55 protein-coding genes (2 of these 55 running past the window's edge) are annotated in these 57462 nt (G+C 53.2%); 29 read left to right on the forward strand and 26 right to left on the reverse strand.

Annotated elements, in window-relative coordinates:
- Positions 1–984, reverse strand: partial view of a 2,3-bisphosphoglycerate-independent phosphoglycerate mutase gene (gpmM, locus tag N0B36_RS17710; protein ID WP_259688692.1) — the 5' portion only. The gene continues 561 nt to the left of window position 1, outside the view; the window shows 984 of its 1545 coding nt (coding positions 1–984); the start codon lies at positions 982–984; its stop codon lies off the left edge, out of view.
- 247 nt (positions 985–1231) lie between these two features.
- On the opposite strand from gpmM, the gene N0B36_RS17715 reads away from it, so the two are divergent.
- From N0B36_RS17715 to cysE, 5 genes are all read left to right on the forward strand, one after another.
- Entirely contained in the window at positions 1232–1663 is a 432-nt protein-coding gene (locus N0B36_RS17715; protein ID WP_005120473.1) for a rhodanese-like domain-containing protein, read from the forward strand.
- A 51-nt stretch (positions 1664–1714) separates the two neighbouring features.
- A complete protein-coding gene (gene grxC / locus N0B36_RS17720; protein ID WP_003024152.1) occupies positions 1715–1966 on the forward strand; it encodes a glutaredoxin 3 in 252 nt (83 codons plus the stop codon).
- 46 nt (positions 1967–2012) lie between these two features.
- Positions 2013–2480 carry a protein-export chaperone SecB gene (gene secB, locus N0B36_RS17725; RefSeq protein WP_003024155.1) on the forward strand — a complete coding sequence of 156 codons (468 nt, stop codon included), beginning with the start codon at positions 2013–2015 and terminating at the stop codon, positions 2478–2480.
- On the forward strand, positions 2480–3499 hold the full coding sequence (gene gpsA, locus N0B36_RS17730; RefSeq protein ID WP_259688695.1) for an NAD(P)H-dependent glycerol-3-phosphate dehydrogenase: 1020 nt from the start codon (positions 2480–2482) through the stop codon (positions 3497–3499). The genes secB and gpsA overlap by 1 nt, the downstream gene beginning before the upstream one ends.
- A gap of 77 nt (positions 3500–3576) precedes the next feature.
- Complete coding sequence (gene cysE / locus N0B36_RS17735; RefSeq protein WP_016154965.1) at positions 3577–4398, forward strand: serine O-acetyltransferase; 822 nt, start codon at positions 3577–3579, stop codon at positions 4396–4398.
- A gap of 181 nt (positions 4399–4579) precedes the next feature.
- Here the strand turns inward: cysE and trmL are convergent, their stop codons facing one another.
- From trmL to N0B36_RS17765, 6 genes are all read right to left on the reverse strand, one after another.
- The gene (gene trmL / locus N0B36_RS17740; RefSeq protein ID WP_049042808.1) at positions 4580–5053 is read right to left on the reverse strand and encodes a tRNA (uridine(34)/cytosine(34)/5-carboxymethylaminomethyluridine(34)-2'-O)-methyltransferase TrmL; all 474 of its coding nucleotides are present in this window, start codon (positions 5051–5053) and stop codon (positions 4580–4582) included.
- A gap of 46 nt (positions 5054–5099) precedes the next feature.
- Positions 5100–6440 carry an aromatic acid/H+ symport family MFS transporter gene (locus N0B36_RS17745; protein WP_047501313.1) on the reverse strand — a complete coding sequence of 447 codons (1341 nt, stop codon included), beginning with the start codon at positions 6438–6440 and terminating at the stop codon, positions 5100–5102.
- Positions 6441–6635: 195 nt separating this feature from the next.
- Positions 6636–7826, reverse strand: coding sequence for an FMN-dependent L-lactate dehydrogenase LldD (lldD, locus tag N0B36_RS17750; protein WP_016154962.1), 1191 nt, complete (start codon positions 7824–7826; stop codon positions 6636–6638).
- A complete protein-coding gene (gene lldR / locus N0B36_RS17755) occupies positions 7823–8599 on the reverse strand; it encodes a transcriptional regulator LldR (protein ID WP_200080307.1) in 777 nt (258 codons plus the stop codon). The genes lldD and lldR overlap by 4 nt, the downstream gene beginning before the upstream one ends.
- Positions 8596–10251 carry an L-lactate permease gene (gene lldP / locus N0B36_RS17760; RefSeq protein ID WP_016154960.1) on the reverse strand — a complete coding sequence of 552 codons (1656 nt, stop codon included), beginning with the start codon at positions 10249–10251 and terminating at the stop codon, positions 8596–8598. Before lldP ends, lldR begins: the two co-directional genes overlap by 4 nt.
- Before the next feature lie 262 nt (positions 10252–10513).
- Complete coding sequence (locus N0B36_RS17765) at positions 10514–10876, reverse strand: YibL family ribosome-associated protein (RefSeq protein ID WP_016154959.1); 363 nt, start codon at positions 10874–10876, stop codon at positions 10514–10516.
- Positions 10877–11168: 292 nt separating this feature from the next.
- Here N0B36_RS17765 and N0B36_RS17770 point away from each other — a divergent pair, with 292 nt between their 5' ends.
- Positions 11169–11375, forward strand: coding sequence for a hypothetical protein (locus tag N0B36_RS17770; RefSeq protein ID WP_016154958.1), 207 nt, complete (start codon positions 11169–11171; stop codon positions 11373–11375).
- Positions 11376–11387: 12 nt separating this feature from the next.
- Here the strand turns inward: N0B36_RS17770 and mtlR are convergent, their stop codons facing one another.
- From mtlR to mtlA, 3 genes are all read right to left on the reverse strand, one after another.
- A complete protein-coding gene (mtlR, locus tag N0B36_RS17775) occupies positions 11388–11978 on the reverse strand; it encodes a mannitol operon repressor MtlR (RefSeq protein WP_005120486.1) in 591 nt (196 codons plus the stop codon).
- Positions 11975–13123, reverse strand: a complete 1149-nt coding sequence (gene mtlD, locus N0B36_RS17780; protein WP_065554396.1) for a mannitol-1-phosphate 5-dehydrogenase — start codon at positions 13121–13123, stop codon at positions 11975–11977. The genes mtlR and mtlD overlap by 4 nt, the downstream gene beginning before the upstream one ends.
- Positions 13124–13342: 219 nt before the next feature.
- Complete coding sequence (gene mtlA / locus N0B36_RS17785) at positions 13343–15259, reverse strand: PTS mannitol transporter subunit IICBA (RefSeq protein ID WP_047501314.1); 1917 nt, start codon at positions 15257–15259, stop codon at positions 13343–13345.
- Between the two features lie 533 nt (positions 15260–15792).
- On the opposite strand from mtlA, the gene N0B36_RS17790 reads away from it, so the two are divergent.
- From N0B36_RS17790 to N0B36_RS17830, 9 genes are all read left to right on the forward strand, one after another.
- Positions 15793–16155: a DUF3302 domain-containing protein gene (locus tag N0B36_RS17790; protein WP_103767001.1), complete on the forward strand. Its 363-nt coding sequence runs from the start codon at positions 15793–15795 to the stop codon at positions 16153–16155.
- A 2-nt stretch (positions 16156–16157) separates the two neighbouring features.
- The gene (locus N0B36_RS17795; RefSeq protein WP_016157740.1) at positions 16158–17294 is read left to right on the forward strand and encodes an HlyD family secretion protein; all 1137 of its coding nucleotides are present in this window, start codon (positions 16158–16160) and stop codon (positions 17292–17294) included.
- Between the two features lie 70 nt (positions 17295–17364).
- A complete protein-coding gene (locus N0B36_RS17800; RefSeq protein WP_047501319.1) occupies positions 17365–17973 on the forward strand; it encodes a glutathione S-transferase in 609 nt (202 codons plus the stop codon).
- A gap of 98 nt (positions 17974–18071) precedes the next feature.
- Entirely contained in the window at positions 18072–19463 is a 1392-nt protein-coding gene (selA, locus tag N0B36_RS17805; protein ID WP_016154951.1) for an L-seryl-tRNA(Sec) selenium transferase, read from the forward strand.
- Positions 19460–21304 (forward strand): selenocysteine-specific translation elongation factor, encoded by a 1845-nt coding sequence (selB, locus tag N0B36_RS17810; protein WP_259688696.1) that lies wholly within the window; start codon positions 19460–19462, stop codon positions 21302–21304. The genes selA and selB overlap by 4 nt, the downstream gene beginning before the upstream one ends.
- A 188-nt stretch (positions 21305–21492) precedes the next feature.
- Complete coding sequence (yiaY, locus tag N0B36_RS17815) at positions 21493–22644, forward strand: L-threonine dehydrogenase (protein WP_046275792.1); 1152 nt, start codon at positions 21493–21495, stop codon at positions 22642–22644.
- 92 nt (positions 22645–22736) lie between these two features.
- A complete protein-coding gene (gene aldB, locus N0B36_RS17820; RefSeq protein ID WP_019078065.1) occupies positions 22737–24275 on the forward strand; it encodes an aldehyde dehydrogenase AldB in 1539 nt (512 codons plus the stop codon).
- Positions 24276–24459: 184 nt separating this feature from the next.
- Positions 24460–24783: a DUF3302 domain-containing protein gene (locus N0B36_RS17825; protein WP_016154947.1), complete on the forward strand. Its 324-nt coding sequence runs from the start codon at positions 24460–24462 to the stop codon at positions 24781–24783.
- A 5-nt stretch (positions 24784–24788) separates the two neighbouring features.
- The gene (locus N0B36_RS17830; RefSeq protein ID WP_259688697.1) at positions 24789–25925 is read left to right on the forward strand and encodes an HlyD family secretion protein; all 1137 of its coding nucleotides are present in this window, start codon (positions 24789–24791) and stop codon (positions 25923–25925) included.
- Positions 25926–25972: 47 nt separating this feature from the next.
- Here N0B36_RS17830 and N0B36_RS17835 read toward each other — a convergent pair whose 3' ends face one another.
- Positions 25973–26926 (reverse strand): LysR family transcriptional regulator, encoded by a 954-nt coding sequence (locus N0B36_RS17835; protein ID WP_216403936.1) that lies wholly within the window; start codon positions 26924–26926, stop codon positions 25973–25975.
- Positions 26927–27047: 121 nt separating this feature from the next.
- On the opposite strand from N0B36_RS17835, the gene N0B36_RS17840 reads away from it, so the two are divergent.
- Together N0B36_RS17840 and N0B36_RS17845 are read left to right on the forward strand one after the other, a co-directional pair.
- On the forward strand, positions 27048–27788 hold the full coding sequence (locus N0B36_RS17840; RefSeq protein WP_259688698.1) for a MipA/OmpV family protein: 741 nt from the start codon (positions 27048–27050) through the stop codon (positions 27786–27788).
- A gap of 236 nt (positions 27789–28024) precedes the next feature.
- Positions 28025–28498 carry a 4Fe-4S dicluster domain-containing protein gene (locus tag N0B36_RS17845; RefSeq protein WP_153689910.1) on the forward strand — a complete coding sequence of 158 codons (474 nt, stop codon included), beginning with the start codon at positions 28025–28027 and terminating at the stop codon, positions 28496–28498.
- Positions 28499–28534: 36 nt separating this feature from the next.
- Here N0B36_RS17845 and avtA read toward each other — a convergent pair whose 3' ends face one another.
- Both avtA and malS read right to left on the reverse strand, forming a co-directional pair.
- Positions 28535–29785, reverse strand: coding sequence for a valine--pyruvate transaminase (gene avtA / locus N0B36_RS17850; RefSeq protein ID WP_409065459.1), 1251 nt, complete (start codon positions 29783–29785; stop codon positions 28535–28537).
- Between the two features lie 176 nt (positions 29786–29961).
- Positions 29962–31992 carry an alpha-amylase gene (gene malS / locus N0B36_RS17855; RefSeq protein WP_259688700.1) on the reverse strand — a complete coding sequence of 677 codons (2031 nt, stop codon included), beginning with the start codon at positions 31990–31992 and terminating at the stop codon, positions 29962–29964.
- Positions 31993–32308: 316 nt separating this feature from the next.
- Here malS and N0B36_RS17860 point away from each other — a divergent pair, with 316 nt between their 5' ends.
- Positions 32309–33133 (forward strand): protein bax, encoded by an 825-nt coding sequence (locus N0B36_RS17860; RefSeq protein ID WP_016154930.1) that lies wholly within the window; start codon positions 32309–32311, stop codon positions 33131–33133.
- 42 nt (positions 33134–33175) lie between these two features.
- On the opposite strand, the gene xylR is transcribed toward N0B36_RS17860, so the two are convergent.
- Positions 33176–34354 carry a D-xylose utilization transcriptional activator XylR gene (gene xylR, locus N0B36_RS17865; protein WP_049282794.1) on the reverse strand — a complete coding sequence of 393 codons (1179 nt, stop codon included), beginning with the start codon at positions 34352–34354 and terminating at the stop codon, positions 33176–33178.
- A gap of 361 nt (positions 34355–34715) precedes the next feature.
- Here xylR and xylA point away from each other — a divergent pair, with 361 nt between their 5' ends.
- From xylA to yiaA, 4 genes are all read left to right on the forward strand, one after another.
- The gene (gene xylA, locus N0B36_RS17870; protein ID WP_153689912.1) at positions 34716–36038 is read left to right on the forward strand and encodes a xylose isomerase; all 1323 of its coding nucleotides are present in this window, start codon (positions 34716–34718) and stop codon (positions 36036–36038) included.
- Between the two features lie 71 nt (positions 36039–36109).
- Complete coding sequence (gene xylB, locus N0B36_RS17875) at positions 36110–37564, forward strand: xylulokinase (protein ID WP_016157731.1); 1455 nt, start codon at positions 36110–36112, stop codon at positions 37562–37564.
- A gap of 166 nt (positions 37565–37730) precedes the next feature.
- Positions 37731–38099 (forward strand): inner membrane protein YiaB, encoded by a 369-nt coding sequence (yiaB, locus tag N0B36_RS17880; protein WP_103766986.1) that lies wholly within the window; start codon positions 37731–37733, stop codon positions 38097–38099.
- Complete coding sequence (gene yiaA, locus N0B36_RS17885; RefSeq protein WP_016154922.1) at positions 38100–38537, forward strand: inner membrane protein YiaA; 438 nt, start codon at positions 38100–38102, stop codon at positions 38535–38537.
- A 40-nt stretch (positions 38538–38577) separates the two neighbouring features.
- Here yiaA and N0B36_RS17890 read toward each other — a convergent pair whose 3' ends face one another.
- Complete coding sequence (locus N0B36_RS17890; protein WP_259688701.1) at positions 38578–39573, reverse strand: acyltransferase; 996 nt, start codon at positions 39571–39573, stop codon at positions 38578–38580.
- Between the two features lie 173 nt (positions 39574–39746).
- On the opposite strand from N0B36_RS17890, the gene N0B36_RS17895 reads away from it, so the two are divergent.
- The 3 genes from N0B36_RS17895 (at position 39747) to glyS (ending at position 43141) form a co-directional block, all read left to right on the forward strand.
- The gene (locus N0B36_RS17895; RefSeq protein WP_259688702.1) at positions 39747–40055 is read left to right on the forward strand and encodes a YsaB family lipoprotein; all 309 of its coding nucleotides are present in this window, start codon (positions 39747–39749) and stop codon (positions 40053–40055) included.
- Between the two features lie 95 nt (positions 40056–40150).
- Positions 40151–41062 carry a glycine--tRNA ligase subunit alpha gene (gene glyQ / locus N0B36_RS17900; RefSeq protein ID WP_001168551.1) on the forward strand — a complete coding sequence of 304 codons (912 nt, stop codon included), beginning with the start codon at positions 40151–40153 and terminating at the stop codon, positions 41060–41062.
- Between the two features lie 9 nt (positions 41063–41071).
- Positions 41072–43141, forward strand: coding sequence for a glycine--tRNA ligase subunit beta (gene glyS, locus N0B36_RS17905; RefSeq protein WP_259688714.1), 2070 nt, complete (start codon positions 41072–41074; stop codon positions 43139–43141).
- A gap of 63 nt (positions 43142–43204) precedes the next feature.
- Here glyS and cueP read toward each other — a convergent pair whose 3' ends face one another.
- From cueP to N0B36_RS17920, 3 genes are all read right to left on the reverse strand, one after another.
- On the reverse strand, positions 43205–43744 hold the full coding sequence (cueP, locus tag N0B36_RS17910; protein WP_046275781.1) for a copper-binding periplasmic metallochaperone CueP: 540 nt from the start codon (positions 43742–43744) through the stop codon (positions 43205–43207).
- A gap of 186 nt (positions 43745–43930) precedes the next feature.
- Positions 43931–44143 carry an RNA chaperone/antiterminator CspA gene (gene cspA / locus N0B36_RS17915; RefSeq protein WP_000014594.1) on the reverse strand — a complete coding sequence of 71 codons (213 nt, stop codon included), beginning with the start codon at positions 44141–44143 and terminating at the stop codon, positions 43931–43933.
- 279 nt (positions 44144–44422) lie between these two features.
- Positions 44423–44713, reverse strand: a complete 291-nt coding sequence (locus N0B36_RS17920; protein WP_016157726.1) for an HTH-type transcriptional regulator — start codon at positions 44711–44713, stop codon at positions 44423–44425.
- 380 nt (positions 44714–45093) lie between these two features.
- On the opposite strand from N0B36_RS17920, the gene N0B36_RS17925 reads away from it, so the two are divergent.
- Positions 45094–45804 (forward strand): DUF3053 domain-containing protein, encoded by a 711-nt coding sequence (locus N0B36_RS17925; RefSeq protein WP_016154915.1) that lies wholly within the window; start codon positions 45094–45096, stop codon positions 45802–45804.
- Positions 45805–45862: 58 nt separating this feature from the next.
- Here N0B36_RS17925 and ghrB read toward each other — a convergent pair whose 3' ends face one another.
- The 6 genes from ghrB to N0B36_RS17955 form a co-directional block, all read right to left on the reverse strand.
- Positions 45863–46837 carry a glyoxylate/hydroxypyruvate reductase GhrB gene (gene ghrB / locus N0B36_RS17930; protein ID WP_259688773.1) on the reverse strand — a complete coding sequence of 325 codons (975 nt, stop codon included), beginning with the start codon at positions 46835–46837 and terminating at the stop codon, positions 45863–45865.
- Positions 46838–46859: 22 nt separating this feature from the next.
- Positions 46860–48140: an MFS transporter gene (locus N0B36_RS17935; RefSeq protein ID WP_200051999.1), complete on the reverse strand. Its 1281-nt coding sequence runs from the start codon at positions 48138–48140 to the stop codon at positions 46860–46862.
- 70 nt (positions 48141–48210) lie between these two features.
- Positions 48211–49149, reverse strand: coding sequence for a sugar kinase (locus N0B36_RS17940; protein ID WP_046275780.1), 939 nt, complete (start codon positions 49147–49149; stop codon positions 48211–48213).
- A gap of 3 nt (positions 49150–49152) precedes the next feature.
- Entirely contained in the window at positions 49153–49902 is a 750-nt protein-coding gene (locus N0B36_RS17945; RefSeq protein ID WP_016154912.1) for a sugar phosphate isomerase/epimerase, read from the reverse strand.
- A 99-nt stretch (positions 49903–50001) separates the two neighbouring features.
- On the reverse strand, positions 50002–51018 hold the full coding sequence (locus tag N0B36_RS17950) for a LacI family DNA-binding transcriptional regulator (RefSeq protein ID WP_005133828.1): 1017 nt from the start codon (positions 51016–51018) through the stop codon (positions 50002–50004).
- A gap of 101 nt (positions 51019–51119) precedes the next feature.
- A complete protein-coding gene (locus N0B36_RS17955) occupies positions 51120–51782 on the reverse strand; it encodes an OmpA family lipoprotein (RefSeq protein ID WP_259688774.1) in 663 nt (220 codons plus the stop codon).
- A 159-nt stretch (positions 51783–51941) separates the two neighbouring features.
- Here N0B36_RS17955 and N0B36_RS17960 point away from each other — a divergent pair, with 159 nt between their 5' ends.
- Positions 51942–54275, forward strand: a complete 2334-nt coding sequence (locus N0B36_RS17960; protein ID WP_259688775.1) for a molybdopterin guanine dinucleotide-containing S/N-oxide reductase — start codon at positions 51942–51944, stop codon at positions 54273–54275.
- On the opposite strand, the gene N0B36_RS17965 is transcribed toward N0B36_RS17960, so the two are convergent.
- Entirely contained in the window at positions 54244–54684 is a 441-nt protein-coding gene (locus N0B36_RS17965) for an N-acetyltransferase (RefSeq protein WP_016157718.1), read from the reverse strand. The two genes, N0B36_RS17960 and N0B36_RS17965, sit on opposite strands and share 32 nt — an antisense overlap.
- Positions 54674–55243 carry a DNA-3-methyladenine glycosylase I gene (tag, locus tag N0B36_RS17970; RefSeq protein WP_046275777.1) on the reverse strand — a complete coding sequence of 190 codons (570 nt, stop codon included), beginning with the start codon at positions 55241–55243 and terminating at the stop codon, positions 54674–54676. The genes N0B36_RS17965 and tag overlap by 11 nt, the downstream gene beginning before the upstream one ends.
- Positions 55244–55402: 159 nt before the next feature.
- Here tag and N0B36_RS17975 point away from each other — a divergent pair, with 159 nt between their 5' ends.
- Entirely contained in the window at positions 55403–56104 is a 702-nt protein-coding gene (locus N0B36_RS17975) for an autotransporter outer membrane beta-barrel domain-containing protein (protein ID WP_016154907.1), read from the forward strand.
- 251 nt (positions 56105–56355) lie between these two features.
- A protein-coding gene (locus tag N0B36_RS17980; protein WP_016154906.1) for an MFS transporter crosses the window boundary here: on the forward strand, positions 56356–57462 show its 5' portion. The gene runs 96 nt beyond the window's last position; only the first 1107 of its 1203 coding nucleotides appear in the window; it begins with the start codon at positions 56356–56358; its stop codon lies beyond the right edge, outside the window.

Consider the following 57462-nt stretch of genomic DNA (forward strand, 5'->3'; position numbering starts at 1 on the left):
CTGCGTTTTGTCATTCTTCGCCATCCACTCGCCAAGGGTGTTGGCCAGAGACGCTGGTGGGTAAGCAACAGCAGTTTTGATGTCGGCTGCGTATTCGGTCAGCATCACAAAGTTGAGGTTAACGATTTTCTTACGGGCGAAGCCGTCGAAGTCAGCGTTAACAAACGCACGGGTGATTTCACGCGCACGGTCAGCACGGAAGTTCATGAAAATCAGCGTATCGCCGTCTTCCATGGCGGCTTCAGCCTGGCCTTCAGCACGGATCACGGTCGCTTTCACGAATTCGTCGTTTTCGTCGCGGGCATAAGCAGCCTGCAGGCCTTCAACAGCCGTAGAGAACTGGAACTCGCCTTTTGCCAGCGTCATCAGGTCATAAGCCTGTTCAACGCGATCCCAACGGTTGTCGCGGTCCATGGCGTAGTAACGACCGATGATGGACGCTACGCGGCCTTTGCCCAGCGCGGCAAATTTCTCTTCGAATTTCTGCAGCGAATGTTCAGCGCTGCGCGGCGGGGTATCACGGCCATCAAGGAAAGCGTGCAGATAGATTTTCTCAGCACCGCGTTCAACTGCCATTTCTACCATCGCCATGATGTGATCTTCGTGGCTGTGAACGCCGCCAGCAGAGAGCAGGCCCATGATGTGAACCGCTTTGCCGCTATTTTTTGCCTGGTCGACCGCATCGGTCAGCACTGGGTTAGCGAAGAAAGTCCGTTCTTTAATTTCAACATCCAGACGGGTCAGGTCCTGATACACGATGCGGCCCGCGCCCAGGTTGACGTGACCCACTTCGGAGTTGCCCATCTGGCGATCGGGCAGGCCGACTTCCAGGCCAGAGGCATCAATCAGGGTATGCGGACGTTTTGCCCACAGAGCATCCATTACCGGGGTTTTGGCATTAAAGATGGCGTTATCCTGGCTGTCTTCACGATAGCCATAGCCATCCAGAATCACCAGTACCATAGGTTTTTTAGAAACCGACATTGCGACAACCTCACACTCAATAGACAAAAATAATTGCGTAATTTTACTACAGCTGAATCGATAAAATAGCCCCAGAAGATCAAATAATCGACCAGAGCGTGTCGCAGAGGGCGCGGATTTACGTTTTTTTTTCCGTAGCGCCCCGCAAAAATGCAATCCAATGCACGCTCTGGCTGTATTTGCGCCAACGCGCAGGTATACTCCTTTCCTGGTTTTTTAATCACTAAGTCGGGAGTTGTTACCCCCCATGCAAGAAATTATGCAATTTGTTAGTCGCCACCCTGTATTGAGTATCGCCTGGATTGCGTTACTGGCGGCTGTATTATTTACCACGTTTAAGAGCCTGACTTCGAAAGTGAAGGTAATTACGCGCGGAGAAGCCACTCGTCTTATCAACAAAGAAGATGCGGTGATTGTGGATTTACGTCAGCGCGACGACTTCCGCAAAGGCCATATCGCGGGCTCCACTAACCTGCTGCCGAGCGAAATCAAAGCCAACAATTTTGGCGAGCTGGAAAAACACAAAAACAAACCTGTTATTGTGGTTGATGGCTCTGGTATGCAGTGCCAGGATTCAGCAACTGCGCTGATTAAAGCCGGTTTTGAGCAGGTATCTGTACTGAAAGACGGCGTAGCGGGCTGGAGTGGCGAGAATCTGCCACTGGTTCGCGGCAAGTAATTTACCCGTCTTCTTTCATGCCGCAGGGTAAAAGAACACTGGAGATAAGTCATGGCCAATATTGAGATCTATACCAAAGCGACCTGCCCGTTTTGCCATCGCGCAAAGGCGCTGTTGAACAGCAAGGGTGTGAGTTTCCAGGAACTTCCGATTGACGGCGATGCCGTGAAGCGTGAAGAGATGATCAAGCGCAGTGGCCGTACAACGGTTCCGCAGATTTTTATTGATGCACAGCACATTGGTGGTTGTGACGACTTGTATGCGTTGGATGCACGTGGTGGACTGGATCCACTGCTGCGTTAAGGCGTACCGAAGTATTTAAAGGACAACACTAAAGGGTTTTCTCAACATGTCAGAACAAAATAACACTGAAATGGCTTTCCAGATCCAACGTATTTATACCAAGGATGTGTCTTTCGAAGCGCCAAATGCACCACATGTTTTCCAGAAAGATTGGCAGCCAGAGGTTAAACTGGATCTTGATACCGCATCTACCCAACTGGCAGATGATGTGTATGAAGTAGTGCTGCGTGTCACCGTAACGGCTTCTCTGGGTGAAGAAACTGCGTTCCTGTGTGAAGTTCAGCAGGGCGGTATTTTCTCCATCAGTGGTATTGAAGGGACTCAGATGGCGCATTGCCTTGGTGCATACTGCCCGAACATTCTGTTCCCGTATGCCCGCGAATGCATCACCAGCCTGGTTTCCCGCGGTACATTCCCGCAACTGAACCTTGCGCCGGTCAACTTTGATGCGCTGTTCATGAACTATTTACAGCAGCAGGCTGGTGAAGGTACTGAAGAACATCAGGATGCCTGATGAACCAAAGTAATGCTTCAATGACTGTGATTGGTGCCGGCTCGTACGGCACCGCTCTTGCCATCACCCTGGCAAGAAATGGCCATCAGGTTGTCCTGTGGGGCCATGATCCTAAACATATCGCGACCCTCGAGCACGATCGCTGCAACGGCGCGTTCCTCCCTGATGTGCCTTTTCCCGAAACGCTGCGCCTGGAAAGTGATTTAGCCACTGCACTGGCCGCCAGTCGTAATATTCTGGTGGTGGTGCCGAGCCACGTCTTTGGCGAAGTGCTGCGCAACATCAAACCGCTGATGCGTCCTGACGCGCGTCTGGTCTGGGCGACAAAGGGTCTGGAAGCGGAAACGGGACGCCTGCTGCAGGACGTCGCGCGTGAAGCGCTGGGGAATTCTATTCCACTGGCGGTTATCTCCGGTCCGACGTTCGCCAAAGAGCTGGCGGCGGGCATGCCGACGGCGATTTCTCTGGCCTCGACGGACGACACCTTTGCTGACGATCTCCAGCAGTTGCTGCACTGTGGCAAGAGCTTCCGCGTTTACAGCAATCCGGATTTCATTGGCGTGCAGCTTGGCGGCGCGGTGAAAAACGTCATTGCGATTGGCGCGGGTATGTCTGACGGCATCGGTTTCGGCGCGAATGCGCGAACCGCATTGATCACTCGTGGACTGACCGAAATGTCTCGTCTTGGCGCGGCGCTGGGTGCCGATCCTGCCACCTTTATGGGGATGGCGGGTTTAGGCGATCTGGTGCTGACCTGTACCGACAACCAGTCGCGTAACCGTCGTTTTGGCATGATGCTCGGCCAGGGGATGGACGTGCAGGGGGCGCAGGACAAGATTGGTCAGGTGGTTGAAGGCTACCGCAATACGAAAGAAGTTCGTGAATTGGCGCACCGTTTTGGTGTTGAGATGCCAATAACCGAGGAAATTTATCAAGTATTGTATTGCGGAAAAAACGCGCGCGAGGCAGCATTGACGTTATTAGGCCGTGCACGCAGGGACGAGCTGAGTCGCCACTAGCTGTAAGGAACTGTTGAATATAACGACCCGACCCGCGAAGAACGGGTCGGTCGTTTTGCTACCTTCTGGAGTACGCAATGCCGTGTGAAGAACTGGATATCGTCTGGAAAAACATTAAAGCGGAAGCCCGGGCACTGGCGGAATGTGAGCCAATGCTGGCCAGTTTTTATCACGCAACGCTGCTCAAGCATGAAAACCTCGGTAGTGCGCTGAGCTATATGCTGGCGAATAAACTCGCTTCCCCGATCATGCCCGCCATTGCCATTCGCGAAGTCGTGGAAGAGGCCTACGCGGCCGATCCTGAAATGATTGCCTCAGCGGCCTGTGATATTCAGGCGGTACGCACGCGTGATCCGGCTGTCGATAAATATTCCACCCCACTTCTGTATCTGAAGGGCTTTCATGCGCTTCAGGCCTACCGTATCGGTCACTGGCTGTGGCATCAGGGACGTCAGGCGCTGGCGATCTTCCTGCAAAATCAGGTGTCCGTTAGCTTCCAGGTAGACATTCACCCGGCGGCAAAAATTGGCCGTGGGATTATGCTCGATCACGCCACAGGTATTGTGGTCGGTGAAACTGCCGTGATTGAAAACGACGTCTCTATTTTGCAATCCGTCACGCTGGGCGGGACCGGTAAAGCCGGCGGTGACCGTCATCCGAAAATTCGTGAAGGCGTGATGATTGGCGCGGGAGCAAAAATTCTCGGTAACATTGAAGTCGGGCGCGGCGCGAAGATTGGCGCAGGTTCCGTCGTTTTACAGCCGGTACCCCCGCATACCACTGCAGCAGGCGTTCCGGCACGCATCGTCGGTAAGCCTGACAGCGATAAGCCGTCCATGGATATGGATCAGCATTTCAACGGGATACATCATACTTTTGAGTATGGAGATGGTATCTGATTTCGAGCTATCTTACCTGGCAGATTGAACCTGAGCTGTGCTCGTCATCCTTACGGACTGCGTGTACGCTCCGGTGACTGCGCGCAGTCCGTGTTGAATCTGTCTGCGCCGATAACGCTCGAAATGAATTTCATCAAATTAATGTAGGTCGGATCAGGCGCTAGCCGCCATCCAACAATCATCAGCTACGCAGTACCGCGCCCGGATACCCTAGCTGGCGCCAGGCCTCATACACCACCACCGACACCGCATTTGACAGGTTCATGCTGCGACTGTCTGGCATCATCGGAATACGAATTTTTTGTTCGGCCGGCAGCGCGTCAAGGATGCTGGCTGGCAGACCGCGTGTTTCCGGACCAAACATCAGATAATCCCCGTCCTGATAGCATACCGCGCTATGCGCTGGCGTACCTTTGGTGGTCAGAGCAAACAGGCGCTGCGGATGTTCTGCGGCGACGAAGGCGGCGTAATCAGAGTGGCGCAGCACGGCGGTAAATTCATGGTAATCCAGCCCCGCGCGACGCAGGCGCTTGTCGTCCCAGGTAAAGCCCATTGGCTCTATAATATGCAGACGAAAGCCGGTGTTGGCGCAAAGACGGATAATATTGCCGGTATTTGGCGGGATTTCTGGTTCGAATAAAACGATGTTAAGCATACTGCCCCCTTGATAACGGGGGGCAGAATAGCAGAAAGAGCGGGTACTATGCGACGGTCAGCGCGTGCGGTTTATAGCGTTGCAGCTTGTAAATTGTCGCGGCAGCAGCGACCAGGGCCGGAAGGCTGAGGAACATTAAGATACTGTCTGCCTGCCATTGCAGGGAAAGCAACTGGGCGCTCATCATCGTTCCGGCTACGCCGCCAAAGCGACCCACGCCCTGCATCCAGGCAATGCCCGTCGCACGGCAGTGGGTTGGATAAAACGTGGCGGCCAGCGTCTGCAGCCCGGACTGCGCGCCGTTCATGGTAATCCCCATCAGGAAGATCAGTGCGCCGAATAAGATGATGTGGTTATGTTCAAACCCGAGAGCGAGGGCAAACAGCATCGTCAGAATAAAGCCAAGTGACACCACTTTATGGGCTTCCCAGCGGTCCATTAACCAACCGGCCAGCAGGATCCCCGCCGTACCGCCAAAGGTAAACAGCGATGTCAGCCAGGCGGATTCGGCCAGCGGATAGCCCATTCCCAGCATCAGCGTTGGCATCCAGCTCAGCAGCACGTAATAGATAACCAGCCCCATAAAGTAGGTCATCCAGAGCATCAGCGTACCCGGCAGCCAGGGCATACTAAATAACTGTGCCACGCTGCTTTTTTTGACCGTGATACGGTCTTCATCCAGATAAAACTGGGTAACCTGTTCCAGACTTCCCGACATAAAGCGTTGAGCAATGCGTTTGATCTGTGCAACCCCTTTACCGCGGTGAACCAGATACTTAACCGACTCCGGCAGGAACAGCACCAACAGTACGGTGAGGACCAGTGGGGCGATCGCACCAGCAAGCAGAACACTGTGCCAGCCGTAGTTGGGGATCAGCCAGGAGGAGATCACGCCGCCGCCCGCAGCCCCTAACGGAAAGCCACAGTACATGGTGTTAATCGCCATTGAACGACAGCGTTTCGGGGCGAATTCTGACACCAGGGTGATGGCATTGGGCATTGCCGCGCCAAGCCCAAGCCCGGTGAGAAAGCGCCAAAACGTGAGCATATTCAGCGTCTGGGCATAGGCGGTTCCCAGACTGGCGAGGCCAAAGAACAGACAGGAAAAGACCAGGACGCGCTTACGACCCATACGATCAGAAATCGGTCCGGCCAGCAGGGCACCAAATGAGAGGCCCAATAGCGCGGCGCTTAACACCGGTCCAAGATCTTGTTTCTTGATGCTCCAGTCGGCTGAAAGCGTGGGGGCAATATAGCCCATCGCCGCCGTATCGAAGCCGTCAATGGCTAAAACCAGAAAACCCAGGACAATAATGACCCAGTGGAAACGCGAAAAAGCACTGTCATCTATCGCCTGCTGGATATTCACTTTTCCGGAATAAGCCATGTCACCCTCGCCCGTTATGATGGTTGTTATATGTATAAAATGCTGTTGTATTAGCTTGTCTATACATTTGGCAGGTGGATAAAAAGTTGTCAAATATATTGGTTGTAAATGTTAACTAGTCGTTATTTTTGGATAAAAAATGGTCGGGCTGAAAACAGACCGACCATTCAGAAAATGGGGTTTACGGGGATGTTGTTACGCTGCGCTACCCTGGACCAGAGGTGCCAGCGCGGCAGGCAGGCTCTTACCCAGTTCCTGTACCAGCGAATCACGGCTGATTTCGCTAATCGACTTCGCACCGGTCAGGGTCATCGCCACCTTCATCTCTTTCTCGATCAGGTTCAGCAGATTCGCCACACCGGCCTGGCCATGGGTCGCCAGCGCGTACAGATAAGCACGCCCCAGCAGCACGCTATCCGCGCCCAGCGCTATCATGCGTACAACGTCCAGACCATTGCGGATCCCGCTATCAGCCAGAATGGTGATATCGCCTTTCACCGCATCGGCAATGGCGGGCAGCGCACGAGCTGAAGACAGCACGCCATCTAACTGACGGCCACCGTGGTTAGAGACAACGATGCCATCCGCGCCAAAGCGTACGGCGTCGCGGGCATCTTCAGGGTCGAGGATCCCTTTGATAACCATCGGACCATCCCAGAATTCGCGGATCCACTCGAGGTCTTTCCAGGAAATCGACGGATCGAAGTTATTCGCCAGCCAGCCGATGTAATCTTCAAGGCCGGTGGGTTTGCCCAGATAAGTCGAAATATTGCCTAAATCATGCGGGCGACCGTTCAGACCAACGTCCCATGCCCACTGTGGATGAGTGACTGCTTGCCAGTAGCGACGCAGTGCCGCATTTGGGCCGCTCATACCGGAATGGGCATCACGGTAGCGTGCGCCAGGCGTTGGCATATCGACGGTAAAGACCAGCGTGGAGCAACCCGCCGCTTTGGCGCGCTCCAGTGCGTTACGCATAAAACCGCGATCGCGCAGAACATACAGCTGGAACCACATTGGACGCTTGATGGTCGGGGCGACTTCTTCAATCGGACATACGGACACTGTGGAAAGCGTAAACGGAATGCCTTTGGCATCAGCGGCGGCGGCGGCCTGAACCTCGCCCCGGCGTGCGTACATGCCGCACAAGCCGACAGGCGCGAGGGCTACCGGCATGGAGAGCGTTTCGTTGAACAGCTTTGTTTCCAGGCTCAGGTCGGACATATTCTTCAGTACGCGCTGGCGCAGCGCCACCTCTGACAGGTCTGCCACGTTACGGCGCAAGGTGTGCTCGGCATACGCCCCGCCGTCAATATAGTGGAACAAGAAGGGGGGCAGGATGCGCTGGGCTGCGGCGCGATAGTCGCTGGCTGCTGAAATAATCATGTGTTGTTCTCCCTGCTATTCTCACCAGGATCACCGGGTAGGCGAGTAATACGCGCCAGACGGGCCTGATCTTCGTCAAATCGTTTAATTGTGGTGTGGACAAAACTGAGGTGCGCCATCATAGCCTTACGCGCCCCGTCGGCATCCCCGGCAACAATGGCGTCCAGCACGGCCTGATGCTGTGCCGTCAGTTGTGAAAATACGGGCGGTACCAGGTACATACGTTGGCGGCTCTGTTTTACCGAAGACTGCAGGACGTCGAAGAAACCGCGCATGGTCTGCAACAGCACCACGTTGTGCGAGGCTTCCGCAATGGCGAGATGAAAACGAACGTCAGCCTGCGAGGCGAGATCCGGATCTTCGCTTTGCGTGGCCTCGAAACAGAGCCTGATTTTCTCTTTATCCGCGGCGGTGGCCCGCATGGCAGCGTGCCAGGCGGTACTGGCTTCGATGGCGTGGCGGGCCTCCAGAATATCGAAACTGTAATCAGGATCGTCCGCCAGCAGGGTTTTCAGCGGCTGAACGATGTTTTGTTCAGACCAGGCCTCATGCTGCCAGCGGATAAACGTCCCGCCGCCACGACGGCTAATCAGTACGCCTTCACTGACCAGCTTTGCTAACGCCTCGCGCAGCGAGTTACGCGATACGCCGAGCTGTACGGCCAGTTGGCGCTCAGCGGGCAACTTCATGCCCGCCTCCAGCTGTTGTTCTTCAATCAGCGCCCGCACACGAGATGCGACTTCGTCTGACAGGCGTCTGGGCATCACTATCATGGAATCATCCAGGTTAAGACATAGGCCTGCAGCGTGGTAATCACACCCACCATGCAGGTGAAAATCAGGCTGTGTTTCACGGTAAAGCGGAACAGGTCAGACTCTTTCCCCACTAATCCCACTGCCGCACAGGCGATAGCGATAGATTGCGGCGAGATCATCTTGCCGGTCACGCCGCCAGTGGTATTTGCCGCAACCATCAGCACATCCGAAACGCCGATTTGCTGAGCAGCCGTAGCCTGCAGGGCGGCAAACAGTGCGTTTGATGAGGTGTCGGACCCGGTCAGAAATACCCCCAGCCAGCCGAGGAACGGTGAGAAGAAGGTAAACGCGCTGCCGGTGTGTGCCAGGGCCAACGCCAGGGTTGATGAAAGCCCGGAGTAGTTTGAGATAAACGCGAATGCCAGCACCATTCCGATGGAGTAAATAGGTAACGCCAGATCTTTCAGCGTGCTGCCAAAAGTCTGCAGCGCTGCGGACGGCTTCATCTTCAACCAGACGATAGACAGCAGGGCGGCAAACAAAATCGCGGTACCGGTTGCGGAGAACCAGTCAAATTTATACACCGCCGCGTAGGCTGTGGCTTCATGTACGACCGGCGGCATACGGGCAACCAGCTTATCGAGGTACGGAACTGGAATATTGACCACCCAGTGGTACATCGCGCCGCCTGGCGCAAACAGCGCTTTAAACGGCGGTACGCTCCACAGAGTGACGGTGGCGGTCAGGAACAGGAACGGAGACCAGGCGCGGACCACCTGTCCAGCGGTATAGTGGGTGCGAGCCAGCGTCTGATCGACCTGTGAAGCGCCCATATCGCCAAAGCGGAAGATGCGTACCGGCTGCCAGCGTTTCAGGAACAGCGTCAGGCAGACCAGCGAAACCAGAGACGAGATAATGTCTGGCAGTTCTGGCCCGATAAAGTTAGAGCTGAGGTACTGCGCGATAGCAAACGAGCCGCCAGCGACCATCACCGCAGGCCAGGTCTCTTTTACGCCGCGCCAGCCATCCATAATCGCCATAATCCAGAACAACACGATAATGGTCAGGAACGGTAACTGACGGCCCACCATCTGACCAATCTCGAAGCTATCCAGCCCGGTAACCTGACCGGCAACCAGAATCGGAATACCCATTGCGCCAAAAGCGACCGGAGCGGTGTTTACGATCAGACACAAACCTGCCGCGTACAGAGGATTAAAGCCCAGACCAACCAGCAGTGCGGCGGTAATCGCTACCGGAGCGCCAAATCCTGCCGCCCCTTCGAGGAATGCGCCAAAGGAGAAACCGACAATCAGCATTTGCAGACGTTGGTCCGGGGTAATCGAGAGTATTGAGGAGCGGATGATGTCGAACTGCCCGGTTTTCACCGAGATTTTATAGACGAATACCGCGGCGATAATGATCCAGGCAATTGGCCACAAACCATAGAAGAAGCCGTACACCACGGAAGCCAGAGCGTGATCGACCGGCATTTTGTAAAACAGCAGGGCGACCGTCAGAGCGATCACCACCGTCCATGACGCCGCAACATAGCCTTTCAGCTTGAGCTTAATCAGGGCGAAGAAAAAGAACAGGATAGGGAGCGATGCGATCAGACTGGAAAGCCAGATGTTACCGGCCGGGTCGTAGTTCTGTTGCCAGAGATTCATTGCAGGTCTCCTGGGGGCCGCCGACATAATGGAATGAGTCTGTGCTCATCTCCTGGTCACATTATGTGTAAAAGTGGCCCTGCCAATATTGTTGTGTAGGGGTAATGACAATGAATGGTTAATCAAATGTTATTTATTGGCAACGGCATTGTACGCACATTTTAATGAAATGTGAGGTGCTGGTAGGATCTGGCTGAAATTGGTAGGGCCAATTGCGAGGGGAAGGGAAGGACCGGGCAAGCGAATGTTGCCCGGTGGGAGATCAGAACTCGCTCTTCGCGAAGCCCGTCATCTCTTTCAGGCCCATTTCACGGCCAAGCTCGGTCATCGGGTGAACGACGATCAGGCCGCGCACGCTCTTCTTCAGCTTGCCCATGTCGGCCTGTTCTTTTTTGGTGATAGCACGACGGAACGGAAGTTTCGCCAGCTTTTGCGCTTCTTTGCTCAGCTTCTGACCGTGGACGTCACGCAGACGCGCGATCTCGGTTTCCAGCGTTTCTTTCTCTTGCTCCAGCTCGGCATATTTGTCGGCGGCTTCAACCAGGGACAGGTCTGCCTGCTGGTGGCGGATAGCGTCCAGACGATCGCTCAGGCGTTTAATTTCGTTTTTTTCGACTTCTTTCATAGGATAGCTTCTGATAAAAATAGGATGAATATCCTATAGTATGCGCGCAGAGCGGGATTATTCACAACTAATCGAAGATAAATAATCAAATGTTGCAAGTATTATTCAGCTAATGAAAATACTACCATTTTGATTAATAAGGAATTTTAAGTGATAAGGTCGGCCGTAGTGCTTTTTATTGACGGGTTCATAGTGAAGCACGTTTTCCTCAATATAATCGCCCAACCGATCCTAAACTTAAATGAGCAACCGCGCAGGCTGAGCGCGGTTAATACATGGAGGAGGGAAGATTATGGCGAAAATAGGTGAGAACGTTTCGGCCCTTATTGATAAGACGGTCGATTTTATGGCTTCAAGCCAGGCTTTTCGCGAATATCTGAATAAAACACCACCGCGCAACGTTGTCCCTACTGAAATACCGCAGGAGAATGCGCAGCTGTATCTGCAACGTCTGGCGTATTATCGGCAGCTGTATCGACCGCAGCAGGAAGAGAAGTAAGCCTGCAGGGTCTTATTTTTGAAAGGCTTTTTTTAAGCTGATTTTAGAAATCAGCTCGGTCAGGGAAAGTACCATCGTGGAGCGTACCATCTGCTGGTAGCGCTGAATCTGCATTGCGTGCAAACCTGAGTCTGAGGTATCAAACTGCGGTGGCGGCGGGAGTGCCGTCACGCAGTGGAGTTCGCCAAACGGGCCAAGAATTTCGTCGTCGGTGAACGCGTATTCATTACCGTCATGGTTTAACTCTTCCCGCAGCGCCATCAGAAGCTCCGCATCTTCATACTCCGGCCGGCTGAGTACGCCCAGACCGTAAATTAGCTTCAGACGAACGGAAAGATCGCCCAGCGGACCGTCGCCGTCGAGCAGGGGTTCTACGGCATATTTTACCGCATAGTCGTCTTTGCGAAATACCTGAAGCACAAGGATATTCACCGCTTCGGTGAGCAGTTCTACGGCGGTGATGAGGAAGCTGCGTACGGTTTTGCCAGCATTCAGACGCTCAAGCACACGATTTTCAAAGGCCTGCGTTTGTTCCATTATTGCCTGCATATCTGACAATCTGTCATTTGGGCGCAGGCTGACCTGCGCCACATTCTCTATCATTTGGTCGCGTTATATGCGTTAACCGCCTCCGCCACCACATCACTGTTGGCATCCAGACCGGAAACCTGTGCCAGCGCGGCCTGTGGACCTTTTTCGTCAATCAGCGCGGCCAGTTCCTGGGCCTGCGGATCTTCTTCACTGCGATAGTGCATCGCTGCAGCAATACCGGTGACCAGATTCGCGTGCGGCAGGCCATACTCCAGCGTGCCCAGCAGCGGTTTAATCAGACGGTCGCCCGCGCTCAGTTTACGCAGCGGCTGACGACCCACGCGCTCAACGTCATCTTTCAGATACGGGTTTTCAAAGCGACCGAGGATTTTCTGAATGTATGCCGCATGTTTTGCTGCATCAAAGCCATAGCGTTTGATCAGTACCGCGCCGCTCTCTTCCATCGCACCTTTTACCACTGCACGGATTTTCTCGTCGAGAATCGCGTCCCGGATGGTCTGATGACCGGTCAATTTTCCGAGGTACGCGGTTATAGCATGCCCGGTGTTCAGCGTGAAGAGTTTACGTTCGACAAATGCCATCAGGTTATCAGTTAATTCCATTCCCGGGATGTCAGGCAGTTCGCCTTTGAACTGTGTTTTGTCGACAATCCACTCACTGAAGGTTTCGACGGTGACTTCCAGCGGATCGTTGGTCGCAGAAGCCGAAGGGGGAACAATGCGGTCCACGGCGGAATCGACGAAGCCAACATGTTCTTCAACCCAAGATTTGTCTTCATCTGCCAGCGCGTTCATAACGTGGCCTTTCAACTGGGTGGTTCCGCGCACCATGTTTTCACAGGCGATAATATTCAGCGGAGTGGCGATGCCCTGCGCCTTGCGTTTAACCAGCCCTTTGGCGATGGCCGGAGCGATACGCTCAAGCACGACCGGGCCGACGGCGGTAGTGACTAAATCTACCTGGGCAATCAGATCGACAACATCATCGCCGATGCTGCTCACGGCGTTGACGCCGGAAACGGTATCAACCTGCTCGTTTTCACCCACCACATGAACCTGATAGCTATGACGGGCATTCAGGGCATCGAGCACGACCTGGTTTACATCCGCGAACGTCAGTTGTATCCCCGCGTCCGCCAGCAGTTTGCCGATAAAGCCACGACCGATATTACCTGCGCCAAAATGTAATGCTTTCATAGTATTAACCTTCATTAATGTTTTTACCCAAGAGGGCTGGGGTGAGGCGTTTCCCTCAACCTAACCCTCTCCACAAGGGAGAGGATATCGCCTTCATATTTCGAACTGCAGATGCGTTGGCTCTCCTCGCTCACCCCAGTCACGTACTTATGTACGCTCCTGGGATTCGCTGCGTTGCCGCCTTTCTGCAGCTCGAACTATTTTGGAGATACTTAATGGTTAAGCTTTTTTACCTGCCAGCAGTTCCAGAACTTCATCCACGCTGGTGGTATGGGCCAGACGTTCGATCACGGATTCGTCATCCAGAGCGTTGGTCAGGCTGGTGATCACCTGGATATGTTCATTGTTACGTGCGGCGATACCAATGACCAGGCGGGCAATGTCGTCTTCTTCTTCACCGAAGCGCACGCCTTCCGGGTACTGGCAGAACACCACGCCGGTTTTCAGCACGCGGTCTTTGGCTTCAACCGTACCGTGCGGCACTGCGATGGACTCACCGAGGTAAGTCGGGGTCAGTTTTTCGCGGTCCAGCATCGCCTCGACGTATTCTGGCTCAACGTAGCCGCCTTTCACCAGTTGCTCACCGGCAAAGCGAATCGCTTCTTCTTTGTTAGTGGCTTTACGGCCGAGGAAGATATTCTCCGCACCCAGTTTGAACAGGTGGGTATCACCCTCTTCGAAGCTGTCTTTCAGGTGATCGCGGACTTTCTCTTCGTTCACGTTGTGGCGCTGTGCAGCAACCAGACGTTCGGTCAGGCTGGAGTACAGGGCGCTGTCGAGGAAGTTGGTCAGCGAAATGTGCTGCGCCTGAGGCACCTGGCGCATCGCACGTTCGGTCAGGTCACGGTGGGTAATGACCAGATCGACATCCGGCGGCAGATTGTTAATCGCGCTGTTGGTGACGGAAATCTGAGACAGACCGGCATCCTGCACTTTCTTGCGCAGTACGCCCGCACCCATGGCGCTGGAGCCCATACCTGCATCGCAGGCAACGATGATTTTACGCACATGGCTCAGGTCGTTAGTCACGTCGCCAGCCGCCAGCGGAGATGCACCTTTGGATTCCGCTTTCATGTCGTGCATACGACGAGTTGCGGCATCAATGTCATCATCTTCTTTCACTTTGCTGGTTTTCAGCAGAATGGCTGAGACGACAAAGGAGACAGCCATTGCGGCACAGATAGCAGCGATGTTCGCGAAGTAAGCACCCTTCGGCGTCATTGCCAGTACGGCCAGGATAGAACCCGGAGAAGCCGGAGAAACCAGGCCGCCGTTCAGGATAGTCAGGGTAAATACGCCAGTCATACCGCCGAGGATAACGGCCAGGATCAGACGCGGGTTCATCAGCACGTACGGGAAGTAAATTTCGTGGATACCACCCAGGAAGTGGATGATAGCCGCGCCGCCTGCAGACTGCTTAGCGCTGCCGCGACCGAAGAACATGTATGCCAGCAGAACGCCCATACCCGGACCCGGGTTAGCTTCAATCAGGAAGAAGATGGATTTGCCCATCTCATGGGACTGCTGAATACCCAGCGGTGAGAAAATACCGTGGTTGATGGCGTTGTTGAGGAACAGGATTTTCGCCGGTTCAACGAAGATAGACGCCAGCGGCAGCATGTCATGGACAACCATGAAGTTAACGCCTGCCGCCAGGATTTTGGACAGTGCTTCAACCAATGGGCCAATGCCAAGGAATGCCAGAATGGCGAGGATCATCCCGATGATGCCTGCGGAGAAGTTATTCACCAGCATCTCAAAACCGGACTTGATCTTACCGTCTACCCAGTTGTCGAAATGTTTGATAGCCCAGCCGCCCAGCGGACCTGCGATCATCGCGCCGAGGAACATTGGCATATCGGCACCGACGATAACGCCCATGGTGGTGATAGCACCCACCACGCCGCCACGCTCGCCGCCAACCAGCTTACCACCGGTATAACCGATCAGCAGCGGCAGCAGATAGGTGATCATTGGGCCGACAAGCTTCGCCAGCGTTTCGTTCGGCAACCACCCCGTCGGAATGAATAATGCGGTGATAATACCCCACGCGATAAACGCGCCGATATTTGGCATCACCATGTTACTGAGGAATCGACCAAAGCTTTGCACTTTGATCTTAATATCGGATGACATAAAAACACCCCTTCTTATGTTTGCTATCGCGCAGGCTTAAAGCCCGAGGTTTGTTAATGTAGCGGCAGGAGGTAGCCGGACCCTGTAGATACTGCGAAATCTGGCACTGAATCGTTCAACTGTCCAGTCGACGACTTTTTATGTGACGTTTGTCACGTAAATATAGGGTGTATGGCGTTAGTTAATGTGATTTTCATCACAAAATATCGGTACAAAAAAACATCACAGGTCAAGAATTGGCTAAAAACGGGCGTTAAGTGTGAAGTTGTTCACGTTTTTGTTTTGGCTGTTTGTTGGGTATTTGTGATCTACTTCGCAATAAATATTTGTCTGGATTTCTCCTGGTGTGATCTGGAGCGGATTCTGTTTCATCACCTATTTCTTGCAACTACCCCGCAAGCCATCAACCTGAAAATTTATACCCTGGTGGTATGGCGGAAATGACTAACTGCAATTATGTTCAAATTACCAGCCATGACTCCTTTCGGCTGCCTGCAATTGAAAGCTCTGATTAGCGTGAATACGAGGCGGGTATGTTTCTAAACTATTTCGCGTTAGGTGTGCTGATCTTCGTTTTTCTGGTTCTGTTTTACGGAATCATCGCCATCCATGATATTCCCTATAACATGGCTAAGAAGCGCAACCATCCCCATGCCGATGCCATCCATACGGCGGGTTGGGTGAGCTTATTTACGCTGCATGTTATTTGGCCCTTCCTGTGGATCTGGGCCACGCTCTATCAGCCAGAACGAGGCTGGGGAATGCAGTCCCACATCACGCCGTCCGGGAAGGAACCTGACCCTGAAATTGCCGCGCTGGCCGCGCGCATCACCCAGTTGGAAAATAGACTGGATGGGGACAAAAAAAACGATAACTCCACCTTTCCGGAGATTTGATCATGGACTTGTTGATTGTCCTGACCTATGTGGCATTCGCCTGGGCCATTTTTAAAATATTCCGTATTCCGGTAAATCAATGGACGCTTGCTACCGCCGCATTAGGTGGGGTGTTTATTGTGGCGGGACTCATTTTATTAATGAACTATAACCACCCGTATACCTTTACGGCGCAAAAGGCGGTTATTTCAATTCCTGTTACCCCACAGGTCACCGGAATTGTTAGTGAGGTGACAGATAAAAATAATCAGCTGATTAAAAAAGGCGAGGTGTTATTTAAACTCGATCCCGTTCGTTATCAGGCGCGGGTCGACAGGCTGCAGGCCGACCTGGTGACCGCTACGCACAACATCGACAATATGAAAGCGCAGCTGTCTGAAGCCGTAGCCAATACCACCCGCGTTTCCGCTGAACGAGATCGCCTGTATAAAGATTATCAACGCTATTTGAAGGGTAGTCAGGCGAAGGTTAATCCATTCTCTGAAAGCGACATCGACAATGCCCGGCAAAACTACCTGGCGCAGGATGCGCTGGTCAAAGGCTCCGTTGCCGAACAGACGCAGATTCAGAGCCAGTTAGACAGTATGGTCAATGGAGAGCAATCTCAGGTTGCGTCTCTGCGCGCCCAGCTCGCTGAAGCCAAATACAATCTTGAACAGACTATCGTACGTGCGCCCAGCAACGGTTATGTAACGCAGGTGCTTATCCGGCCCGGGACCTATGCCGCCGCGCTGCCTCTGCGCCCGGTGATGGTATTTATTCCGGAACAAAAACGGCAAATCGTGGCGCAATTCCGCCAGAATTCGTTGCTGCGCCTTAAACCGGGTGATGAAGCGGAAGTGGTCTTCAACGCGCTGCCAGGCCAGGTATTCTCCGGCAAGCTCACCAGCATTCTGCCGGTTGTTCCGGGCGGTTCTTATCAGGCGCAGGGAGCATTACAGTCCTTAACGGTGGTGCCGGGTACCGATGGCGTGCTGGCCACGATTGAGCTGGCTCCCAATGCCGATGTGGATGCGCTGCCGGACGGTATCTATGCCCAGGTGGCGGTCTATTCCGACCATTTCGCTCATGTTTCAGTGATGCGTAAAGTGCTGCTGCGCATGACCAGCTGGATGCATTACCTTTATTTGGATCATTGAGACCGTCATCACCTGCCATTTGCACTGACCTGAGCCATACTGATATTTTTGTTGGCAAAAAGGACCCGGCATGAAACTCATTGGCAGCTATACCAGCCCTTTTGTGCGTAAAATTTCTATTCTGTTACTGGAAAAGGGCATCACCTTCGAATTTGTGAATGAACTCCCCTATAACGCAGATAACGGCGTGGCACGCTATAACCCGTTAGGAAAAGTGCCCGCGTTGGTTACCGATGAGGGCGAGTACTGGTTTGACTCTCCGATCATCGCGGAATACATAGAACTGCTGGATATTGCGCCAGCGATGCTGCCGCGTGAACCACTGGCGGCGCTGAAGGTACGCCAGTTGGAAGCGCTGGCCGATGGCATTATGGATGCCGGTTTAGTCTCGGTACGCGAACAGGCTCGCCCCGCCGCGCAGCAGTCAGAAACCGAACTGTTACGCCAGCGAGAAAAGATTACCCGTAGTCTGGATATGCTGGAAGGTTATCTGGCGGAGGGTACGCTGAAAACGGATACGGTTAACCTGGCAACCATTGCGATTGCCTGTGCCGTCGGTTATCTCAATTTCCGTCGGGTTGCGCCCGGCTGGTGTGTTGATCGCCCGCGTCTGGTCAAACTGGTGGAAACGCTCTTTCAACGCGAAAGTTTTGCCCGTACGGAACCGCCAAAGGCTTGATACACATTATACTCGCCTGAGCAAAGTCACGGTACAATCCTTCCTATATCGATATCCCTCTCCACGGTGGAGAGGGCCACCAACAGCCAGGCCCTTTCATGACAACCGACATGCGTTCACTCTACAGCCAGCTTCCTGCGATCGATCGTTTATTGCGCGATAGCGCCTTCCCAGCTTTACGTGAGTCTCACGGTCATACCCGGGTGGTTGACCTGCTGCGTCACATGCTCGACGAAGCCAGAGAAGCTATTCGCGACACGCACGCGCTCCCTGCATGGTGTGAGGACTGGGCGCAAGAGGCCTGCGCCCGATTGGAACGAGAATCGCAAAGTGCGCTGCGTCCGGTAATTAACCTGACCGGAACGGTGCTGCATACCAACCTTGGTCGCGCATCGCAGGCCGAAGAAGCGATCGAGGCGGTGGTGCAGGCGATGCGCACGCCGGTGACGCTGGAATACAGCCTGGATGATGCCGGGCGTGGACATCGGGATCGGGCCCTGGCGGATTTACTCTGCCGTCTGACGGGGGCGGAAGACGCCTGTATCGTCAATAACAATGCGGCAGCAGTTTTGCTGATGCTGGCGGCCACGGCTAACGGCAAAGAGGTGGTCGTTTCACGTGGAGAACTGGTAGAAATTGGCGGCGCATTTCGTATTCCGGACGTGATGTGTCAGGCCGGATGTATTCTGCGCGAAGTGGGTACCACCAACCGGACCCACACGAAAGATTATCGTCAGGCGGTAAATGAAAACACCGGTCTGCTGATGAAAGTGCATACCAGTAATTACAGCATCGAAGGCTTTACGAAGTCGGTGGATGAGGCAGAGCTGGCCACTATTGGCAAGGAGCTGGATGTTCCGGTAGTGGCGGATCTCGGCAGCGGCTCGCTGGTTGATCTCAGCCAGTATGGATTACCGCAGGAGCCGATGCCGCAACAGCTGATTGCCGCTGGCGTCAGCCTGGTGAGCTTCTCTGGCGATAAATTACTGGGAGGGCCGCAGGCAGGGATTATTGTCGGTAAAAAAGAGATGATCGCGCGCTTACAGAGCCATCCGCTGAAACGTGCATTACGGGCTGATAAAATGACGCTGGCTGCGCTGGAAGCGACGCTGCGGCTCTACCTGCACCCGGAAGCGCTGGCAGCGAAGTTGCCGACGTTACGCCAGCTCACCCGCTCGCAGGAGGCTGTCCACGCGCAGGCACAACAATTACAGGCACGGCTTGCTGATCATTACGGCGACGAATTCGCCCTGAACGTTATGCCTTGTTTATCGCAGATAGGCAGCGGTTCGCTACCTGTTGATAGGCTGCCCAGCGCGGCATTAACCTTTACGCCACATGACGGGCGCGGTAGCCGCCTCGAAGCACTGGCCGCCCGTTGGCGTGCGCTGCCCGTGCCGATCATTGGGCGAATTTATGATGGTCGCTTATGGCTGGATCTGCGCTGCCTTGAGGACGAGACCCGGTTTATGGAGATGATGCTGAAATGATTATTGCAACCGCCGGACACGTTGACCACGGAAAAACAACGTTATTACAGGCGATTACCGGCGTGAATGCCGACCGTTTGCCGGAGGAAAAAAAGCGCGGCATGACCATCGATCTCGGTTATGCCTACTGGCCGCAGCCGGACGGAAGGATTCTGGGATTTATCGATGTTCCCGGACACGAAAAGTTTTTGTCCAACATGCTGGCGGGTGTCGGCGGGATCGACCATGCGCTGCTGGTGGTGGCGTGTGATGACGGCGTGATGGCGCAAACGCGTGAGCATTTGCAAATTCTGCAACTGACGGGCAATCCGCAGATCACCGTGGCGCTCACGAAAGCCGATCGTGTGGATGACGATCGCATCAACGCGGTACGTACTGAGGTGCATACTGCGCTTGAGAACTATGGATTCGCCGATGCGGTTCTGTTCGTGACGGCGGCCAGTGAAGGTCGTGGAATCGAAGAACTGCGCGATCATTTACAGCAATTAACGTCGCGCGAGCATGCCCGCGATTGCAGCTTTCGCCTGGCGATTGACCGTGCCTTTACGGTCAAAGGCGCGGGTTTGGTGGTGACCGGGACGGCGCTTAGCGGTGAGGTGACTGTTGGTGACACGCTGTGGCTCACGGGCGTCAACAAACCGATGCGCGTACGTAGCTTGCATGCGCAAAATCAGGCCACCGATCGCGCGCAGGCGGGGCAACGTATTGCGCTGAATATTGCCGGTGATGCACAAAAAGAAGAGCTTAACCGCGGCGACTGGCTGCTGTCCGATGCACCGCCAGAGGCGTTTACCCGCGTGATTGTCTCTTTAGAGCATGCCGCGCCGCTGATGCAGTGGCAACCGCTGCATATTCACCACGCGGCCAGCCATGTCACCGGGAGAATCTCGCTGCTTGAAGGGACGCTGGCGGAACTGGTGTTTGATACACCGCTCTGGCTCGCCGATAACGACCGTCTGGTGCTACGCGATATTTCGGCCCGCACGACGCTGGCTGGCGCGCGCGTGGTAACGCTCAATCCGCCGCGTCGCGGGAAGCGTAAGCCGGAATATTTGCAGTGGCTGGCAGCGCTGGAGAAGGTACAGAGTGACGGCGAAGCTCTGGCGCTGCATCTGACGCGCGGGGCGGTGAATATTCCTGACTTCGCCTGGGCGCGTCAGCTCAACGGTAACGGTATGCGTCCGTTGATTGAGCTGCATGGCTTTATTCAGGCGGGATACAGTCTGTTGAATGCTGCCGTTGCAGCGCGCTGGCAGCGGAAAGTCCTTGATACGCTGGCGACGTACCACGAGCAGCACTGTGATGAACCAGGACCTGGGCGAGAACGCCTGCGCCGTATGGCTTTGCCGATGGAAGATGAAGCGCTGGTCCTGCTGCTGATTGAAAAGATGCGTGAGAGCGGCGCCATCCATAGCCATCATGGCTGGCTGCATTTGCCGGATCATAAGGCCGGTTTCAGCGAAGAGCAGCAGGCTATCTGGCAAAAAGCAGAACCGCTTTTTGGCGATGAGCCGTGGTGGGTGCGCGATTTGGCAAAACAGACGGGCACAGATGAACAGATGATGCGTGTGGCGTTACGACAAGCAGCGCAGCAAGGCATCATCACCGCGATCGTCAAAGATCGCTATTACCGTAACGATCGGATTGTGGCCTTTGCCAATATGATCCGCGAACTGGATCAGGAGAAAGGATCGACCTGTGCTGCCGATTTCCGCGACAGGCTTAACGTTGGACGCAAATTGGCTATCCAGATTCTGGAATATTTTGACCGCATTGGTTTTACGCGTCGCCGGGGAAATGATCATTTATTACGCGATGCTTTGTTGTTTCCCGAAAAGTAATGAAACAATTAATTCAGGAATTAAATGAATTAATACAAAATAAATATTGATTGAAATAAGCACATTAGATTATGAACCTAATGTGCTTTTTAATTGTGGGTGTTATTAAAATAACAACCACGATCATATTTTGTTGGATATTTCACTCGTATGCTTCCTGACTCTTTAGAGTAATTAAGGATCGTACAATGGCTGCTTCAACATTTTTTATTCCTTCCGTGAATGTAATTGGCGCTGATTCATTAAAAGACGCAATGAATACAATGGCGGAATATGGTTTTCGTCGTACGCTGATTGTCACGGATGCCATGCTGACAAAATTAGGTATGGCTGGCGAGATTCAAAAAGCATTACAGGAACGTGATATTTTCAGTGTAATTTTCGACGGTACGCATCCTAATCCCACGACCAGTAACGTCGCTGCTGGCCTGCACATACTGAAAGAAAATGAATGTGATAGCGTTATTTCCCTCGGCGGCGGTTCTCCGCACGATTGTGCGAAGGGCATTGCGCTGGTGGCGGCTAACGGCGGCGATATTCGCGATTACGAAGGTGTGGACCGTTCTGCAAAACCACAGCTGCCGATGATCGCCATTAACACCACCGCGGGCACGGCATCTGAAATGACCCGTTTCTGCATCATTACCGATGAAGTACGCCACATTAAAATGGCGATTGTGGATAAGCACGTTACGCCGCTGCTGTCCGTTAATGACTCCTCGCTGATGGTCGGCATGCCGAAGTCCCTGACAGCGGCAACCGGTATGGATGCGCTGACCCACGCCATTGAAGCCTACGTGTCTATTGCTGCAACGCCGATTACCGATGCGTGCGCGTTGAAAGCGGTCACCATGATTGCGGAAAACCTGCCGGTCGCCGTTGCAGATGGCAGCAATGCTCAGGCGCGCGAAGCCATGGCTTACGCGCAGTTCCTCGCGGGCATGGCCTTTAACAACGCTTCTCTTGGTTATGTGCACGCAATGGCGCACCAGTTGGGCGGCTTCTACGATCTGCCGCACGGTGTATGTAACGCAGTGCTGCTGCCGCATGTGCAGGTCTTCAATAGCAAAGTGGCTGCCGCTCGCCTGCGTGATTGCGCTGCGGCAATGGGCGTGGACGTTGCTGGCTTGAGTGCAGAGCAAGGGGCGGAAGCCTGCATCGCGGCGATCCGCGAACTGGCGCAGAAAGTGAATATCCCGGCCGGTCTGCGTGAGTTGAACGTAAAGGAAGAGGATATTGCCGTACTGGCGACCAATGCCCTGAAAGATGCCTGCGGTTTCACTAACCCGATTCAGGCGACTCATGAAGAAATCATGGCGATTTATCGCGCTGCCATGTAATTCGTGATACCTGTCGTAAAGCAGTAAATGGCTGGCGAATAATTCGCCAGCCCCGTCTACCCTTGTAGTACCCCTACAGCAAGGAGACGGTCATGACCAATAACCCCCCTTCAACGCGTATTTATCCCGGCGAGTATGGTTACCCTCTGAAGTTAAAAGCCCGATACGATAACTTTATCGGCGGTGACTGGGTTGCCCCGGTGGACGGCGAGTATTACCAAAACCTGACGCCGGTAACCGGGCAATTATTGTGCGAAGTGGCCTCTTCCGGCAAAAAGGATATCGATCTGGCACTGGATGCCGCGCACAAAGTAAAAGACAAGTGGGCACAGACATCCGTGCAGGACAGGGCGGCGATACTGTTCAAAATCGCCGATCGTATGGAGCAAAACCTGGAACTGCTGGCGACGGCAGAAACCTGGGATAACGGTAAACCCATCCGCGAAACCAGCGCGGCAGATGTTCCGCTGGCGATTGACCATTTCCGCTATTTCGCTTCCTGTATTCGTGCGCAGGAAGGGGGTATAAGCGAGGTTGATAGCGAGACCGTGGCTTATCACTTCCATGAACCTCTTGGCGTGGTAGGGCAAATTATCCCGTGGAACTTCCCGCTGCTGATGGCCAGCTGGAAGATGGCGCCCGCGCTGGCGGCGGGTAACTGCGTCGTGCTTAAACCCGCGCGCCTCACGCCGCTGTCCGTGCTGTTGCTGATGGAAGTCATCGGCGATCTGCTCCCGCCAGGCGTGGTAAACGTGGTAAACGGTGCGGGTGGGGAAATCGGTGAGTATCTGGCGACGTCTAAACGCATTGCGAAAGTGGCGTTTACCGGCTCAACGGAAGTTGGGCAGCAGATCATGCAATACGCTACGCAGAACATTATTCCCGTCACGCTGGAGCTGGGTGGGAAATCGCCCAATATCTTCTTCGCTGATGTGATGGATGAAGAAGATGCGTTTTTTGACAAAGCGCTGGAAGGTTTCGCGCTGTTTGCCTTCAATCAGGGTGAAGTGTGTACCTGTCCGAGCCGTGCGTTAGTACAGGAATCTATTTACGAACGTTTTATGGAAAGAGCTATTCGCCGGGTGGAGAGTATTCGCAGCGGCAACCCGTTAGACAGCGTGACGCAAATGGGTGCGCAGGTCTCGCATGGTCAACTGGAAACCATTTTGAATTACATCGATATTGGTAAGAAAGAAGGGGCCGACGTTCTCACCGGTGGGCGGCGCAAGCAACTGGATGGTGACTTAAAAGAAGGTTATTACCTCGAACCAACCATTCTGTTTGGCAAGAACAACATGCGGGTTTTCCAGGAAGAGATCTTCGGGCCCGTGCTGGCCGTCACGACCTTTAAAACCATGGAAGAGGCGCTGGAAATCGCCAATGACACCCAATATGGGCTTGGCGCTGGTGTCTGGAGCCGTAATGGAAATCTGGCGTACAAGATGGGCCGTGGGATTCAGGCGGGGCGTGTTTGGACCAACTGTTACCATGCTTACCCGGCCCATGCGGCATTCGGTGGCTATAAGCAGTCAGGCATCGGGCGCGAGACGCATAAGATGATGCTCGAGCATTATCAGCAAACCAAATGTCTGCTGGTGAGCTACTCAGATAAACCGCTGGGACTATTTTAATTTCTCATCACTTATTGCCCGGTTTTGCGCCGGGCATATCTTTATTCTGCAGTTATATATAAACCCATATATCGTTATATAAATAAGACGATTGCATCCAATCTGGTCATTCCACTACTATTATCAACTCTATTGTGTAAATCAAATTGCAGCCGAATTTTCAATTTAAATCCCTGAGGCAAATATGTTCCTTAATTATTTTGCATTAGGAGTGCTTATTTTTGTATTCCTGGTCATTTTTTACGGGATTATTATTCTGCATGATATTCCCTATCTCATTGCAAAGAAACGTAACCATCCTCATGCTGACGCAATACATGTCGCGGGCTGGGTGAGTTTGTTTACCTTACATGTCATGTGGCCCTTTTTATGGATCTGGGCAACGCTTTATCGCCCGGAACGCGGGTGGGGCATGCAAAGCGCGGATTCTTCCCTGATCCAGTTGCAGGCCAGGGTTGCCGATCTGGAAAAGAAACTGGGTGAGGCGAAGACCTCTCCGGCGGAGTAATATCGATGGATTTATTGATCGTTCTGACCTATGTGGCGTGCGCATGGTCAATATTTAAGATTTTTAAAATTCCTGCCAATAAATGGACAGTACCCACTGCAGCATTGGGCGGTATATTCATTGTTTGCGGGCTTATATTACTGATGAATTATAACCATCCGTATACATTTAAGGCGCAAAAGGCGGTAATTTCTATTCCCGTAGTACCGCAGGTCACGGGGGTCGTGACGGAAGTGACGGATAAGAAGAATACGCTGATCAAAAAAGGTGAGGTGCTGTTTAAACTTAATCCGGGACGTTATCAGGCACGAATGGATCGCCTGAAAGCTGATATTGTCACCGCACAACATAAAGAGCAGGTGCTGGTGGCGCAGTTAGACGAAATGCAAGCCAACACGCAGCGGGTAAAGGCTACCCGTGACAAGCTAGCTAAAGATTACCAGCGCTATGCGCAGGGGAGTCAGGCGAAGGTCAATCCTTTTTCTGAACGCGATATCGATGCGGCGCGGCAAAATTATCTGGCGCAGGAAGCAGCGGTGAAATCCTCCGTTGCGGAACAACAGCAAATCCAGAGTCAGTTAGACAGCCTGGTGCAGGGTGAGAATTCGCAAATTGCCAGCCTGAAAGCGCAGTTAGCCGAAGCGGAGTTCAACCTGGACCAGACAGTGGTTCGTGCGCCCAGCGATGGTTACGTTACGCAGGTGCTGATGCGACCGGGAACCTATGCCGCCGCGCTGCCTATGCGTCCGGTGATGGTGTTTATTCCGGATCAAAAACGGCAAATTATCGCCCAGTTCCGGCAAAACTCGTTGCTGCGATTGGAGCCAGGCGATGAAGCTGAAGTGGTGTTTAACGCCCTGCCGGGTAAGGTTTTCAGCGGCAAACTGGCTGCCATCAGTCCGGCCGTACCGGGGGGAACATACCAGTCGAATGGGGCGCTGCAATCCTTAAATTCTACGCCCGGATCGGAAGGGGTGATCGCCACGATTGAGCTGAATGATAATGTGGATGTGAACGCTCTGCCTGATGGGATTTATGCGCAGGTCGCGGTTTATTCTGATCACTTCACCCATGTGTCAGTGATGCGTAAGGTTCTGCTGCGTATGACCAGTTGGGTGCATTATCTGTATCTCGATCACTAGGCGCAGGCTATTTTGCTTACCATTTTGAACCTGGTCCCTAATTTCGCTTACTCAGGCTGCTGTTCCAGCGCCTGAGTAAGTTGCTGGCGGAGCTCTGCCAACATCTCATCAAGAATAAACTGTACCCGCCATGGCTGATATTCACGTTTGCGGAAAATCACCACCAAATCCAGCCACCATTCATGTTGTTCTGAGAAACATGGAACCAGCGACCCGGATTCAATATCTTTTTGGATACTCGCATTTGGCGCAAAAACAATGCCCAGATGGTTACGTGCCAGCGCCAGTGCAGACTGTGTATTGTCGCAGACATAATTTCCGGTCACCCGATAATCGTGCATCTCCTTGCCTCCGGCAGAAGTGAAACGCCAGATATTAGCCTCATCTATCATCATGGAATCAATCAGGATACAGGAATGTTTTTCCAGTTCATCAGGGCTACTAATAGGATGTGCTTTGATATACTCAGGGCTGGCAAAAGCCGTCACCGCATATTTAGTAATGAAACTGGCAACCAGAGATTCATCTTTAGGATGTGCATAGGTGATTAAAATATCACAATCTTCAGGAAAGTCGACACCTTCAAAAAATGCCTTTCGTTCCAGGTTACATGTTTTAAGTGAGAGACTAATTCCACCGATATCCTGAATTTTTGCGATCACATGTTGCGATAAATAAGCAATTATGCCCGTCGGTGCATATACGGTTACCCGGCCACGTTTTTCGTGCTTATAATCAGCAATGAAATTATTGAGCTGATCGTTTCTGTCCAACATGTCATTGATGTAAGGAAGCAGCGCTGTACCAAACGGTGTGAGGGTGAGCTGTCGAGTGGTGCGATCAAATACCTTTAGTCCAACTTTGGATTCAAAATCAGCAAGATACTTACTAACGTTGGCTTGTGCGATGCCGAGAACCGTAGCGGCATGACTGATGTTTTCACTGGCAGCAATTACCGAAATAATCTTCAGTTCCCGGTGTTTGAGTTGTAATTTGTTCATCGCCAAACCCAATATATATATGTTTGTATATATTACTATATAAATATGAATCTTGCACCGATGAAATTGTAAGCATTATTATGCACGCGTTTTGTATCTTATTTTAAAATGGAATGTGGGCATGTTAATTAAACGCAATATTGTGGCGCTATTCGCCTTTTCATTTATGGCGAGCGCAACTGCCGCAGAATTTTCTATTGGCGGCGGCGCTGTATATAACGAATCTCCTTATCGTGGATATAATGATAACGTTCACGCAGTACCGCTTGTCAGTTATGAAAGTGAATCATTTTATTTTAGGCAAACAACGTTAGGTTATATTCTTTCAAAAAATGAAAGTAATGAATTTAGCATTACTGCCTCGTACATGCCGCTTGAGTTTGATCCGGGTGATAACGACGATCAAGCGATGAAGCAACTGAACAAGCGTGACGCAACCGCGATGGCGGGTGCTGCATGGTATCACCATGAGAAATGGGGCAGCGTGAAAGTCTCCGCAGCAGCGGATGTGCTGGACAACAGCAACGGTTGGGTTGGGGAAATGTCTCTGTTTCGCCAAATGCCGATGGGCAAGCTGACGCTGACGCCGGCGATTGGCGTGCTCTACTATGACGAAAACTTCAACGAATATTACTACGGCATCTCTGGCAATGAATCCCGCCGTAGTGGGTTATCAAGCTACTCCCCTGGCGATAGCTGGACACCGTATGTTGGCCTGTACGCTAAATACGCATTGACCAGCAATCTGACGCTGCTGGCCAGCGCCAACTATAGTGCGCTGCCAGATGATATTAAAAATAGCCCGATGGTTGACCGTGATGACAGCTTTACCTTTATGTCCGGTCTGACCTGGCGTTTCTGATTCTCACCCGTTTGTCCTCAGGGAGGAGGGCAATCTTTTCAATGTGATAGACCGGATAAGACCCGAAGCATCGTCATCCGGCCATTTCCAATGAGCTGGGTTTTACTGTTCGCGATTAGGCGGATCGCCATAGTTGTTCAGGCACCTGACAATATTTAACCGTTTCCCCTGTCCGATCAAGGCGTCAGGGGCAACCTCTCTGGCACTCTGTGGTTTTCACGCAGACGGAGGGTGCAATGAACGAGTTTATTATGGCGGATGCGGCAAAATGTATTGGGTGTCGTACCTGTGAAGTTGCCTGCGTCGTCGCGCACCAGCAAAACCAGGACTGCGCGTCGGTCTCTTCCACTGCGTTTACCCCGCGCATCCGCGTGATCAAAGACGACGCCTTTACGACGGCAGTCGCCTGCCATCAATGCGAGGACGCTCCCTGTGCAAATGTCTGCCCGACGCACGCAATTCGTCGTGAACATGGGCATATCTTCGTTGAACAGACGCGTTGTATTGGCTGTAAAAGTTGTATGCTGGCCTGCCCGTTTGGGGCAATGAATATCGTCGCCCGCTCGTCACGGGTGCAGGCGATAAAGTGCGATTTATGCTGGCACCGTGATGCGGGACCCGCGTGTGTCGAAGCCTGTCCGACCAGCGCGTTGCAGTGTATAGATGCCGTCAGTATTCAGCGCCAGCGCCTGGGTTCACTACCACAGTAATGTGAGTCCCGACCTGTGGTTAGGTCGGGATTTGCGTTAGCCTTCCAGCCAGGCGCGTTCGATCTCTTCAGCCAGAATCTTCACTCCAGCTTCTATTTTCTCCGGTTCTGGCACGTAGTTCATCCGCATACACTGATGCGTATGCGGCCAGGGTTTATCCAGACCAGGGAAGAAGTAATCACCGGGAACCATCAGCACGCCGCGCGCTTTCAGACGCTGATACAACAGTTCGGTGCTGATAGGCAAATCTTTGAACCATAACCACAGGAAAATCGCGCCCTCCGGTTTATGAATAAGGCACCGATCTTCAGATAAATAGCGGCGAATGATCGCAATCGTCTCCTGAACGCGCTGATAATAAAACGGCTTGATCACCGACTCGGACAGACGCAGAAGGTCGTTGCGCTTAATCATTTCGCACATGATTGCCGGACCCATTCCGCCAGGCGCGAGACTGATAATGCCGTTCATGTTGGTGATGGCGGTGATGATTTTTTCATTCGCGATAATGATGCCGCAGCGGGAGCCTGGCAGACCCAGCTTGGAAAGGCTCATGCACAGCACAATGTTGGGATTCCACAGCGGGCGCGCTTCGCTAAAGATGATGCCGGGGAACGGTACGCCATAGGCGTTATCAATCACCAGCGGGATCCCATGCTGGTTAGCCAGCCGGTCCAGCTTCATCAGCTCTTCATCGGTGATCACGTTGCCTGTCGGATTTGTCGGACGTGACACGCAGATCATGCCCGTCTCTTCACCGATGTGCAGGTGTTCAAAATCAACGTGATACTTAAACTGACCTTCTGGTAACAGTTCGATATTTGGACGCGCGGAGACAAAGAGATCCTCTTCCAGCCCGGAATCGGCATAGCCAATGTATTCCGGAGCTAACGGGAACAACACTTTTTGCGTTGTTCCGTCGGCGCGGCGTCCGGCGAACAGATTGAATAAGTAGAAAAATGCGCTCTGACTGCCATTTGTCAGTGCAATATTTTGTGGCTCGATATCCCAACCCTGCTTCTCACGTAGCAGTTTCGCCAGCTCAGTCAGCAGCTCGGTTTTACCTTGTGGACCATCGTAATTGCAAAGCGCATCAGTGGCTTTGCCGTTTTCCAGCATATCTGCCAGCAGAGATTGAAAGTAATTTTGCATCTCTGGAATTTGCGCCGGATTGCCGCCACCGAGCATGATGGCGCCTGGGGTGCGTAAACCGTCGTTAAGGTCCTCCATCAGGCGTGTGATGCCTGAATGGCGGGTAAATTTGTCGCCAAAAAGTGAGAATGTCATAGCAGGTGGTCTGTCGAACTGAGTAGTAAAGTGGCTAACCATAGCGCTACCCATGGCAGGGTGCAAATCAGGGGTATGAGGCTGGATTGAGATTTTGTGCTACTGATTTTTATTTGGCTGGTTTTTAATGTTGAGTAAGGCTTCCCGCTGCGTGGACAGCGAGAAGCCTGCCGGGATCAGGGCTGACCGGCCCACACCACCATCACCTTATCGTCGCCATGCTCACGAATAAATCCGTATCCCTGCTTCAGCGGCAGCGTGATTTGTTTACCGGCGCCAATGGCGGGATGTCTGGCCCTGAACTGACTGATTCGCTGCCAGTGGGCGACGCTGGCGGCAGATTTCCCGGTCACATCCTGCCAGTTCATCTCTGAGCGCGTACCCTGTAATGGGTCTGAGCCGGTTGGGCCAAAGGGGCGGGCCGACTCGTCGCCATAAAAGAGTTGAACCGCGCCAGGTGCCAGCAGCAATAGCTCGGCGGCTTTGTCTCCACCTTCGCGGAACAGACGTGTATCGTGCGAGGAGAGATAGCTCAGGACGTTGAAGTCCTGCAATTTATCCGCCATCTGCTGCCAGGTGGGGTCCATATTTGCCAGACAATCAACGGCCTTTGCCGCCTGCTCCTGGTAGTCGAAATTGATCATCGCATCGAAGCCGTGACGGTAATAGTCGCTTTGCATCACACCGTGACCCCAGGCCTCGCCAGTCATCCAGAAGGGATTATCATCCAGCGCTTTTTCCGGATTGGCTTTCTTCCATTCGAGCAGCGCCGCGCTGGCTTGTGTTTTTAGCTGCTGCCAGGCGGGAAGCTCGACGTGTTTAGCGGTGTCGACCCGAAAGCCGTCAATCCCATAATCACGCACCCACTGACTGAGCCAGTGCGTCAGATAATCCCGGGGTGTGTAGCCGGCGATGGCTTTGGCGTGCGTATCCGGCTTGTGCTGATAAAAGTTTGGCAGCCCGGAAGGCGTGGTGGATTCGGTTTTCAGATCGGGCAGGAAAGCCAGCGACATCGTCAGGTCGTCAAAGCCAGGATTGTCGTAATCGCCAATATCGGTGCGGATCCAGTTTTTTCCCCACCATTTTTCCCAGCCAGCTTTATCGCTAAAGTTGATGTAATCATTGAAACTGTGCCAGCTTTGCCCGGCGGATGGCTGCCAGTCCGTCCAGCGTTCCCCGAGCGTTTTTTTCAGTTCATCGCCCGATAGGTACAGTGCCCCAAACTGATACTCCTGCATATCCGCCAGCGTGGCGTAGCCGGTATGGTTCATCACCACATCAAACAAGACACGGATGCCGCGCTGGTGTGCGCCATCAACCAGCGCGCGCAGGTCCGCTTCGTTTCCCATATTGGCGTCAAGCGTGGTCCAGTCCTGGGTGTAGTAGCCGTGGTAAGCGTAGTGGGGGAAGTCCCCTTTGGCGCCACCGCCGACCCAGCCGTGGATTTGCTCAAACGGCGCGCTGATCCACAGGGCGTTGATGCCTAACTGTTGCAGGTAGTCGAGTTTGCTGGCGAGCCCGCGCAAATCGCCACCGTGGAACGTGCCAATTTCCTGCATGCCGTCGTTGCGACGCCCATAGCTGTGATCGTTACTCGGATCGCCATTCACAAAGCGGTCCGTCAGGACGAAATACACCGTGGCGTTATGCCAGTCGAAAGCGGCGGGGGCATCGGTTTCTGCCCGTTCCAGTAGCAACAGCCCGTTACTTGTTGCGGCGGGTTGTAGGGTAATCGACCCGTTTTTTACCGTTGCCGTTTGCTGGCTGTAGAAATCACGCACCACGGCACCTTCCGGGAAGGTCTGGCTCACGTCCAGCGTTAATGGTGAACCGTCCCATTTCGGGCATTGGCGAATCTGGGTGGTGACGGTGTCCTTAGCACTTTTTACCAACAGCATCAGCGTTGGCGTACCGGAGCGGGTATCGATTTCCAGCGTGTAATCGCCGTCTTTGAATAAACGCCACTGTGGCGGCGTGCCTTCACAAGGTTTTAGCGACAGCATCTGGTTGAGTTTTATCGCATCAGCAGGCTGCCAGCACTGTTGGTCAAAATTTAGGGTTAAAGGACGGGTACCCTTCGTCAACGCTGCATGGCTGACGAATTTTCCCGTACCTTCCGCTTCGAAGGTGGGAAGTCCTTGAGACGTCCATGATGAGGCGATGGCAATGCCGGGCATTAGCGCCAGCGCAACGGCGGCAAGTTTCATAGTGCTGTCCTTGATGCTGCGATTTTCGCCAGTTTGCCAGTGAAATCAGGCCGGAAACTCCTCCTTTGAGTTGATTCCGCCAGGAGGAGAAGGGAGGGTGAGCGATCGCGCGCAAAAAATGAACTGATTTTGCGATAACCTCCACATTTTCTTCGAATTAATGGCACCCAGAACCGTTAATACGTGACATAGTTTCAGAATTGGACTATTCCTGTGGGTGCTCTTGACGGCTATTTTTGATATGATTTGAGATTCATCTCTCATTTTTGTGAAAAATATAAGGTGTTGGAATGTATAAATCCGACCAGGAGACCTAATGATATTGACTCCCATTCGACGATATGGGGCAATGATTCTTATGTTACTCACCGTTGCATTTTCGGGTGAGGTGCTGGCAAAGACACACACGGCGACAACGAGTCACAAGCCCCAGATAACCAAGGCAAGTAATAAACAGGTTAGCAGTAAACAAGAGTATTCTCGCAATAGTGCAAAGAGTAGTTCACTTCCTGATTTGCGAAAATACCCTTCCGGAACACCAAGGAAAAAAGCGTTTCTCCGGACGGTTATGCCTTATATTACCAGTCAAAATGCTGCCATTACGGCGGACCGTAACTGGCTGATTTCAAAACAGTACCAGAACCGCTGGTCACCGACTGAGCGTACGCGTATGAAAGACATCGCGAAGCGCTACAAGGTGAACTGGTCTGGTAACACGCGTAAAATTCCGTGGAACACGCTGCTTGAGCGTGTAGACATTATCCCGACCAGTATGGTGGCAACCATGGCTGCGGCAGAAAGCGGCTGGGGTACGTCGAAGCTGGCGCGTAGCAACAACAACCTGTTTGGCATGAAATGTGGCAAGGGTCGTTGTAACAATGCACCGGGTAAGGTGAAAGGCTACTCACAATTTGAATCAGTGAAAGAGTCGGTGAATGCTTACGTCATTAATTTGAATACGCATCCGGCCTACTCTTCCTTCCGTAAGTCACGTGCGCAGTTGCGTAAAGCCGATCAGGAAGTCACCGCCACCGCGATGATCCATAAGCTGAAGGGTTATTCCACTAAGGGACAGAGTTATAACAACTATCTGTTCGCAATGTATCAGGACAACCAGCGTTTAATCGCCGCGCATATGTAATTTCGAGTGCCGGATGGCGACTTCGCCCTCCGGCTATCATCCTTATAGCAACACTTCACTGTTCACATCGCGATACTCTTTTGGCGTCGTGTCGTACTCTTTCTTGAATACCGAATAGAAATACTGCAGAGATGGGTAGCCGCACATCTGTGAAATTTCGTTGATTGAAAGCGTGGTAGAAATCAACAGGCTGCGTGCCTTTTCCAGCTTTTCGGCATGAATCACGGCGTGAATGGTCTCTCCGACCTCTTCTTTAAAGCGTTTCTCCAGATTCGAACGTGAAATCCCTACTGAATCCAGCACTTGTTCAACCTTAATGCCTTTACAGGCATGATTACGAATAAAGTGCATCGCCTGAATTACCGCTGGATCGGTCAAGGAGCGGTAATCGGTTGAACGACGTTCTACAACACGCACCGGTGGAACCAGAATGCGTTGCAGCGGCAGTTCTTCATTCGCCAGCATACGATGCAGGAGTTTTGCGGCCTGATATCCCATCTGTCTGGCTCCCTGAGCCACGGATGACAGCGCTACCCGTGACAGGTAACGGGTCAATTCTTCGTTGTCTATCCCTATCACGCACAGTTTTTCCGGTACGGGAATATGCAGGTGTTCACAGACTTGCAGGACGTGTCGTGCCCGCGCGTCGGTGACCGCGATAATGCCGGTTTGCGGCGGCAGAGTTTGCAGCCAGTCCGCCAGCCTATTTTGCGCGTGCTGCCAGTTCTCCGGTGCGGTTTCCAGCCCCTGATAGACGACGCCGCGGTACTTCTCTTTAGCAACCAACTGGCAAAACGCATATTCACGTTCTGCGGCCCAGCGTTTACCGCTTGAAGCCGGAAGACCATAAAATGCAAAGCGGTTAATCCCTTTCTCTTTCAGATGCAGGAAGGCGCTTTCTACCAGCGCGTGGTTGTCGGTGGCAATGTAATGTACTGGTGGATAATCTTGCTGCAGATGGTAGGAACCCCCAACGCCGATGATCGGAACATCGACATCGACAAGTAATTGCGCAATATCATCATCGTCATAATCAGCAATAACGCCATCGCCCAACCAGTCTTTAATATTATCGATACGGGCGCGGAAATCTTCCTCAATGAATATATCCCACTCGGATTGCGATGCCTGTAAATATTCACCCACTCCTTCTACCACCTGGCGGTCATAGGCTTTATTGGCATTAAATAACAGAGTGATGCGGTGACGTTTATCAAACATAAGAACCTGTCCTGGAAAGGTTAACGTGGGCCTGTCGATACTAGCAAAACCGCAGGTACGACTGCTTGATGAAGCGTGACAAATTTCCTGATTGCCTGAGGCTACGCAAAATTTACATACTGCTAGCGGGATGACAATTGTCATTTTTTATCTGCGCATTACGGTTTTTTGTTTAATGGCTAACCTTCGATCGTGATCGCCTTTTTATTTCTTTTTTCAGCGCGTTTTTTTGGGAGCCAGCGCACGTTTGGGTATTCTCTTAATCGCGGTGTGAAATAACGTAATTGAGCAATAAATCAGGAAATTCCAGTATAGCCATATCGCAGTTTACTTGCCGTATTACCTGATTATGGAGCTTATTATGCCGGCTTATTTTGACCAACTCGATCGTGTACGTTTTGAAGGAACTCAGTCCACCAACCCGCTCGCATTTCGTCATTACAACCCAGACGAAATCGTGTTAGGCAAGCGTATGGAAGATCACCTGCGGTTTGCTGCCTGCTACTGGCACACTTTCTGCTGGAATGGTGCAGATATGTTTGGTGTTGGTGCATTTAATCGCCCGTGGCAGCAGCCCGGTGAAGCGCTGGAATTAGCGAAGCGCAAGGCGGACGTGGCGTTCGAGTTTTTCCACAAACTGAACGTGCCCTACTACTGCTTCCATGACGTGGATGTCTCGCCGGAAGGTGCGTCGCTGAAAGAGTACAAAAACAATTTTGCGCAGATGGTTGATGTACTGGCGGCAAAACAGGAACAGAGCGGCGTGAAGCTGCTGTGGGGAACGGCAAACTGCTTCACCAACCCACGTTACGGCGCGGGCGCGGCCACGAACCCGGATCCAGAAGTGTTCAGTTGGGCCGCCACGCAGGTGGTTACGGCTATGGATGCCACGCATAAATTAGGCGGTGAAAACTACGTTCTGTGGGGCGGTCGTGAAGGCTATGAAACGCTACTGAATACCGATCTGCGGCAGGAACGTGAGCAAATTGGCCGATTCATGCAACTGGTCGTGGAACACAAACACAAAACCGGTTTCCAGGGCACTTTGCTTATCGAGCCGAAGCCGCAGGAACCGACCAAGCACCAGTACGATTACGATGCGGCGACCGTATACGGATTCCTCAAGCAGTTCGGTCTGGAAAAAGAGATCAAACTGAATATCGAAGCCAACCACGCCACGCTGGCGGGTCACTCGTTCCATCACGAAATCGCCACCGCTATCGCGCTGGGCCTGTTTGGCTCTGTCGATGCCAACCGTGGGGACGCGCAACTGGGCTGGGATACTGACCAGTTCCCGAACAGCGTAGAAGAGAATGCGTTGGTGATGTACGAAATCCTGAAAGCCGGCGGCTTCACCACCGGTGGCCTGAACTTCGATGCCAAGGTTCGTCGTCAGAGTACCGATAAATACGATCTGTTCTATGGTCATATTGGCGCGATGGATACCATGGCGCTGTCGCTGAAAATTGCGGCGCGTATGATTGAAGACGGTGGTCTGGATCAGCGCGTGGCTAAACGTTATGCCGGTTGGAATGGTGAGCTGGGCCAGCAAATTCTGAAAGGGCAGATGACGCTGACGGAAATTGCGCAGTACGCTGAACAACACAACCTGGCGCCAGTGCACCAGAGCGGTCATCAGGAATTGCTGGAAAATCTGGTGAACCATTATTTGTTCGACAAATAACGGGTCTCTGAGCATGTCCGTAAGCCCGGTCAGCTCGCGCGACCGGGCCTTTCTTTAAGGAACGATGCCCTATGTATATCGGGATAGATCTTGGCACATCAGGCGTAAAGGCCATTCTGCTCAACGAGCAGGGCGATGTGGTCGCTTCGCAAACGGAGAAACTCACCGTCTCGCGTCCGCACCCGTTATGGTCAGAACAAGACCCTGAGCAGTGGTGGCTGGCAACGGATCGCGCTGTGAAAGCCCTGGGTCGGCAGCATTCACTTCGCGAGGTGAAAGCGTTGGGGATTGCCGGACAGATGCACGGCGCGACGCTACTGGATGAACAACAGAAGGTATTGCGCCCGGCTATCCTGTGGAACGATGGTCGCTGCGCCGAAGAGTGCGTCATGCTGGAGAGCCTGGTTCCGCAGTCTCGTGCCATCACCGGCAACCTGATGATGCCTGGCTTTACCGCGCCAAAGCTGCTGTGGGTACAGCGCCACGAACCGGAGATTTTTAGCCGGGTTGATAAAGTCCTGCTGCCGAAAGACTACCTGCGCCTGCGTATGACCGGCGATTTCGCCAGCGATATGTCTGATGCGGCTGGTACCCTGTGGCTGGATGTTGCGAAGCGTGACTGGAGTGATGTCATGCTGGAAGCCTGTAAGCTGACTCGTGCGCATATGCCTGCGCTCTATGAAGGCAGTGAGATTACCGGAACATTGTTGCCAGCAGTCGCCAGGGCCTGGGGAATGCAGGAGGTTGCGGTGGTCGCCGGAGGTGGGGATAACGCAGCGGGGGCGGTTGGCGTGGGCATGATGAATGCCGGTCAGGCGATGCTATCGCTGGGTACTTCCGGGGTCTATTTTGCGGTCAGCGACGGCTTTCTCAGCAAACCGGAAAGCGCGGTCCATAGCTTTTGCCATGCCTTGCCTGAACGATGGCACCTGATGTCCGTGATGCTAAGTGCGGCATCCTGCCTGGACTGGGCGGCAAAATTAACCGGACTGGCGAGCGTTCCTGCGTTGATTGCCGCAGCGCAACAGGCGGATGAACACGCTGAGCCGGTCTGGTTTTTACCCTATCTGTCCGGTGAACGTACGCCGCACAACAACCCGCAGGCGAAGGGCGTATTTTTCGGTCTGACGCATCAGCATGGTCCGGCGGAGCTGGCACAGGCGGTGCTGGAAGGCGTTGGTTTTGCATTGGCTGAGGGTATGGACGTGGTACACGCCTGCGGCGTGCAGCCCTCCAGCATTACGCTGATTGGCGGCGGGGCGCGCAGCGAATACTGGCGTCAGATGCTGTCTGACATCAGCGGATTGCAGTTGGATTACCGTACCGGCGGCGATGTTGGTCCTGCTCTCGGTGCGGCGCGTCTGGCGCAGATTGCCATTAATCCGCAGCAGCCATTATCAGACCTTCTACCTCAGCTTACGCTGGAGCAGGCGCATTATCCTGATGCCGAGCGCCATGCCCTTTACCAACAGCGTCGGGAAACCTTCCGCCGAATCTATCAGCAATTACACCCGCTGATGTCCTGACCCTAAATCCCCTCTGGTAAACAGAGGGGATTTATCAAATATATATTTCAATCTAATTAATAATTAGCGCGCATGAATTTATTCTGAAAGTCCGGCGTAGTGACCTTTTCTGTGTTGTCTTTAGCGGGTTATTCATATTGTATCCATGATGGATAAGGAGGTCCCAATGAAGACGACAAGGCTGTTGCCGTGGATATTATTCTTCTCTGGTGCATTTATTTACGTTATTGGCTTATGGCGGGCATGCCCGTTATTGAGTAGCAAAGGCTATTTTTTCGCCGTGCTGATGACGGGAATGTTTGTGACGTACGTTTATCAGCGTGCAGAAAATCTCAATCAGAACGATGAACACTTCGCCTCTGTATGTCAGATGGTGGCGCTCATCACGGTCGGGGTGCTGTTGGTGGGCGTATTGAATGTCCCATTATCCCCCCTCGAAAAGGGGCTGTTCCCGGTGGCATTCATCGTATGTTTACTGGGGCAAGTTTTACTCATGCGTTCAGCAGAATATTTATCTAAAGGACAGGACCTCTAAATGGAAAACAGGACATCAACTTATTCACCGGCATTTAGTATTGTGTCATGGGTCGCGCTTCTCGGCGGCATTGTGGTTTATCTGCTGGGGTTGTGGAATGCCGATATGCAGTTGAACGAAAAGGGGTATTACTTTGCTGTTTTGGTGCTTGGTTTGTTTTCTGCTGCGTCGTATCAAAAGACGGTACGGGATAAATATGAGGGGATCCCGACTACGCCGATTTACTACATAACCTGCCTTGCCGCGTTTATTATTGCGGTTGCATTGTTGGTTATCGGTTTGTGGAATGCCACGCTGCTGCTAAACGAGAAAGGGTTTTACGGCCTGGCCTTCTTTTTGAGCCTGTTTGGTACCGTTGCGGTGCAGAAAAATATCCGTGATAGTGGCTTTGAGCATCCAAAAGAAACGCTGGCAGTCGCAGACGATTTTACGGAGTGATCATATGCCCTCGATGGTTACCGATCGAGGGCTTTTATTGTTAGCTCACCAGTCTGCGCGTATCGATGCGCTGCAACATTACAGACAACAGTAAACTTCCCGCCAGCGTGGCGCTAAAAATCCATAGCATATCCAGCGGCGGCCAGTTTTTGAGTTCTACACCGTTGGTGCGTAGCGCGTGAATGATCAGCGCATGAAAGCCATAAATGCCCAGGGAGTGGCGGGAAATAAGGCCCAGTACCGGCAGAGTGCGCGTACTGAGCGTATTTTTGACCAGCGTCAGGAGGGAGGCAGCACAAATAAACACCGCCGGGCCGCAATAGAGATACCAGGTATCGGCAAAATTGCCTCGCCAACGCAGTTCATGCAACGTGCCTCGAGAAATAATAAACACTGCGGTGATAAACAACGCCGCACAGAGCCAGGTAAGCGCGCGCTTGTGCGTATCCATCATACCAATCGCTCGGCCTTGCATACCGTACACGATGTAGTAGAACGTGTCGCCACTGATGTACAGGTTGATGGGAAGCCACTCAAAACCGCCAATTTTTTGTGAGACGGTATTGGGATTGGCAATCACCCCAATCACCACCATAAGCGCCAGCAGCATCTTGCCGCTGATATTTTTTACCTGTATCAGCGGGGAAACCAGGTAGATTACGGCGATCGCGAAGAAAAACCACAGGTGGTAGAACACCGGCTTTTGCAGCAGGTTTTTCAGCGACAGCTCAGCGTTGATCGAGGTAAACAGCAGGATGTAGGCCAGCGCCACGCCGCTGTAAAACAGGATGCAGAGCGCAATGCGCAGGAAATGGCGCGGTTTGGCGCTGCGCTCGCCAAAAAACAGATAGCCCGAAATCATAAAGAACAACGGGACGCTGACGCGAGAAGCTGAATTGAGCACATTGGCCAGATCCCAATTCAACGGGCTGACGCTTTGCGCATTGGTGATGTACCAGGTCGTGGTGTGGATCATCACAACCATGAGACAGGCTATCCCGCGCAGGTTATCAATCCAGAATATTTTGGGCTGCATCAGTTCCTCTGTATTCATTAAAAAAAGTCTGACCGAAATTTTGCGAGCGTAGCTCACTGGAAAAATCCGAGTTCTTACGCTAAAGCTTGAGATGGTCTGATGAGATTCTCAAAATAGCATCCGTTTCCAGACACTTAATAATAAGACTGACCAGCAAACCAGGCGGTAATAAAATGATGATGAAGTATTTCTTTTCCGCGATCGTTACCCTTTTACTGGTTGCGTGCGCCGACACCCAGTCGCCTGCACCCGCGCAGAAGGCGCAAAAGATCAAAGTCAGTGCAACACGTTCGCTGGATATGGAGTCACTGTGTAAAAATGAGGCGGTACAAATCTACAACACTGGTGTGCAGAAAATTGATATCTCCGGTCTGGAACAATTTCAGGGCAGCTATGAGATGCGTGGTTCTACCTTCCGTAAAGAGAGTTTTGTCTGCTCTTTTGATGCAGACGGGCAGTTTTTACACCTTTCCATGCGCTAAGTTCCCCCTTTTTCCCGTTTCGTACTGTATATCTTGCAGCCAGCGGGTATACTGACCGCTTCCTTTAAATCCACACGTATCCAGCACGAAATAATATGCAAAAGTTTGATACCAGGACCTTCCAGGGCTTGATCCTGACCTTACAGGATTACTGGGCTCGCCAGGGCTGCACCATCGTTCAACCATTGGACATGGAAGTCGGCGCGGGGACATCTCACCCAATGACCTGCCTGCGGGCGCTGGGGCCGGAACCGATGGCGACTGCTTATGTGCAGCCTTCTCGTCGTCCGACCGACGGCCGCTATGGCGAAAACCCGAACCGCTTACAGCACTACTATCAGTTCCAGGTAGTGATTAAGCCGTCTCCGGACAACATTCAGGAGCTGTACCTGGGTTCTCTGAAAGAGCTGGGTATGGACCCGACCATTCACGATATCCGTTTCGTAGAAGATAACTGGGAAAACCCAACGCTGGGTGCCTGGGGTCTGGGTTGGGAAGTGTGGCTGAACGGCATGGAAGTCACGCAGTTCACCTACTTCCAGCAGGTTGGTGGTCTGGAATGTAAACCAGTGACCGGGGAAATTACCTACGGTCTGGAACGTCTGGCCATGTACATTCAGGGCGTAGACAGCGTTTACGACCTGGTCTGGAGCGACGGCCCGCTGGGTAAAACCACTTACGGCGACGTGTTCCATCAGAACGAAGTGGAGCAATCCACCTACAACTTCGAATACGCCGACGTGGACTTCCTGTTCACCTGCTTCGAGCAGTACGAGAAAGAAGCGCAGCAGTTGCTGGCGCTGGAAAATCCGCTGCCGCTGCCTGCGTATGAACGTATTCTGAAAGCCGCCCATAGCTTCAACCTGCTGGATGCGCGTAAAGCCATCTCCGTCACCGAGCGTCAGCGCTATATCCTGCGTATTCGCACCCTGACCAAAGCAGTGGCAGAAGCTTACTACGCTTCCCGTGAAGCCCTTGGCTTCCCGATGTGCAACAAAGACAAATAAGAGGCGGCCATGTCTGAGAAAACTTTTCTGGTGGAAATCGGCACTGAAGAGCTGCCACCAAAAGCACTGCGCAGCCTGGCTGAGTCCTTTGCTGCGAACTTTACCGCGGAGCTGGATAATGCTGGCATCGCGCACGGCAACGTGGAGTGGTTCGCCGCGCCGCGTCGTCTGGCGTTGAAAGTCGCTGCCCTGGCTGAAGCACAACCCGACCGTGAAGTAGAAAAACGCGGCCCGGCTATCGCCCAGGCGTTTGACGCCGAAGGTAAACCGAGCAAAGCGGCCGAAGGTTGGGCGCGTGGCTGTGGCATCACGGTTGATCAGGCTGAGCGTCTGACCACCGACAAAGGCGAGTGGCTGCTGTATCGCGCGCATGTGAAAGGCGAAAGCGCTGAAGCGTTGCTGCCGAACATGATCGCCACCTCACTGGCGAAGCTGCCGATCCCGAAACTGATGCGCTGGGGCGCGTCTGACGTTCACTTCGTGCGTCCGGTTCACACCGTGACGTTGCTGCTGGGCGACAAAGTTATTCCGGCAACTATTCTGGGTATTCAGTCCGATCGCGTGATCCGCGGGCATCGCTTTATGGGCGAGCCGGAGTTCACCATCGATAATGCCGATCAGTACCCAGAAATTCTGCGTGAGCGCGGCAAAGTGATTGCGGATTACGCTGAGCGTAAAGCCAAAATCAAAGCCGATGCCGAAGACGCGGCGCGTAAAATTGGCGGCAACGCCGATCTGAGTGAAAGCCTGCTGGAAGAAGTCACCTCGCTGGTGGAATGGCCGGTCGTGCTGACCGCGAAGTTCGAAGAAAAATTCCTCGCTGTTCCGTCCGAAGCGCTGGTACACACCATGAAAGGTGACCAGAAGTACTTCCCGGTATACGCGAACGACGGCAAACTGCTGCCGAATTTTATCTTCGTTGCCAACATCGAATCCAAAGACCCGCAGCAAATCATCTCCGGTAACGAGAAGGTGGTTCGTCCACGTCTGGCGGATGCCGAATTCTTCTTCAATACTGACCGTAAAAAACGTCTGGAAGACCATCTGCCGCGTCTGCAAACCGTGCTGTTCCAACAGCAACTGGGTACGCTGCGCGACAAGACTGACCGTATCCAGGCGCTGGCGGGCTGGATTGCTGGTCAGATTGGCGCTGACGTTAACCACGCAACGCGTGCTGGCCTGCTGTCCAAGTGCGACCTGATGACCAACATGGTCTTCGAGTTCACCGATACTCAGGGCGTGATGGGCATGCACTACGCGCGTCACGATGGTGAAGCGGAAGATGTCGCTGTGGCGCTGAACGAGCAGTATCAGCCGCGTTTTGCCGGTGATGACCTGCCGTCTAACCCGGTTGCCTGTGCCGTGGCGATTGCCGATAAGATGGACACCCTGGCGGGTATCTTCGGTATCGGTCAGCATCCAAAAGGCGACAAAGACCCGTTTGCGCTGCGTCGTGCCGCGCTGGGCGTACTGCGTATCATCGTTGAGAAGAACCTGAATCTGGATCTACAAACGTTGACCGAAGAAGCTGTTCGTCTGTATGGCGACAAGCTGACTAACGCCAACGTGGTGGATGATGTGATCGACTTTATGCTTGGTCGCTTCCGCGCCTGGTATCAGGATGAAGGTTTCACCGTCGATACCATTCAGGCAGTACTGGCGCGTCGTCCGACTCGTCCGGCTGATTTCGACGCACGTATGAAGGCGGTTTCGCACTTCCGTACGCTGGACGCCGCGTCCGCGCTGGCTGCAGCGAACAAGCGTGTATCGAACATCCTGGCGAAGTCTGAAGAGACGCTGAATGACCGCGTAAATTCGGCAACGCTGAAAGAGCCGGAAGAAATTGCGCTGGCGCTGCAGGTTGTGGTGCTGCGCGATAAGCTGGAGCCTGTCTTTGCAGCTGGTCGTTACCAGGAAGCGCTGGTTGAGTTGGCGGAACTGCGTGAACCGGTTGATGCGTTCTTCGAGAAAGTGATGGTCAACGTGGAAGATAAAGATCTGCGTATTAACCGTCTGTCTATGCTCGCAAAACTGCGCGAACTGTTCCTGCGCGTAGCGGATATTTCTCTGCTGCAGTAACGCTCCTGAGCTGACTTAGAAAAGCCGGATAAGCATTGTGCCATCCGGCTTTTTTGTATGTAGTTAGCGCAGTTGTAATTTTGTCAGACAGGTCTGGCTGTCTTCCATCGTCTTGATGGGATACTCCGCTGTTTTACCGTTGTAACTTACCGCGATTGTGCCTGCCATATTGCGCGGTAGCCATACCCCGACGAAGCCATTTCGACCGCTCTTCATCACTTTTTGTACCACCACCTCACCCTTGTTATCCGTCACTTTGACATTGAATGCCTTCTCCGGCATTTCGCCCTGGCAGCCAGAAAGGCTGTGGTTGAAGCAAGGATGTGTTTGCCATTCATAGGGGGCAAATGACAGATAGAACTTGTCACCGAGCGGTAGGGTATAAATCTGATCGCCCGAAGAGAGCTTCAGTTCGGTACTGGTGATAGATGCTGAGTACGGCAGCGGGCGGTTCTGTGGCGACTGGTCAATGGTCTCGACGATTTGCTCGACGGATTTACCGCTGAGCCCGTGTTCCGCCAGAAAAGCAGCTTCCGGAGTTGCTGCGAACGCGCTACCGGTTGTGAGCAAACCTAAAACCAGCAGCAGTGAGGATTTCGACATAACTTCAATTCCTTGTGAATATTGTGGAATACAGACTGGCTCACTATAAAGCTTGCCCTTAGGGAAAGGTCAAAGGGAGGACGGGTAAAGTAATGCAAAGAAGCGTTTGGGCGGGGAGTCTTGCGAAGTACAGATAAAAAAAATCCCCGCCGTTTGGCAGGGATTCAGAACTTTGAGCTTTTAAGCTTACAGGCTGGTTACGTTGCCAGCTGCCGGGCCTTTAGCGCCGCTTTCGATGGTGAAGGAAACTTTCTGACCTTCGTCCAGAGATTTGTAGCCATCGTTCTGGATAGCAGAGAAGTGTACGAACACGTCTTTAGAGCCATCGTCAGGAGTGATGAAGCCGAAACCTTTGTCAGCGTTGAACCATTTTACGATACCAGTCATTTTACCGGACATAGTGTATTACCTTTTAAAAAATAAGTGTGCCTTTCGGCGATATGGCGTGCTTTACAGATTTTTTAACAGTAAAGGAAATGCTCACTACGAAGGGTATCAACGATAACTCTTGAAGGGACTTGCCTTACTAACTGCTGTAATGGTCTGTACGTCAAACCGTTGAGGGCATTAACTCATTTTACGCATGTGGATGCAACTACTATTTTCTTTTTTGTGGACAACCCCCTTAAGGGAACGGCCCTTTTACAGGACCGTTCATAAGTAAAATTGAAAAATAGTTCAATCCATCAGTTGCTTACTTAATCTTGGGTCTGCCTGAATCAGGCGCATTAACTTCAATTCGGTATTGGAAGGCTTTACACGTTTAGACTCCCATTCATGAACCGTCGCGACCGTCACGCCCATAACTCGGGCAAAATCATCTGTTTTTAAACCTGTCCCTCGTCGTAGCTGTTCAAATTCGGTGAAAGGGTTGGTTTTTTGCGTCAGAGTAACCGTCTGCGATACATCTTTAAAAACAATCTGCTCCAGACTGCTCAGCAGTTCAAACATAGGATCTTTGTATTCCATTGAGAACTCCTACAAATCACACAGCGGGATCGTGAATTTCATCGAAGCTCATTAAGAGTAGTCGGAAAAAATGAAGCCGGATTTTAGGTTTGTGTGATGGATTCGTTTCAGCGGATCGGGGTCGACAATCTTTTGCAGGCTAACGAACTGATAAAGGTCGTGATCTGCGAACGATCGATCCCGATTGTAAAGATGACTAAAATATGACGTCGTGTGGTAAATGGCGCATTGTTTAGCAAAACGATGGGTGGCGGGAGCGGTTATTTTCCCCCACAAGATTACGCGGAAAGGGTATCTTGCGGGGCTGACCTGGACTATCCTTGTCAACGTCAGGCACGCGGGTGTCGTTGTGCGCATTTTTGGGTGAAAGGAGTATTAAAATGGCGACAGGTAAATCCTGCTCTCGCTGGTTTGCGCCTGTTTTGGCGCTCTTAATGGTAGTTGGCCTGAGTGGGTGTTTTGATAAAGAAGGCGATCAACGCAAAGCGTTTATCGATTTTCTGCAGAATACTGCAATGCGTAGCGGAGAGCGTTTACCAACGCTGACCGCCGATCAGAAAAAACAGTTTGGCCCGTTTGTGTCCGATTACGCGATTCTGTATGGCTATTCGCAGCAGGTTAATCAGGCAATGGACTCCGGTCTGCGCCCGGTGGTTGATAGCGTAAATGCGATTCGTGTTCCTCAGGATTATGTGACTCAGCGTGAACCGCTGCGTCAGGCAAATGGTGCGCTGGGCGTGTTAGGGCAACAGTTGCAGAATGCGAAACTGCAGGCAGATGCTGCGCATGGCGCGCTGAAGCAGGGCGAGGATCTGAAGCCAGTCTTTGACCAGGTCTACAATAAAGTCGTCACTGTACCTTCAGAGGCGCTACAGCCGCTGATCCCTGCCGCGCAAATCTTCACGCAGCAGTTAGTACAGGTCGGTGATTTTGTGGCACAGCAGGATACGCAGGTGAGCTTTGTCGCTAACGGTATTCAGTTTCCAACTTCACAGCAGGCAAGTCAGTACAACACGCTGATTGGCCCGTTGGCCTCTCAGCATCAGGCATTTAATCAGGCCTGGACTGCTGCGGTGAATGCCGCTCAGTAATGAAGGCGCTGTAATACATAAAAGGCCGGGTAAGCGTAAGCGCTACCCGGCCTTTTGTTTATGGCGCGACCTGCGGGTTCACGCAGTTCTTCTCAACGCGTCCTTGCAGCGCATCGATTAAGTTATCCACCGCACAGGCCGCCATGTTATAGCGCGTTTCATGCGTCGCTGAGCCTATGTGCGGTACGGCTACCACGTTTGGCAACGCTAATAACGGTGAGTCTGCCGGTAATGGCTCCTGCTCAAACACATCCAGGCCTGCGGCATGAATTTCCCCGCTTTGCAGGGCGGCAATCAGCGCTTTTTCATCGACCACCGGCCCACGCCCGGCGTTAATGAAAATGGCGGAGGACTTCATTTTGGCAAACTGTTCGGTACTAAACAGATGATGCGTTTCTTCGGTTAACGGCAGGATCAGGCAGACAAAATCGGACTCCTGCAACAGCGTATCGAGGTCGCAGTAACGCGCGTTGAAGCGTTCTTCCGCCTCCTGGTGATGACGGCGCGCGTTATAAAGAATCGGCATGCTAAAACCAAAATGCGCGCGTTGCGCCAGCGCCAGACCAATACGGCCCATGCCGACAATCCCCAGCGTTTTGTGGTGTACATCCGTACCAAACCAGTCCGGCCCGATACTTTTGGTCCACTCGCCAATTTTCACCCGTTCAGCAACTTCTACCACGCGGCGAGCGGTGCTTAACACCAGCGCCATTACCGTATCGGCGACAGTTTCCGTCAGCACGGTTGGCGTGTGCATCAACAGCACCTTACGCGCGTTGAGGGCATCGACGTCGAAGTTGTCATAGCCTACGGAAATCGTGGATGTCGCACGAAGCCTGGGCATCCTCTCCAGCAGGGCGGTATTGATGGCTTCACTGGAACCCAGCAGACCTTCCGCGTTGGCAAAAGCCTCGGCGTGCTGTGCGACCGTTTCCGGGCGCAGGTTAGGCACATGAGTCACAGTAAAATGCTCTTCCAGGCGATGCAGTAAATCGTCAGGTAACGCTTTATAGAGAATAATGGACGGCTTCATGCGAATCTCCGTAAGTTAAAATTTAAGCGTGGCGTGCGCCAATAGGTAATTGCTGATTATTAGCAGGCTTAACAATTAAAGTTAGCCATACTGAGACAAAAAGCGCTACCCCCATAAAAATGTACGAGGCGGATGGGCTGCCGGTTGCGCCATTGAGGTAGCCGACAAACCATGAACCAAAGAATGAGCCTAGCGCGCCCATGCTGTTAATCAGCGCCATTGCACCCCCGGCGACGTTGCGCGGCAGCATTTCCGGGATGATGGCGAAGAAGGGGCCATATGGGGCGTACATTGCCGCACCCGCAATAACTAACAGCGTGTAAGAAATCCAGAAGTGGTCTGCACCCACGGCCCAGGAGCCGATAAAAGCGAAAGCGGCTATCAATAACAGCGGCCAGACAAACAGTTTACGGTTTTGCAGCTTATCGGAGGCCCAGGAGACAAGGATCATCGCCGCCGTCGCCGCCAGATAAGGTACGGATGACAGCCAGCCAACCTCTACCATGCCCAGATTTGCGCCGCCGTTGCGGATAATCGACGGTAGCCACAGGACAAAACCATAGACGCCAATACTCCAGGCGAAATACTGCATGCACAGCAGGATGACGTTACGTGAGCGGAAGGCCTCGCTATAGTTACGCACGGCTTTGATGCCTTGCTGCTCTTTTTCCAGTTGCGCCTGAAGGGCGGCTTTTTCAGATTCTGACAGCCAGCCGACCTGAGACGGTTTGTCTTTTACCAATACCCACCAGCAGAACGCCCAGATGATGGCCGGGAAGCCCTCGATGATAAACATTTCCCGCCAGCCCAGCGCCTGGATCAGATAACCGGAAACCACAGACATCCACAGGACGGTAACCGGGTTACCGAGGATCAGGAAAGTGTTAGCGCGCGAGCGCTCGGATTTCGTAAACCAGTTGCTGATATAAATCAGCATTGCGGGCATCACCGCGGCTTCAACGATGCCAAGAATAAAGCGGATGGCAGCAAGCATTGGAATATTGCTGACCATACCGGTTAACGACGCGCATGCGCCCCAGAGGATCAGACAGACAAAAATCAGTTTTCGTACGCTGCGCCGTTCTGCGTAAATCGCGCCTGGGATCTGAAAGAAGAAATAGCCGAGGAAAAACAGAGCGCCCAGCAGGGAAGAGATCCCTTTGGTAATGCCGAGGTCCTCGTTGATACCGGCGGCGGAGGCGAAGCTGAAGTTCGCACGGTCAAGGTACGCCAGGCTATACGTGATAAACACGATTGGCATAATGTACCACCAGCGTTTTGCTGCATTAGTTGAGCTATTCATAGACTGCCCTCTGGTTATGCTGATACGCCGCCTCTGTATGTAGGGTACAGAGACAGAGTTGGCCGGGAGTTTATTCCCCTAATTGTTCACGTGTGGGTAATCCTTCGCTGTCGCCCTGAACCTGAATGGCCAGTGCGCCGATTTTATTGCCGCGGGTCACCGCCTGATGCAGCGAACGGCCTTCCAGCAGGGCACTGATAACGCCCACGGCAAAGCCATCGCCTGCGCCGACCGTATCGACCACGTTGTCGACTTTTACCGGTGCAACGCAACCTTGTTCACCGCTGGCTGTTTTGTACCAGGCACCATCAGCCCCGGTTTTGATGATCACGGCCTTCACTCCGTGACGCAGATAAAAGTCGGCGATGGCTTCAGGAGTCTGTTGGCCAGTTAAAATCATCCCCTCTTTTAATCCAGGTAAAACCCAGTCAGCCTGGAATGCCAGCCGGTTCAGTTTTTCCACCATCTCGGCTTCGCTTTTCCACAGCACCGGACGCAAATTTGGGTCGAACGAGATGGTCTTCCCCTGGGCTTTCAGCGTGCGGGCGGTGTGCGCCAGTAGTTCATAGGAGCTGGCAGAAAGCGCTGCCGCCACGCCGCTCAGGTGCAAGTGGCGCGCGCTGGCGAAATAGTCCTCATGATAATCCTCAACGCTGAGGTGGCTGGCGGCGGAACCTTTGCGGAAATACTCCACAATGGGATCGGTTCCATTTTCGACCTTAGATTTAAGCTGAAAGCCGGTAGCGTAACGCCCGTCCTGGGTAACTCCCTGCGCATCAATCCCTTCTTTTTCCAGCGACTTAACGATAAAACGACCAAAACTGTCATTGCCTACGCGGCTCACCCAGCCGACCTTCAGGCCCAGACGAGCAAGACCGGTCGCCACGTTGAGTTCAGCGCCTGCAACGCGCTTGATAAACTGTTCTACATCCGTCAGTTCGCCGGTTTGCGTGGCGACAAACATCGCCATCGCTTCACCAATAGTGACCGCATCCAGTGAATTTTTCATGTGTTACTCCTCGCGTAACAGCTCGACGTAGTGGCGGGTAACCGCCGTCAAATCCTGCCCTTCCAGGGGGAACTCAATACCGCGCGGAACATCGTTGGGCAGCGTTTTTAACAGCGCCAGCCAGCGTGAATCTGCTTCATCAGGCGGTACGGCACGGTAGCTATCGCGATGCGTAACTGCGGCTTTGACATGGATATATCCGACGGTTGGCGCCAGGTTCTGCGCGGCCTGTTCCGGGGAGTCGCCAACCCACAGCCAGTTGCCCATATCGAAAGTCAGAGATATCGGCAGGTTTTGCGTCTGACAGGCTTCATTAAAGCGTTGCATCGGCTGCAGGCGTCCGCAGGCGGTCTGATCGTTTTCCACAACCAGCTCCATGCCGCTGTTGTCCAGCCATTCACGTAAATCGTCGAACTGTTCGGTATGGGAAAAATGACCGAGAGAGACTTTTAACCACAGCGCCTGTAGGGCCTGCGCTTCTTCGAGGAGCTGCGGAAGTCGGGGATTCAGGTTCCCATCCTCAAGGAATAACGGTTCAGGCGCTGAATAACAGGCCAGCAGGCCGAAGAGTTCGATTGCAGAGGCCATTGTGGACAGCGTTTTCAGCTCGGCGTCGGTTAATAACTCGCGGCGGATTTCGACGCCGTCAGCACCGGCTTCGGCAATGATGGGCAACATTGCCGTTTGCCCGCCTGCTGCCCGCACCTGGTCGTAGCCGTAGGCGGCGGTAACCACCATAATTTTTCTTTTCATGGAAACTCCAGACTAGCATTCTTGTTATAACGCTAGATGGAACCGGTTCCAAAGAAAAGCTCATGATGTCGAATTTATGATCACCATCACGAAGGAAATTTAACGGGCGGTTGAGCCGCGCACGATCAGCTCGCCGGAGAATACCTGTTCCTGAATGGCAGCAGAGCCGCCATCAATTCGGCGTACAACCTGCTCAACGGCGGTGTAGCCAATCTGCCATGTGGGTTGTTTCAACGTGGTGATACCGACGCCCGCCAGCTCCGCCCATTCCAGTTCGTCAAAACCGAGCAGGCCGATATCGCTGCCCCAGTTAAGGCCAATGCGCTTCAGGGCGCGGGCAACCTGCAGCGTGAGAGCGCCGTTGGCAGAGATAACGGCTTTGCGCATCCCCCGATGCTGCTGGTGAAACTGGCGCAGCGTGTCATCCAGTTGCGTATTGTCCGTTAGCGGGACTTCGGCATTTTGCGCGATAACGCCGGGGTACTGTGCGAGCGTGGCGCGAAAAGCGCTCAGGCGTTCGCGGCGGGTATTCACCATGCCCAGCGGTTCGCTGAGGAACAGGATGGCTTCAAAACCTTGCTCGACCAGATGTTCAGTGGCAACCGTTGCCGCCTGGGTGTTATCCAGCCCGACCATATCACAGGCAAAATCGGGAATTTTACGGTCAATCAGAACCATCGGCAGCGCAGACTGTTGCAGGCGGTTCAGCCCCTCTTCGCGCATTCCAACGGCGTTGACCACAATCCCTTCGACCTGGTAGCTGCGCAGCAGGTCGAGATAATGCAGCTCCTGATCCACTTCGTTGTTGGTGTTACACACCAGCGGGGTAAAGCCCTTATCGCGACAGGCGGCTTCAATACCGCTTAACACGTTGACGGAGTAGGGATTAGTAATATCGGCGATGATCAGACCAATCAGACGGGTACGACCGTGTTTCAGGCCTCTTGCCATCAAGCTGGGACGGTAGTCGAGATCGGCAATGGCTTGTTCAATGCGGGCCAGTAGCGCGTCGGAAAGCAGGTGCTTTTCACCGTTGAGGTAGCGTGAAATGCTGGTCTTGCCGGTTTTTGCGGCTTTCGCCACATCGCTGATGGTTGCCCGTGTTGATTTGCTCATCGCTGATTTCCCTAAATTTGGTGACAACACCTTAACGCGAAAATCAACGATGGCAAGTGCTTCATGCCGGATAAGACGCTGCCATTATCCGGCACAAAACGTTACTGGAGCGGGCTTAAGGTGATCTCTACGCGGCGGTTTTGCGCTTTACCTTCCGCCGTGCTGTTGCTGGCGATTGGATTTGCCGGGCCCATACCCTGAGTGCGGATACGGTTAGCGGCGACGCCTTGAGTGATTAAGGCGCTGGCCACGGAGTCCGCGCGCTGCTGCGACAGGCGCATATTCAGATCCTGACTGCCGGTGCTGTCGGTGAAGCCGAGCACGTTGACGGCGGTTTTATTGTACTCTTTCAGTACCATTGCCACGCCGGTCAGGGTGTTGGCACCCGCAGGTTTCAAGATGCTGCTGTTGCTGTCGAAGGTGACGTTATTTGGCATATTCAGGATGATATTATCGCCACTGCGCGTCACGCTGACGCCCGTTCCCTGCATTTTGTCGCGCAGTTTTGCTTCCTGCACGTCCATGTAATAGCCGACACCGCCGCCAACGGCCGCGCCAGCCGCCGCACCAATCAGCGCGCCTTTGCCGCGATCTTTCTTCGAAGAAGAGAGTGCGCCAATACCCGCGCCGACCAGAGAGCCAATACCCGCGCCAATGCCGGATTTACCCGCTTCGCGTTCGCCGGTGTAAGGGTTTGTTGTGCAGCCAGAAACCGCCAGGGCGCCGCTCACGATGGCAGCAATAACAAAAACACGTTTCTTCATCTTAATTCCTTAATGACTTTTTCTTCTTTGCCACAGCGACCGTGGCGGTTGATTATGACGTGTGAACATGAAGAAAATTCCAGGGAAGACTCTGAAATTTGTAAGTAACATTGAACGGCATAATAAATAAGCCGTCACATCGCATTCAGGAGCGCCATCTTGGCTAATTCACCCGCACATTACTCGGTGTTAACCGCCGCCCACTGGGGACCTATTCTCGTCGAAACCGATGGCGAGACGGTTTTCTCCTCTCGCGGCGCGCTGCCCACCGCCCATCCCAACTCTTTGCAAACCGTGGTGCGCGACCAGGTACACAGTAAAACGCGGGTACGTTTTCCCATGGTGCGTAAAGGCTTTCTCGCCTCGCCGGAGAATCCGCAGGGGGTGCGCGGGCAAGATGAATTTGTTCGTGTCAGTTGGGACGACGCGCTGAATCTTATCCATACGCAGCATAAACGCATCCGTGACAGCTACGGGCCGGCCTCGATTTTTGCCGGTTCCTACGGCTGGCGTTCCAACGGCGTGTTACACAAAGCCGCAACCCTGTTACAGCGTTATATGGCGCTGGCGGGTGGTTATACCGGGCATCTGGGGGATTACTCGACGGGCGCTGCGCAGGCCATCATGCCGTACGTGGTGGGCGGTAACGAAGTTTACCAGCAGCAGACCAGTTGGCCGGTGGTGCTGGAGAACAGTGAAGTGGTGGTGTTATGGAGCGCCAATCCGCTGAATACCCTGAAAATTGCCTGGAACGCCTCCGACGAGCAGGGCCTCGCTTACTTTGAGGCACTGCGTGGCAGCGGGAAGCGGTTGATCTGTATCGATCCGATGCGATCGGAAAGCGTCGATTTCTTTGGCGAGAAGATGGAATGGATCGCTCCGCATATGGGGACCGACGTGGCGCTGATGCTGGGTATCGCGCATACGCTGGTGGAAAACGGCTGGCACGACGCGGACTTTCTCGCCCGGTGTACGACCGGATATGACCGTTTTGCCGACTATCTGCTGGGCAAATCTGACGATGTTGCAAAAACGGCAGAATGGGCCGCTGAAATTTGTGGTGTTCCGGCGGCGAAAATACGTGAACTTGCGGCGATATTTCACCAAAATACCACCATGCTGATGGCGGGATGGGGTATGCAACGCCAGCAGTATGGCGAGCAGAAACACTGGATGATTGTCACGCTGGCCGCCATGCTCGGGCAAATCGGGACGCCTGGCGGCGGCTTTGGGCTGTCGTACCATTTTGCCAACGGCGGCAACCCAACGCGCCGCGCTGCGGTGCTGGCTTCAATGCAGGGCAGCGTTAAAAACGGCACCGACGCGGTGGATAACATCCCGGTGGCGCGAATTGTTGAAGCGCTGGAGAATCCGGGTGGTTTTTATCAGCACAACGGTATGGACCGCCATTTCCCGGACATCCGTATGCTGTGGTGGGCGGGCGGCGCTAACTTCACCCATCATCAGGACACCAACCGTCTGATTCGCGCCTGGCAAAAACCGGAGCTGGTGGTTATCTCGGAGTGTTTCTGGACAGCCGCAGCGAAGCATGCCGATATCGTGCTGCCGGCGACGACGTCTTTTGAGCGTAATGATTTGACCATGACTGGCGATTACAGCAACCAGCATCTGGTGCCGATGAAGCAGGTTGTATCGCCGCAGGATGAAGCGCGAAATGATTTTGATGTCTTTGCCGAGCTGAGTGAACGCTGGGAGAAGGGCGGGTATGAGCGATTTACCGAAGGCAAAAGCGAGCTGGAATGGCTGGAGACTTTTTACAACATTGCCGGGCAGCGTGGGGCTAGCCAGCAGGTGACGTTGCCGCCATTCACCGAGTTTTGGCAGCGGAATGCGCTGATCGAAATGCCGGAAAACGCCGCCAGCGCGGAGTTTATCCGTTTCGCGGATTTTCGCCGCAACCCACAGGCGCATCCGCTGAAAACGGACAGCGGTAAAATTGAAATCTACTCCGCGAGGATTGCCGGTTACGGTTACGCGGACTGTGCGGGGCATCCGATGTGGCTGGAGCCGGATGAGTGGTTCGGTAACGCCGAGCCGGGCCAGTTACAGCTGCTTTCCGCCCATCCGGCGCACCGTTTGCACAGTCAGCTAAATTACAGCGCGTTGCGCGAACAGTATGCGGTAGCGGATCGTGAGCCCGTCACGATTCATCCGCAGGATGCCAAAGCGCGCGGTATTGCGGATGGCGACACGGTCAGGGTGTGGAACCAGCGTGGGCACGTTCTGGCGGGAGCGGTCGTGACGACGGGAATTAAACCCGGTGTCATCTGTATTCATGAGGGCGCCTGGCCTGATTTGGATCTCGCTGCCAACGGTATTTGTAAAAATGGCGCCGTCAACGTGCTGACCAAAGATCTCCCCAGCTCGAAGCTGGGGAATGGCTGTGCGGGCAACACTGCGCTGGCGTGGCTCGAAAAATACAGCGGACCAACGTTGACGCTTACGGCGTTTGATCCGCCTGCCAGCCCATAATCCACGTAGGATGGTGAGTCTCTTCCTGCCATGCGCCATCTTCAATGCGAAAACCCAGCGCATGGTAGAAGTTCACCGCTGATTGATTCTTCTGGTAGACCTCGAGGCTGAGTAACGAAAAGCGCTGCTGTACATGCTGCACCAGCGCTTTGCCGATCCCGCTTCTGATGGCGGCAGGCGCGACGAACAGCGCGCCGAGAAAGCGGTCGTCAATGACGCTGGCAAAGCCTTTGAGCACCCCTTCTTCTTCCCATACCCAGGTTTGTGCGGCTGGCAGATAAACATCCCGCACGATGGATTCACTTTCGCGCCAGTAGCGTTCTTCGATAAACGGATGGGCATGGATCGTGCTTTCCATCCACAGCGCCAGAATCGACGGTAGATCGTCAGCCTTTGATTCACGAATCATGTTGTTCTCCCGGGTAACAGATACAGGTGGTGACATGGTCGTTGACCAGGCCGCATGCCTGCATAAAGGAGTAACAAATGGTGGTGCCGACAAACTTAAATCCGCGTTTTTTTAACGCTTTAGACAGAGCATCTGACGCCGGTGTAGAGGTGGGGATATCGCTCAGGTTGGCGGCGCGGGTCACTTGCGGTTGGTTATCAACAAATGACCAGACGAACTCGCTAAACGATTCTCCGTTTTGCGCCATGGTCAGAAAGGCGCGAGCGTTGCCGATAATGGCCTGAATTTTTCCTCTATGGCGAATAATGCCGGCATCCAGTACCAGTCTTTCCACATCCTCTTCGGTCATGGCCGCCACTTTTTCCGGGTCAAAATGGTGGAAGGCGTGGCGATAATTTTCCCGTTTCTTTAGCACGGTGATCCACGATAAACCGGCCTGTTGGCCTTCCAGACAGATCATTTCGAACAGCTTGTTGCCATCTGTTTCGGGGACGCCCCATTCCTTGTCGTGGTAGGCAATGTAAAGTGGGTCCTGGCTGACCCATCCGCAACGCTGCATATTCTTCCTCGCTGTTTTTACTGGCGTAAAAATTTCATTCGGCCCGCCTTGACGCGCCAGCTAAAAAGACAATATTTAATACAGGGCCTGATGGGCCCGATATCCTTCACACAATGACAATAATATCGCCGAATTCGGCTCTTTTCTGGAGTCGCGTTGATGATTATAAGAAACAGTAGTGGTCGCCAAAGGTTAACTCTGGCGAGCGTCGTAGTTTGTGCGCTGTTCATCAATACAGCATATGGCTGGCAACAAGAATATATCGTTGATGCGATGTCAGGGCATACGGCTGAACGTTATACATGGGACAGCGATCACCAACCACGTTATAACGACATTCTGGAAGAACGTATTCGCTCCACTCAAAACGTGGCGGGTCCCGTGGTGAATCTGGCGGATGAAACGCCTATGGATGCGACCAGCGGCATGAGTATGGGCTGGAACTTTCCGCTTTCAAGGCAGGTGATGACCGGTCCGGTGGCCGCGCTGCATTATGACGGTTCGACCACGTCTACTTACAACGAATTTGGCGATAGCGTGACGTCGGTAACGCAGAACGATCCGCTGTGGCATGCCAGCGTCAGCACGTTAGGCTGGCGAGTCAATTCTCAGTTCGGTGATGTCCGACCGTGGGCGCAAATCAGCTATAACCAGCAGTTTGGCGAGAATATCTGGAAAGCGCAGTCGGGCCTCAGTCGCATGACGGCGGCGGGTCAAGACGGTAACTGGCTGGATGTTACCGTTGGCGCAGATATGCTGTTGAACCGGCACATGGCGGCTTACGCGGCGCTTTCGCAGGCGGAAAATAGCACCAATAACAGCGACTATATGTACACCATGGGAGTGAGTGCCAAATTTTAACGCAAAAAATCATCAGCTAAACATCTCTGTTACATATTGAGATCAACAATCACACGCCCCTCAGCGATAGCGTGTACTAACTCTGAAGATAAAATTCAGTAACCCGACTTTTTGTCTCGTCATTCATTCCGCATTCCAGGCATTTCATTCCGTCCTGGCGGCATTTCATGCCGTTTTCTCCTGGCCATAAAAGCGCTTCGGTATGGTTGTTGGCAGAGAATTTCCCATTTTGCTTATGCAGGAAGACTGCCATGAAAACTTCTGATTATCAGCGTACTCGCTGGCTAACACTGATCGGCACGATTATTACCCAATTTGCTTTAGGTTCTGTTTATACCTGGAGCCTGTTTAATGGCGCGCTCTCTTCTAAGCTCGATGCGCCGGTCAGTCAGGTGGCATTTTCCTTTGGCCTGCTGAGCCTCGGGCTGGCGATTTCCTCTTCCGTTGCCGGCAAGCTGCAGGAACGTTTTGGCGTGAAACGCGTCACCATGGCCTCCGGTATTTTACTCGGCGTCGGTTTCTTCTTAACCGCCCATTCCAACAGCCTGATTATGCTGTGGCTGAGCGCTGGTGTGCTGGTTGGTCTGGCGGATGGCGCAGGTTACCTGTTAACGCTTTCCAACTGCGTAAAATGGTTCCCTGAGCGTAAAGGGCTGATTTCCGCCTTTGCCATCGGTTCTTATGGCCTTGGCAGCCTCGGTTTTAAATTTATCGACAGCCAACTGCTGAGCACCGTGGGCCTGGAAAAAACCTTCATGATTTGGGGCGCGATCGTACTGGTGATGATCGTCTTTGGCTCCACGCTGATGAAAGATGCGCCGAATCAGGAAGTGAAAGCGAAGAATGGCGTGGTTGAGAACGACTACACCCTGGCGCAGTCCATGCGCAAACCGCAGTACTGGATGCTGGCAGTCATGTTCCTGACGGCGTGTATGAGCGGTCTGTACGTCATTGGCGTGGCGAAAGATATCGCACAAAGCCTGGCGCATATGGATGTGGCGACGGCGGCGAATGCGGTTACCGTCATTTCTATCGCGAACCTGTCGGGTCGTCTGGTGCTGGGGATTCTGTCCGATAAAATCTCCCGTATTCGCGTGATCACCATTGGTCAGGTCGTTTCGCTGGTCGGTATGGCTGCACTGTTGTTCGCGCCGCTGAATGACGTAACCTTCTTTATGGCAATTGCCTGTGTCGCATTTAACTTTGGCGGCACCATCACCGTATTCCCGTCACTGGTCAGCGAGTTCTTCGGTCTGAATAACCTGGCTAAAAACTACGGTGTTATTTACCTGGGCTTCGGTATCGGTAGCATTTGCGGTTCCATTATCGCCTCGCTGTTTGGCGGGTTCTATGTGACC

The organism is Citrobacter sp. XY323, assembly GCF_025106035.1.
Taxonomy (GTDB): Bacteria; Pseudomonadota; Gammaproteobacteria; order Enterobacterales; family Enterobacteriaceae; genus Citrobacter; species Citrobacter braakii.

Coding starts and splice junctions, on each gene's coding strand:
- N0B36_RS17715 (WP_005120473.1), top strand. CDS start 1,232: ATGCAAGAAATTATGCAATTTGTTAGTCGCCACCCTGTATTGAGTATC.
- grxC (WP_003024152.1), top strand. CDS start 1,715: ATGGCCAATATTGAGATCTATACCAAAGCGACCTGCCCGTTTTGCCAT.
- secB (WP_003024155.1), top strand. CDS start 2,013: ATGTCAGAACAAAATAACACTGAAATGGCTTTCCAGATCCAACGTATT.
- gpsA (WP_259688695.1), top strand. CDS start 2,480: ATGAACCAAAGTAATGCTTCAATGACTGTGATTGGTGCCGGCTCGTAC.
- cysE (WP_016154965.1), top strand. CDS start 3,577: ATGCCGTGTGAAGAACTGGATATCGTCTGGAAAAACATTAAAGCGGAA.
- trmL (WP_049042808.1), bottom strand. CDS start 5,053: ATGCTTAACATCGTTTTATTCGAACCAGAAATCCCGCCAAATACCGGC.
- N0B36_RS17745 (WP_047501313.1), bottom strand. CDS start 6,440: ATGGCTTATTCCGGAAAAGTGAATATCCAGCAGGCGATAGATGACAGT.
- lldD (WP_016154962.1), bottom strand. CDS start 7,826: ATGATTATTTCAGCAGCCAGCGACTATCGCGCCGCAGCCCAGCGCATC.
- lldR (WP_200080307.1), bottom strand. CDS start 8,599: ATGATAGTGATGCCCAGACGCCTGTCAGACGAAGTCGCATCTCGTGTG.
- lldP (WP_016154960.1), bottom strand. CDS start 10,251: ATGAATCTCTGGCAACAGAACTACGACCCGGCCGGTAACATCTGGCTT.
- N0B36_RS17765 (WP_016154959.1), bottom strand. CDS start 10,876: ATGAAAGAAGTCGAAAAAAACGAAATTAAACGCCTGAGCGATCGTCTG.
- N0B36_RS17770 (WP_016154958.1), top strand. CDS start 11,169: ATGGCGAAAATAGGTGAGAACGTTTCGGCCCTTATTGATAAGACGGTC.
- mtlR (WP_005120486.1), bottom strand. CDS start 11,978: ATGATAGAGAATGTGGCGCAGGTCAGCCTGCGCCCAAATGACAGATTG.
- mtlD (WP_065554396.1), bottom strand. CDS start 13,123: ATGAAAGCATTACATTTTGGCGCAGGTAATATCGGTCGTGGCTTTATC.
- mtlA (WP_047501314.1), bottom strand. CDS start 15,259: ATGTCATCCGATATTAAGATCAAAGTGCAAAGCTTTGGTCGATTCCTC.
- N0B36_RS17790 (WP_103767001.1), top strand. CDS start 15,793: ATGTTTCTAAACTATTTCGCGTTAGGTGTGCTGATCTTCGTTTTTCTG.
- N0B36_RS17795 (WP_016157740.1), top strand. CDS start 16,158: ATGGACTTGTTGATTGTCCTGACCTATGTGGCATTCGCCTGGGCCATT.
- N0B36_RS17800 (WP_047501319.1), top strand. CDS start 17,365: ATGAAACTCATTGGCAGCTATACCAGCCCTTTTGTGCGTAAAATTTCT.
- selA (WP_016154951.1), top strand. CDS start 18,072: ATGACAACCGACATGCGTTCACTCTACAGCCAGCTTCCTGCGATCGAT.
- selB (WP_259688696.1), top strand. CDS start 19,460: ATGATTATTGCAACCGCCGGACACGTTGACCACGGAAAAACAACGTTA.
- yiaY (WP_046275792.1), top strand. CDS start 21,493: ATGGCTGCTTCAACATTTTTTATTCCTTCCGTGAATGTAATTGGCGCT.
- aldB (WP_019078065.1), top strand. CDS start 22,737: ATGACCAATAACCCCCCTTCAACGCGTATTTATCCCGGCGAGTATGGT.
- N0B36_RS17825 (WP_016154947.1), top strand. CDS start 24,460: ATGTTCCTTAATTATTTTGCATTAGGAGTGCTTATTTTTGTATTCCTG.
- N0B36_RS17830 (WP_259688697.1), top strand. CDS start 24,789: ATGGATTTATTGATCGTTCTGACCTATGTGGCGTGCGCATGGTCAATA.
- N0B36_RS17835 (WP_216403936.1), bottom strand. CDS start 26,926: ATGAACAAATTACAACTCAAACACCGGGAACTGAAGATTATTTCGGTA.
- N0B36_RS17840 (WP_259688698.1), top strand. CDS start 27,048: ATGTTAATTAAACGCAATATTGTGGCGCTATTCGCCTTTTCATTTATG.
- N0B36_RS17845 (WP_153689910.1), top strand. CDS start 28,025: ATGAACGAGTTTATTATGGCGGATGCGGCAAAATGTATTGGGTGTCGT.
- avtA (WP_409065459.1), bottom strand. CDS start 29,785: ATGACATTCTCACTTTTTGGCGACAAATTTACCCGCCATTCAGGCATC.
- malS (WP_259688700.1), bottom strand. CDS start 31,992: ATGAAACTTGCCGCCGTTGCGCTGGCGCTAATGCCCGGCATTGCCATC.
- N0B36_RS17860 (WP_016154930.1), top strand. CDS start 32,309: ATGATATTGACTCCCATTCGACGATATGGGGCAATGATTCTTATGTTA.
- xylR (WP_049282794.1), bottom strand. CDS start 34,354: ATGTTTGATAAACGTCACCGCATCACTCTGTTATTTAATGCCAATAAA.
- xylA (WP_153689912.1), top strand. CDS start 34,716: ATGCCGGCTTATTTTGACCAACTCGATCGTGTACGTTTTGAAGGAACT.
- xylB (WP_016157731.1), top strand. CDS start 36,110: ATGTATATCGGGATAGATCTTGGCACATCAGGCGTAAAGGCCATTCTG.
- yiaB (WP_103766986.1), top strand. CDS start 37,731: ATGAAGACGACAAGGCTGTTGCCGTGGATATTATTCTTCTCTGGTGCA.
- yiaA (WP_016154922.1), top strand. CDS start 38,100: ATGGAAAACAGGACATCAACTTATTCACCGGCATTTAGTATTGTGTCA.
- N0B36_RS17890 (WP_259688701.1), bottom strand. CDS start 39,573: ATGCAGCCCAAAATATTCTGGATTGATAACCTGCGCGGGATAGCCTGT.
- N0B36_RS17895 (WP_259688702.1), top strand. CDS start 39,747: ATGATGATGAAGTATTTCTTTTCCGCGATCGTTACCCTTTTACTGGTT.
- glyQ (WP_001168551.1), top strand. CDS start 40,151: ATGCAAAAGTTTGATACCAGGACCTTCCAGGGCTTGATCCTGACCTTA.
- glyS (WP_259688714.1), top strand. CDS start 41,072: ATGTCTGAGAAAACTTTTCTGGTGGAAATCGGCACTGAAGAGCTGCCA.
- cueP (WP_046275781.1), bottom strand. CDS start 43,744: ATGTCGAAATCCTCACTGCTGCTGGTTTTAGGTTTGCTCACAACCGGT.
- cspA (WP_000014594.1), bottom strand. CDS start 44,143: ATGTCCGGTAAAATGACTGGTATCGTAAAATGGTTCAACGCTGACAAA.
- N0B36_RS17920 (WP_016157726.1), bottom strand. CDS start 44,713: ATGGAATACAAAGATCCTATGTTTGAACTGCTGAGCAGTCTGGAGCAG.
- N0B36_RS17925 (WP_016154915.1), top strand. CDS start 45,094: ATGGCGACAGGTAAATCCTGCTCTCGCTGGTTTGCGCCTGTTTTGGCG.
- ghrB (WP_259688773.1), bottom strand. CDS start 46,837: ATGAAGCCGTCCATTATTCTCTATAAAGCGTTACCTGACGATTTACTG.
- N0B36_RS17935 (WP_200051999.1), bottom strand. CDS start 48,140: ATGAATAGCTCAACTAATGCAGCAAAACGCTGGTGGTACATTATGCCA.
- N0B36_RS17940 (WP_046275780.1), bottom strand. CDS start 49,149: ATGAAAAATTCACTGGATGCGGTCACTATTGGTGAAGCGATGGCGATG.
- N0B36_RS17945 (WP_016154912.1), bottom strand. CDS start 49,902: ATGAAAAGAAAAATTATGGTGGTTACCGCCGCCTACGGCTACGACCAG.
- N0B36_RS17950 (WP_005133828.1), bottom strand. CDS start 51,018: ATGAGCAAATCAACACGGGCAACCATCAGCGATGTGGCGAAAGCCGCA.
- N0B36_RS17955 (WP_259688774.1), bottom strand. CDS start 51,782: ATGAAGAAACGTGTTTTTGTTATTGCTGCCATCGTGAGCGGCGCCCTG.
- N0B36_RS17965 (WP_016157718.1), bottom strand. CDS start 54,684: ATGATTCGTGAATCAAAGGCTGACGATCTACCGTCGATTCTGGCGCTG.
- tag (WP_046275777.1), bottom strand. CDS start 55,243: ATGCAGCGTTGCGGATGGGTCAGCCAGGACCCACTTTACATTGCCTAC.
- N0B36_RS17975 (WP_016154907.1), top strand. CDS start 55,403: ATGATTATAAGAAACAGTAGTGGTCGCCAAAGGTTAACTCTGGCGAGC.